Origin of the sequence: Xanthomonas citri pv. citri, from assembly GCF_000961215.1 — a bacterium.
Taxonomy (GTDB): Bacteria; Pseudomonadota; Gammaproteobacteria; order Xanthomonadales; family Xanthomonadaceae; genus Xanthomonas; species Xanthomonas cissicola.
In genome coordinates, this window is record NZ_CP008998.1 from 3,800,725 (window position 1) to 3,857,350 (window position 56,626).

At 59.7% G+C, this 56,626-nt stretch carries 49 protein-coding genes, 1 tRNA gene and 6 pseudogenes (2 of these 56 running past the window's edge); 25 read left to right on the forward strand and 31 right to left on the reverse strand.

Annotated elements, in window-relative coordinates; genetic code table 11:
• The 4 genes and pseudogenes from AMD14_RS16865 to AMD14_RS23835 form a co-directional block, all read left to right on the forward strand.
• Positions 1-3,788: pseudogene (locus AMD14_RS16865) on the forward strand (RHS repeat-associated core domain-containing protein) (it extends 735 nt beyond the left edge of the window).
• A gap of 634 nt (positions 3,789-4,422) precedes the next feature.
• Positions 4,423-4,788: a SymE family type I addiction module toxin gene (locus AMD14_RS16870; protein ID WP_075150055.1), complete on the forward strand. Its 366-nt coding sequence runs from the start codon at positions 4,423-4,425 to the stop codon at positions 4,786-4,788.
• 13 nt (positions 4,789-4,801) lie between these two features.
• A protein-coding gene (locus AMD14_RS16880; RefSeq protein ID WP_087943921.1) for an IS3-like element ISXac3 family transposase occupies positions 4,802-5,946 on the forward strand; the annotation gives its coding sequence in 2 pieces (ribosomal slippage) (positions 4,802-5,039 and positions 5,039-5,946; 1,146 coding nt in all).
• A gap of 22 nt (positions 5,947-5,968) precedes the next feature.
• A pseudogene (locus AMD14_RS23835) lies at positions 5,969-6,058 on the forward strand (SymE family type I addiction module toxin); the annotation flags it as partial.
• Positions 6,059-6,160: 102 nt separating this feature from the next.
• Here the strand turns inward: AMD14_RS23835 and AMD14_RS16885 are convergent.
• The 4 genes and pseudogenes from AMD14_RS16885 to rimK form a co-directional block, all read right to left on the reverse strand.
• Entirely contained in the window at positions 6,161-7,495 is a 1,335-nt protein-coding gene (locus tag AMD14_RS16885; RefSeq protein ID WP_003490680.1) for a sensor histidine kinase, read from the reverse strand.
• On the reverse strand, positions 7,488-8,165 hold the full coding sequence (locus AMD14_RS16890) for a response regulator transcription factor (protein ID WP_003490678.1): 678 nt from the start codon (positions 8,163-8,165) through the stop codon (positions 7,488-7,490). The genes AMD14_RS16885 and AMD14_RS16890 overlap by 8 nt, the downstream gene beginning before the upstream one ends.
• Positions 8,166-8,190: 25 nt before the next feature.
• On the reverse strand, positions 8,191-8,667 hold the full coding sequence (locus AMD14_RS16895; protein ID WP_011052133.1) for a hypothetical protein: 477 nt from the start codon (positions 8,665-8,667) through the stop codon (positions 8,191-8,193).
• A 177-nt stretch (positions 8,668-8,844) separates the two neighbouring features.
• A pseudogene (gene rimK, locus AMD14_RS16900) lies at positions 8,845-9,761 on the reverse strand (30S ribosomal protein S6--L-glutamate ligase).
• 463 nt (positions 9,762-10,224) lie between these two features.
• On the opposite strand from rimK, the gene glgX reads away from it, so the two are divergent.
• Complete coding sequence (gene glgX / locus AMD14_RS16905) at positions 10,225-12,357, forward strand: glycogen debranching protein GlgX (RefSeq protein ID WP_011052136.1); 2,133 nt, start codon at positions 10,225-10,227, stop codon at positions 12,355-12,357.
• Positions 12,358-12,986: 629 nt separating this feature from the next.
• Here glgX and AMD14_RS16910 read toward each other — a convergent pair.
• The 3 genes from AMD14_RS16910 to AMD14_RS16920 form a co-directional block, all read right to left on the reverse strand.
• Positions 12,987-13,379 (reverse strand): H-NS histone family protein, encoded by a 393-nt coding sequence (locus AMD14_RS16910; RefSeq protein ID WP_003490669.1) that lies wholly within the window; start codon positions 13,377-13,379, stop codon positions 12,987-12,989.
• Between the two features lie 90 nt (positions 13,380-13,469).
• The gene (locus AMD14_RS16915) at positions 13,470-13,862 is read right to left on the reverse strand and encodes a hypothetical protein (protein ID WP_003490667.1); all 393 of its coding nucleotides are present in this window, start codon (positions 13,860-13,862) and stop codon (positions 13,470-13,472) included.
• A 110-nt stretch (positions 13,863-13,972) separates the two neighbouring features.
• Positions 13,973-14,632: a thermonuclease family protein gene (locus tag AMD14_RS16920; protein ID WP_015463531.1), complete on the reverse strand. Its 660-nt coding sequence runs from the start codon at positions 14,630-14,632 to the stop codon at positions 13,973-13,975.
• Between the two features lie 899 nt (positions 14,633-15,531).
• On the opposite strand from AMD14_RS16920, the gene AMD14_RS16925 reads away from it, so the two are divergent.
• Entirely contained in the window at positions 15,532-15,894 is a 363-nt protein-coding gene (locus tag AMD14_RS16925; RefSeq protein WP_015463532.1) for a hypothetical protein, read from the forward strand.
• Between the two features lie 46 nt (positions 15,895-15,940).
• Here AMD14_RS16925 and mobQ read toward each other — a convergent pair whose 3' ends face one another.
• Positions 15,941-17,533, reverse strand: coding sequence for a MobQ family relaxase (gene mobQ / locus AMD14_RS16930; protein ID WP_011052141.1), 1,593 nt, complete (start codon positions 17,531-17,533; stop codon positions 15,941-15,943).
• 256 nt (positions 17,534-17,789) lie between these two features.
• On the opposite strand from mobQ, the gene AMD14_RS23845 reads away from it, so the two are divergent.
• Entirely contained in the window at positions 17,790-18,116 is a 327-nt protein-coding gene (locus tag AMD14_RS23845) for a conjugal transfer protein TraD (RefSeq protein ID WP_015463533.1), read from the forward strand.
• 569 nt (positions 18,117-18,685) lie between these two features.
• On the opposite strand, the gene AMD14_RS16935 is transcribed toward AMD14_RS23845, so the two are convergent.
• From AMD14_RS16935 to AMD14_RS16940, 3 genes are all read right to left on the reverse strand, one after another.
• On the reverse strand, positions 18,686-18,919 hold the full coding sequence (locus AMD14_RS16935; protein ID WP_015463534.1) for a hypothetical protein: 234 nt from the start codon (positions 18,917-18,919) through the stop codon (positions 18,686-18,688).
• Positions 18,808-19,272, reverse strand: coding sequence for a DUF6988 family protein (locus AMD14_RS25710; RefSeq protein WP_425508926.1), 465 nt, complete (start codon positions 19,270-19,272; stop codon positions 18,808-18,810). Before AMD14_RS25710 ends, AMD14_RS16935 begins: the two co-directional genes overlap by 112 nt.
• Positions 19,273-19,471: 199 nt before the next feature.
• Positions 19,472-20,176 carry a uracil-DNA glycosylase family protein gene (locus AMD14_RS16940; RefSeq protein WP_011052145.1) on the reverse strand — a complete coding sequence of 235 codons (705 nt, stop codon included), beginning with the start codon at positions 20,174-20,176 and terminating at the stop codon, positions 19,472-19,474.
• A gap of 708 nt (positions 20,177-20,884) precedes the next feature.
• Here AMD14_RS16940 and AMD14_RS24755 point away from each other — a divergent pair.
• On the forward strand, positions 20,885-22,759 hold the full coding sequence (locus AMD14_RS24755; RefSeq protein ID WP_125459519.1) for a hypothetical protein: 1,875 nt from the start codon (positions 20,885-20,887) through the stop codon (positions 22,757-22,759).
• Here the strand turns inward: AMD14_RS24755 and AMD14_RS16945 are convergent.
• A complete protein-coding gene (locus AMD14_RS16945) occupies positions 22,668-25,253 on the reverse strand; it encodes an XVIPCD domain-containing protein (RefSeq protein WP_011052147.1) in 2,586 nt (861 codons plus the stop codon). The genes AMD14_RS24755 and AMD14_RS16945 overlap by 92 nt on opposite strands.
• Positions 25,254-25,288: 35 nt before the next feature.
• Positions 25,289-25,930 carry a DUF1629 domain-containing protein gene (locus AMD14_RS16950; protein ID WP_011052148.1) on the reverse strand — a complete coding sequence of 214 codons (642 nt, stop codon included), beginning with the start codon at positions 25,928-25,930 and terminating at the stop codon, positions 25,289-25,291.
• Positions 25,931-26,074: 144 nt separating this feature from the next.
• Here AMD14_RS16950 and AMD14_RS16955 point away from each other — a divergent pair, with 144 nt between their 5' ends.
• Positions 26,075-26,491, forward strand: coding sequence for a hypothetical protein (locus tag AMD14_RS16955; RefSeq protein ID WP_015463535.1), 417 nt, complete (start codon positions 26,075-26,077; stop codon positions 26,489-26,491).
• Positions 26,492-26,592: 101 nt separating this feature from the next.
• On the opposite strand, the gene AMD14_RS16960 is transcribed toward AMD14_RS16955, so the two are convergent.
• The 4 genes from AMD14_RS16960 to AMD14_RS16975 all read right to left on the reverse strand — a co-directional run bounded on the left by AMD14_RS16960 (position 26,593) and on the right by AMD14_RS16975 (position 29,365).
• Positions 26,593-27,072, reverse strand: a complete 480-nt coding sequence (locus AMD14_RS16960) for a JAB domain-containing protein (RefSeq protein WP_015463536.1) — start codon at positions 27,070-27,072, stop codon at positions 26,593-26,595.
• A gap of 395 nt (positions 27,073-27,467) precedes the next feature.
• The gene (locus AMD14_RS16965; protein ID WP_015472627.1) at positions 27,468-27,692 is read right to left on the reverse strand and encodes a hypothetical protein; all 225 of its coding nucleotides are present in this window, start codon (positions 27,690-27,692) and stop codon (positions 27,468-27,470) included.
• A 111-nt stretch (positions 27,693-27,803) separates the two neighbouring features.
• Entirely contained in the window at positions 27,804-28,682 is an 879-nt protein-coding gene (locus tag AMD14_RS16970; protein WP_015472628.1) for a hypothetical protein, read from the reverse strand.
• Between the two features lie 224 nt (positions 28,683-28,906).
• Positions 28,907-29,365, reverse strand: a complete 459-nt coding sequence (locus AMD14_RS16975) for a chemotaxis transducer (RefSeq protein WP_011052152.1) — start codon at positions 29,363-29,365, stop codon at positions 28,907-28,909.
• A gap of 95 nt (positions 29,366-29,460) precedes the next feature.
• Here AMD14_RS16975 and AMD14_RS16980 point away from each other — a divergent pair, with 95 nt between their 5' ends.
• A complete protein-coding gene (locus AMD14_RS16980; protein WP_011052153.1) occupies positions 29,461-30,384 on the forward strand; it encodes a hypothetical protein in 924 nt (307 codons plus the stop codon).
• Between the two features lie 172 nt (positions 30,385-30,556).
• On the opposite strand, the gene AMD14_RS16985 is transcribed toward AMD14_RS16980, so the two are convergent.
• Entirely contained in the window at positions 30,557-31,807 is a 1,251-nt protein-coding gene (locus AMD14_RS16985; protein WP_015463539.1) for a two-component system sensor histidine kinase NtrB, read from the reverse strand.
• 99 nt (positions 31,808-31,906) lie between these two features.
• Between AMD14_RS16985 and AMD14_RS16990 the strand changes: the two genes are divergently transcribed.
• Complete coding sequence (locus AMD14_RS16990; protein ID WP_011052155.1) at positions 31,907-32,275, forward strand: response regulator; 369 nt, start codon at positions 31,907-31,909, stop codon at positions 32,273-32,275.
• A gap of 349 nt (positions 32,276-32,624) precedes the next feature.
• On the opposite strand, the gene AMD14_RS16995 is transcribed toward AMD14_RS16990, so the two are convergent.
• Positions 32,625-32,900, reverse strand: a complete 276-nt coding sequence (locus AMD14_RS16995; RefSeq protein WP_425508927.1) for a stress-induced protein — start codon at positions 32,898-32,900, stop codon at positions 32,625-32,627.
• An 869-nt stretch (positions 32,901-33,769) separates the two neighbouring features.
• Here AMD14_RS16995 and AMD14_RS17000 point away from each other — a divergent pair.
• On the forward strand, positions 33,770-34,036 hold the full coding sequence (locus tag AMD14_RS17000) for a hypothetical protein (RefSeq protein WP_234705867.1): 267 nt from the start codon (positions 33,770-33,772) through the stop codon (positions 34,034-34,036).
• 537 nt (positions 34,037-34,573) lie between these two features.
• Here AMD14_RS17000 and AMD14_RS17005 read toward each other — a convergent pair.
• From AMD14_RS17005 to AMD14_RS17020, 4 genes are all read right to left on the reverse strand, one after another.
• Positions 34,574-35,017, reverse strand: coding sequence for a BLUF domain-containing protein (locus AMD14_RS17005; protein WP_011052159.1), 444 nt, complete (start codon positions 35,015-35,017; stop codon positions 34,574-34,576).
• 706 nt (positions 35,018-35,723) lie between these two features.
• On the reverse strand, positions 35,724-37,319 hold the full coding sequence (locus AMD14_RS23870; RefSeq protein ID WP_011052160.1) for an N-acetylmuramoyl-L-alanine amidase family protein: 1,596 nt from the start codon (positions 37,317-37,319) through the stop codon (positions 35,724-35,726).
• Positions 37,320-37,964: 645 nt separating this feature from the next.
• Positions 37,965-38,432: a hypothetical protein gene (locus tag AMD14_RS17015; protein ID WP_011052161.1), complete on the reverse strand. Its 468-nt coding sequence runs from the start codon at positions 38,430-38,432 to the stop codon at positions 37,965-37,967.
• Positions 38,429-38,887, reverse strand: a complete 459-nt coding sequence (locus AMD14_RS17020; protein ID WP_011052162.1) for a hypothetical protein — start codon at positions 38,885-38,887, stop codon at positions 38,429-38,431. Before AMD14_RS17020 ends, AMD14_RS17015 begins: the two co-directional genes overlap by 4 nt.
• A gap of 302 nt (positions 38,888-39,189) precedes the next feature.
• On the opposite strand from AMD14_RS17020, the pseudogene AMD14_RS17025 reads away from it, so the two are divergent.
• From AMD14_RS17025 to AMD14_RS17040, 3 genes and pseudogenes are all read left to right on the forward strand, one after another.
• Positions 39,190-40,182: pseudogene (locus AMD14_RS17025) on the forward strand (integrase); the annotation flags it as partial.
• A 70-nt stretch (positions 40,183-40,252) separates the two neighbouring features.
• Positions 40,253-41,340, forward strand: a protein-coding gene (locus tag AMD14_RS17035; RefSeq protein WP_087943923.1) for an IS3-like element ISXac2 family transposase whose coding sequence is annotated in 2 segments (ribosomal slippage) — positions 40,253-40,505 and positions 40,505-41,340 — 1,089 coding nt in all. Because the reading frame shifts where the segments join, the coding sequence is not laid out codon by codon here.
• A 32-nt stretch (positions 41,341-41,372) separates the two neighbouring features.
• Positions 41,373-41,837 (forward strand): annotated as a pseudogene (locus AMD14_RS17040) (site-specific integrase); the annotation flags it as partial.
• Positions 41,838-42,019: 182 nt separating this feature from the next.
• Here AMD14_RS17040 and AMD14_RS17045 read toward each other — a convergent pair.
• From AMD14_RS17045 to AMD14_RS17055, 3 genes are all read right to left on the reverse strand, one after another.
• Positions 42,020-42,949, reverse strand: a complete 930-nt coding sequence (locus AMD14_RS17045) for a Kiwa anti-phage protein KwaB-like domain-containing protein (protein ID WP_011052165.1) — start codon at positions 42,947-42,949, stop codon at positions 42,020-42,022.
• Entirely contained in the window at positions 42,946-43,530 is a 585-nt protein-coding gene (locus tag AMD14_RS17050) for a KwaA family protein (RefSeq protein ID WP_015463543.1), read from the reverse strand. Before AMD14_RS17050 ends, AMD14_RS17045 begins: the two co-directional genes overlap by 4 nt.
• A 229-nt stretch (positions 43,531-43,759) precedes the next feature.
• Positions 43,760-44,098, reverse strand: a complete 339-nt coding sequence (locus AMD14_RS17055) for a helix-turn-helix domain-containing protein (RefSeq protein ID WP_011052167.1) — start codon at positions 44,096-44,098, stop codon at positions 43,760-43,762.
• Between the two features lie 111 nt (positions 44,099-44,209).
• Here AMD14_RS17055 and AMD14_RS17060 point away from each other — a divergent pair, with 111 nt between their 5' ends.
• From AMD14_RS17060 to AMD14_RS17070, 3 genes are read left to right on the forward strand one after another with little or no spacing between them, the layout of a single operon-like run.
• Positions 44,210-44,971, forward strand: a complete 762-nt coding sequence (locus AMD14_RS17060) for a hypothetical protein (RefSeq protein WP_015463544.1) — start codon at positions 44,210-44,212, stop codon at positions 44,969-44,971.
• A gap of 46 nt (positions 44,972-45,017) precedes the next feature.
• Complete coding sequence (locus tag AMD14_RS17065; RefSeq protein WP_011052169.1) at positions 45,018-45,332, forward strand: hypothetical protein; 315 nt, start codon at positions 45,018-45,020, stop codon at positions 45,330-45,332.
• Positions 45,329-45,709: a hypothetical protein gene (locus AMD14_RS17070; RefSeq protein ID WP_011052170.1), complete on the forward strand. Its 381-nt coding sequence runs from the start codon at positions 45,329-45,331 to the stop codon at positions 45,707-45,709. The genes AMD14_RS17065 and AMD14_RS17070 overlap by 4 nt, the downstream gene beginning before the upstream one ends.
• A 70-nt stretch (positions 45,710-45,779) precedes the next feature.
• Here the strand turns inward: AMD14_RS17070 and AMD14_RS17075 are convergent, their stop codons facing one another.
• On the reverse strand, positions 45,780-47,045 hold the full coding sequence (locus AMD14_RS17075; RefSeq protein ID WP_015463545.1) for a two-component system sensor histidine kinase NtrB: 1,266 nt from the start codon (positions 47,043-47,045) through the stop codon (positions 45,780-45,782).
• Between the two features lie 84 nt (positions 47,046-47,129).
• Here AMD14_RS17075 and AMD14_RS25585 point away from each other — a divergent pair, with 84 nt between their 5' ends.
• From AMD14_RS25585 to AMD14_RS17100, 5 genes and pseudogenes are all read left to right on the forward strand, one after another.
• Entirely contained in the window at positions 47,130-47,252 is a 123-nt protein-coding gene (locus AMD14_RS25585; RefSeq protein ID WP_306345870.1) for a hypothetical protein, read from the forward strand.
• A 773-nt stretch (positions 47,253-48,025) separates the two neighbouring features.
• The gene (locus tag AMD14_RS17085; RefSeq protein ID WP_040107792.1) at positions 48,026-48,577 is read left to right on the forward strand and encodes a CPBP family intramembrane glutamic endopeptidase; all 552 of its coding nucleotides are present in this window, start codon (positions 48,026-48,028) and stop codon (positions 48,575-48,577) included.
• Between the two features lie 143 nt (positions 48,578-48,720).
• Positions 48,721-48,900, forward strand: a pseudogene (locus tag AMD14_RS23875) (hypothetical protein); the annotation flags it as partial.
• Positions 48,897-49,235, forward strand: a complete 339-nt coding sequence (locus tag AMD14_RS17095; protein ID WP_015463548.1) for a hypothetical protein — start codon at positions 48,897-48,899, stop codon at positions 49,233-49,235. The pseudogene AMD14_RS23875 and the gene AMD14_RS17095, both read left to right, overlap by 4 nt.
• A gap of 557 nt (positions 49,236-49,792) precedes the next feature.
• Entirely contained in the window at positions 49,793-50,815 is a 1,023-nt protein-coding gene (locus AMD14_RS17100) for a toll/interleukin-1 receptor domain-containing protein (RefSeq protein ID WP_011052175.1), read from the forward strand.
• Positions 50,816-51,456: 641 nt separating this feature from the next.
• On the opposite strand, the gene AMD14_RS23885 is transcribed toward AMD14_RS17100, so the two are convergent.
• From AMD14_RS23885 to AMD14_RS17115, 4 genes are all read right to left on the reverse strand, one after another.
• Positions 51,457-51,972: a hypothetical protein gene (locus tag AMD14_RS23885; RefSeq protein WP_011052176.1), complete on the reverse strand. Its 516-nt coding sequence runs from the start codon at positions 51,970-51,972 to the stop codon at positions 51,457-51,459.
• On the reverse strand, positions 51,969-53,534 hold the full coding sequence (locus AMD14_RS17105) for a site-specific integrase (RefSeq protein WP_015463549.1): 1,566 nt from the start codon (positions 53,532-53,534) through the stop codon (positions 51,969-51,971). The genes AMD14_RS23885 and AMD14_RS17105 overlap by 4 nt, the downstream gene beginning before the upstream one ends.
• 67 nt (positions 53,535-53,601) lie before the next feature.
• Positions 53,602-53,675 (reverse strand) — tRNA-Gly (locus AMD14_RS17110).
• A gap of 118 nt (positions 53,676-53,793) precedes the next feature.
• Positions 53,794-55,578 (reverse strand): autotransporter domain-containing esterase, encoded by a 1,785-nt coding sequence (locus AMD14_RS17115; protein WP_011052178.1) that lies wholly within the window; start codon positions 55,576-55,578, stop codon positions 53,794-53,796.
• Positions 55,579-55,766: 188 nt separating this feature from the next.
• Between AMD14_RS17115 and thiS the strand changes: the two genes are divergently transcribed.
• Complete coding sequence (gene thiS, locus AMD14_RS17120) at positions 55,767-55,967, forward strand: sulfur carrier protein ThiS (RefSeq protein WP_003487182.1); 201 nt, start codon at positions 55,767-55,769, stop codon at positions 55,965-55,967.
• Positions 55,968-56,016: 49 nt separating this feature from the next.
• Positions 56,017-56,626: the 5' portion of a thiazole synthase gene (locus AMD14_RS17125; RefSeq protein WP_003487184.1), read on the forward strand. It continues 185 nt past the right edge of the window; only the first 610 of its 795 coding nucleotides appear in the window; the start codon lies at positions 56,017-56,019; the stop codon falls past the right edge of the window.

The following is a 56,626-nucleotide window of genomic DNA, read 5'->3' on the forward strand; positions in this document are numbered from 1 at the left end:
CTGATCCTGACGCGCCCCAACGGTAACTTCTACACGTTCAAGAAGTCCGCCAATGGCACATGGACACCGGACTGGGATGTGCGCGAAACGCTGTCCGAAGTGCAAGACAACGGGACGCTGACTGGATGGCAGGTGACTGCCACCGACGACAGCAAAGAGCAGTTCGATCTGGACGGCAAGCTGACCGGCATCAGCTACACCGATGGCGAGCAGCTCACCCTGACTTACGCCGGCCGCCAGTTGCAATCGGTGACGGATACGCGTGGCCGTCGCCTGCTATTTGCCTACCAGGCAGACAGGATCACACAAGTCGGACTCCCCGATGGAATGGTGCTGGCCTACGGCTACGACTCCCAGGCGCGATTGAGGTCGGTGACCTTGCAGACAGCTGCCGGAGCGGTGGCGTCGGCTATCGCCGGGTATGACTATGGCAATGCGCGCTTCCCGGATGCACTGACCACCCACCGCGATGAGCAGGACCAGGTGTATGCCTCGTGGACCTACGATGCGCAGCAACGCGTCGTACGCAGCGTGCATGGCGATCCGACCGGCAAGATCGACGAGGCCACTATTGCCTACTCTGGGAACACTTCCACAGTCTCCAATGCGCTCGGCAATGCAGTAACGCGCACTGGCATCTCCAAGCTTGGCCAGGCCAAGGTTACCGCCGTCCAGGGCTTGTGCCCCGAATGCACGGTTGGGGCGTTCAAATCGCGCAGCTACGACGGCAACGGCTACCCCGACCAGGAAGTCGATTTTGCAGGCGTCGCCACTGATTGGAGGTACAACAACCGTGGCTTGTTGGCCAGCAAGATCGAAGCGGACAACAGCAGCGGCGGCCAGAAGCGCACGCTGCAGACGGACTGGCACCCCAGTTTCCGTGTGCCCACCGACCAGCGCACCTACGATGCCAGTGATATTCTGGTCGCAAGGACGAGCTGGACCTACAACAGCAGGGGTCAGGCACTGACCGTATCGCGGACGGATCCAAGCGGAGGTCCTACCCGCGTCACCACCCAGCGCTACTGCGAAGACAGCGATACTGCTGCCGGCAATTGTTCCTTGCCCGGCTTGCTGTTGGCCAGCGATGGCGCACGCACGGATATCGCGGATAGCACCAGCTACACCTACTACCTTGCCGACGACGCCAGTTGCACGGCATCGGCGAGTACGTGCCCGCATCGCAAAGGCGACCGATGGAAAGTCACCAACGCCCTCGGCCAAACCACCGAATACCTCGCCTACGACGGCGCAGGCCGTCCGCTGTCCATCAAGGACACCAATGGCATCGTCACCGACTACACCATCACCCGCGCGGTTGGCTGACCGCCAGCAAGGTGCGCGGGGCCGATGCGTCCAGCGAGGCCGATGACCGCATCACCCGCATCGACTACTGGCCCACCGGCCTGGTCAGGCAGGTCACCCAGCCCGATGGCGCGTTCACTGCCTTCACCTACGATGCGGCGCATCGGCTGACCGATATCACCGACAACGCGGGCAATACCGTCCACTACACGCTGGACAACGCCGGCAATCGCGTCAAGGAAGACACCAAGGACGCGGCCGCCACGTTGAAGCGCACGCTCTCGCGCGTGTACAACCAGCTCGGCCAGCTCAAGACCCAGGCCACCGCCGCCAGCGACCCGACCGACTTCGCGTACGACGCCAACGGCAACGCCACCAAAGTGACCGATGCGCTGGCAACCGCGACGCAGAGCGAGTACGACCCGCTCAATCGCCTCTCGCACACGTTGCAGGATGTCGCCGGCATCAAGGCCGACACGAAGTTCGCCTACGACGCACTCGACAACCTGACCAAGGTCACCGACCCCAAGGGGCTGGACACCACCTACGACTACAACGGCTTCGGCGAGTTGGTGAAGCTCACCAGCCCGGACACCGGCGTCACCAGCTACACCTACGACAGCGCCGGCAACCGCGCCACCCAGACCGATGCGCGCGGCAACACCACCGCCTACAGCTATGACGCGCTCAATCGCCTGACCAAGGTCACCTACCCCACCTCCAGCCTCGACGTCACCTACACCTACGACGTGACGCAGACCGCTTGCACCAGCGGCGAAACGTTTTCGATCGGTCGCCTGACCAAGATGCAGGACGGCGGCGCCATCACCCAGTATTGCTACAACCGCTTCGGCGATCTGGTGCGCAAGGTACAGACCAGCAACGGCACCGCGTTGGTGCTGCGTTATGACTACACCGTCGGCGGCCAGTTGCGCCGCATGACCTATCCGGATGGCGCAGTCGTCGATTACGTGCGCAATGCACAAGGCCAGACCACGCAGGTCGGCGTGACGCCCGCCGGCGGTAGCCGGCAGGTGCTGCTGGGCAATGCCACTTACTACCCGTTCGGCCCGGCTGCCGGCTGGACCTACGGCAATGGCCGCACCCTCGCCCGCCAGTACGATCTGGACTACCGCCCGCAGGCCATCCAGGACACCCGCCCGGGCGGGCTGGACGTCGGCTTCGGCTTCGACCCGGCCGGCAACCTCACCGCATTGACGCCCGCAGGCAACACCACACCGGAGATCGGCCTGGGCTACGACGCGCTGGGCCGCCTGACCGGCCTCACCGATGGTGTCACCGGAACTGTCATTGACGGCTACAGCTATGACGCCACCGGCAACCGCCTCAGCACCAAGGTCGGCACGGCCACGCAGATCTACACCTACCCGAACGACAGCCACCGCCTCAGCGCCGTCGCCGGCGTCGCACGTATATACGATGCCACCGGCAACACCACCGCCATCGGCGGCACCGCCCGCCAATACACCTATGACACCAGCGGCCGCATGACCCAGGCCCGCCGCGCCGGCGCGGTGACCATGAATTATCGCTACAACGGTAAAGGCGAACAGGTGCGCCGCTTCCTCGGCACCACCAACACCTACACGCTCTTTGATGAAGCCGGCCACTGGCTGGGCGACTACGACAGCAACGGCGCGCCCAAACAACAGGCGATCTGGCTGGACGATCTACCGGTCGGCCTGCTGGCGAATGCCAACAAACTGCACTACATCGAACCCGACCACCTGGGCAGCCCGCGCGTGGTGATCGATCCAACCCGCGATGTGGCGGTGTGGACGTGGAGCCTGAAGGGCGAAGCCTTCGGCAACACCGCGCCGAATCAGGATCCGGATGGGGATGGTGCGGCGGCGGTGTTGGATATGCGCTTCCCGGGGCAGCGGTTTGATGCGGCGAGTGGGTTGAATCAAAATTATTTCCGGGATTATGAGGCGGCTACAGGGCGGTATGGGCAGAGTGATCCGATTGGAATTGAAGGTGGGATCAGCACATATTCATACAGTCTAAGCTCGCCTGTTAAATATATCGATGTTCTTGGGCTGGCTGTCTACCTATGCTCAAGGCCAGTCAATGTCGGCTGGGTTCCGGATTGGGCGCGACCGTACCTTCGCCATATGTGGGTTAAAACATCCTCGTTTGAGGCTGGAATGGGAGGTGAATGTCCCATTCCTGGACAGGGTTGTGCAGACGTTCCTTACTCGGCAACAGTGACCAAGGATCACTCGGGCCAGTCGAACCAAGCAGGTTCTAGCTGTGAGCTTCAGCAAAATGTGGACGAGCAGTGCGTGAACGAAAAAATAAAACCAGGGCAACCGACAGGCACTTGGAGCGTGTTGAATCAATGCCAAAGCTTCTCAAACGGCGTTGTCAATCAATGTCGCTACGGCCCTCAAATTGGCCCAATCTTGCCAAACACATTTAGGACTCGCGGCCCTCTTGGCTCACAATTTTCCCCGGAGTAGGCAATGAAAACCGGATCGGCCACGCAATTATGGGCAGGACTGACCTCACTATTTTTTTCAGCATTATCTTTCACAGTTGCGGTCTATTACGCCTGGATTGCCATCACGCCAGGCTGCAACAGCCTATGCAATGAACACTACAACTCGAAGTCAACGCTATTCTTTTGGAGCTCGTTCTCCTTGCTACTAATTGCAGTTACAACACTTGCATTGCATACGTTAAAAGTTCGGCGAAGACGACTTAGATCAACACAGCTGTAAACTTTCAATATCCACAAGCCAGCGACCCCGTACCAAAGAAAAAGCAGTTGACATCCCAAACAACCAGTAGCAACCTCTGCCTCAAGGAGCGTAGAAACTCCTCTAGTAGCGGTACCCACCTCCGTCAAACCGGTGGGTTTTTTGTGCCTGCTTGCAGGTACAAACCGACGCGCTCCTGCGTCGGGAGGGCGGCTAATACAACACTCCTTCGGGAGGAATACGCCCGCCGACTACTAGCGGTTTCTAACCTCCCGACATCCCGTCGCCAGCCGGCGACGGTGCCTGTTCTTCGAGGAGGCGTTGTCATGGCAAATATATCGATAGTGCTGATGGTTAGGCATCATCGCTCCATGGTGCTGGCGGAGGTGAGGCGATGAGCCGAACGAAGCCTCCAAGCTCCAAGCGGTCCAAACCAACCGCCAAGCGCCCCGCTACCGCGAAGCAGGCAGCCACGCCGGTAAAGGACACGCAGCCCATGCGGCTGGTGCCCTCGCCCACGTTCGATGTGGACAACCTCGACTTCGACCGGCGCCATAACAGACCTCGCGCGGACGATCTGCCGCCGCGCCCACCGCGCAAGGCGCGCACGCCCACCCGCTGCACGGTGGGCTATGCGTTCTACGAGGCCGAACCCGGCCGGCCACACAGCCAGCGGATTCCCAGTGTGCGACTGCGCGGGCTGTGGCTGGTGATACGCCCAGGATTTCCTAGACATCTCAAGGCCATGGAAAATGGCTGATTCGGAGGTGTCCATGAGCAGTAAGCGGTATACGGATGAGTTCAAGATCGAGGCGGTCCGGCAAGTGACCGATCGTGGGTTCAAGGTGGCAGAGGTCGCCGAGCGACTGGGTGTCACCACGCACAGCCTGTACGCTTGGCTGCGCAAGTTCGGCAAGCCCGGCGTAGTACAGCGCGCTGAGGCGGACCAGAGCGCCGAAGTCCGGCGGCTGAAGATCGAGTTGCGCCGGGTGACGGAGGAGCGCGACATCCTAAAAAAGGCCGCCGCGTACTTTGCCAAGGGGTAAAGGCAAAGTACCTCTTCATGCAAGTCCACCGCGAAGAATTCAGGGTGTGCGCGATGTGCCGGGTTTTGCGGGTGAACCGGGCTGGATACTACGCGTGGCTAAAGTCGCCCGACAGTGAACGCGCCAAGGAAGACGAACGCCTGCTGGGGCTGATCAAGCACCACTGGTTGGCCAGCGGCAGTGTCTATGGGCATCGCAAGATTGCCAAGGATCTACGCGATCTGGGTGAGCGTTGCAGTCGCCATCGGGTGCATCGATTGATGCGCACCGAGGGACTGCGTGCCCAGGTGGGCTATGGCCGCAAGCCGCGCTTCCATGGCGGAACGCCGTGCAAGGCGGCAGCCAACCTGCTGGATCGACAGTTCGACGTGACCGAGCCGGACACGGCCTGGGCGAGCGACTTCACCTTCATCCGTACGCATGAAGGCTGGATGTACCTGGCTGTGGTGATCGATCTGTTTTCCAGGCAGGTCGTCGGCTGGGCGATGCGCGATCGAGCCGATACCGAGTTGGTCGTGCAGGCCTTGCTGTCGGCGGTGTGGCGGCGCAAACCCAGCGCTGGTTGCCTGGTTCATTCGGACCAGGGGTCTGTCTACACCAGCGATGACTGGCGCAGTTTCCTGGCGTCCCATGGCTTGGTGTGCAGCATGAGTCGGCGTGGCAACTGCCATGACAACGCACCGGTGGAGAGCTTCTTTGGTCTGCTCAAACGCGAGCGGATCAGGCGGCGGATCTACCCCACCAAGGACGCCGCACGCGCCGAGGTGTTCGACTACATCGAGATGTTCTACAACCCACAACGCCGTCATGGTTCAACTGGCGACCTGTCCCCTGTAGAGTTTGAACGGCGCTACGCGCAACGAGGGTCTTGAGTGTCTACGGAACCCTGGGCGTATCATGGAGCAGTTGGGCTTTGCGGTTGGTTGCAAGCTGCAGATCACTGCGCGTAATGGCGAACTGGTGGTGACGGTGGTCGAGTGCTGAGCTGGGTTTTGGGTGCGGTTGTTGTCTGGAGGCGCTGCCCTGGGGGCGCAGTGGGTACGGCCGTCGCGCCCGGGTGCGCTCCTACGGGAGTGCGGGTGGTGGTTAGCGATGGAAGGCCAATGTTGCGACGACGCCGCGCTGCTGGCCTGGGCGCACGCTGACCCGCCAGCCGTACAGATCGCAAAGCCGGCTGACGATCGACAAGCCGATGCCGCCGCCTTGCGAGTGGCCGGCGTGGGTGCCGCGGTAGCCGCGCTGGAACAGCTTGGCGGCGTCCTCTTCGCTCAGGCCGGGGCCCGAATCGATCACTTCCACTGCATCGCCCAGCACGCGCACACGCACCTGGCCGTCCTGGGTGTATTTGACGGCGTTGCCGATCAGGTTGCCGAGCGCGACCGACAGGGCGGATTCCGGGGCATCGATGACCAGATCGCGCTCGCCTTCCAGCACGAGTTCCAGGGGTTTTCCGCCGAGCTGGGCGCGGTGCGAGTCGATCAGTTGTTCGGCCACCTTGGCGACATTGCTGCTGCCCTGCCCGCGCTCGTTGCGCGAGAGCAACAGCAACGAGCCGATCAAATCGCTGCATTGCTGCTCGGCGCGCTGGATGCGTTGCAGCCGCTGCAACACCTTTTCGTCCAGGTTGGGCTTGGTCAGCAGCAGCTCGGTGGCGCCGCGGATCACCGCCAGCGGGGTGCGCAGTTCGTGGCTGACGTCGGCGTTGAATTCGCGGTCGCGCTGCACCACTTCGGTCAGACGCGCCGAGTAGTCGTCCAGCGCTTCGGCCAGCTGGCCGACCTCGTCGTCCGGGAAGTGCGCGGCCAGTGGCTTGGGTTGGCTGGTGCCGCCGCGATAGGCCCGCAGGCGTGCGGCCAGATCGGAGACCGGCCGCATCACCTTGGACGCGGACCACCAGCCGATCAGCAGCGAAAACCCGCTGAACACCAATACCGACAAGACCAGGGTGCGCTTGAGCTGGATTTCGCCCTTCAGCGCCTGGGTCATGTCGTAGGCGAGGAAGAACCATTCGCTCGGCGTTTTGCGCACCGCAAGCTTGTACGAATAGGTAGTGCCGCTTTCGTCGACGCCGGTGATGGTGTGGATGCCGTCGGGCAGCTGGTACCACTCCGGTTGTTCGCGGCGTAGCGCTTCGAACTTGTCGCTTTTGACCACGCGCCCGCGCATCTGCTGCAACGGCAGATCGGGGTTGCGCATCGGATCGGAATAAAAGCGTTGCGCGAAGGCATCGATGTTGCGGTTCATCACGTCTTCCACCAGCTGGTTTTCCACGCGCGAGCGCGCCCAGTTGGTGGCGAAGGCGAACAACGTTGTCAGGCAGAAGCCCAACAACACGAACGACAGGATGATGCGGCTGCGCAGGCGCCGCCGATAGCGGCCGCGCCGGCGCGCCGGCCGCGTCTCGCTCGTACTTTCAGGCATCGGGCGAGGCGATGCGGTAGCCGATGCCGTGGCGGGTCTGGATCATCGGCACATCGAACGGCTTGTCGACCACGGCGCGCAGGCCGTGGATATGCACGCGCAACGAATCGGAGTCGGGCAGTTCTTCGCCCCACACGCGGGTTTCCAGTTCCTGGCGCGTGACCACCGCCGGCGAGGCTTCCATCAGCGCCTGCAGGATCTTCAGCGCAGTGGGGTTGAGCTGCAGCAGCTTGCCGCGGCGACGCACTTCCAGCGTATCCAGGTTGTATTCCAGATCGCCGGTTTCCAGCACGCGGGTGTGCACGCCCTTGCCGCGACGCGATAGCGCGTTGAGGCGCACTTCCACTTCCTGCAGCGCGAACGGCTTGATCAGATAGTCGTCGGCGCCGGAGTCGAAGCCGGCCAGCTTGTTGTCCAGCGAGTCGCGCGCGGTCAGCATCAACACCGGGGTCTGCTTGCGCGCCTCGTTGCGCAGCTTGCGGCAGACCTCGATGCCATCCATGCCAGGCAGGTTGAGGTCGAGCACGATGGCATCGAACTCGTGCACCACGGCAAGGTGGAGGCCAGTCACCCCGTCGGCGGCGAAGTCCACCGTGTGACCCCGGTCTTCGAGGTAATCGCCAAGATTTGCGGCGATATCGCTGTTGTCTTCAATTACTAGAATTCGCACTGGAACCTCGTTCGTTAAGCTGTCTTTAGCGCTGGCGCCGAGAAATTTCGTCTTGACTCACCGTGGTCTGACGGCGCCGCTGGGCAGCCGTCATGCACTGTTTCGTACTCATCTGCGACCCAGTCGCGCGCTCGCGCCGACAAATCAGCCGGCTATCTTCGCGTGCCTTGGTCAAAATTCGGGTGACGAGCTCCTGATCGTTGCGAACCGCCGCCAATTGCTCTGGCTGCAGTGCCCGGATATCTGGCTGCGCCTGGAACGCTGCCTCGATCCGATCAAGCGCAGCGCCCACCTTAGCGCGCTCATCCTGACTGATCTCGGAGTACTTCTCGCCGTCGGCGAGATCGGCACGGACCTGCGCTGCCTGCGGCTTGAACGGCTTGTCCAGATCGAGCGCGACCGCCAAGGCATGACCACTCATCAGGCCCGCGGCGAGCAGCAGTCCCGCAACACTCCATCGTTTTGCCATGCGACGCCTCCTTGTGCCCAACCGATTTAACATTGGCGAATGTAGACGCGAACCCCAACAGCGGCAAGCCGTCCATAAAAAGGCCCAAGTGCGACACCGCACTTGGGCCAAAAGTTCATCCCGATCACCGTCACTGCCGAGAGCGGAGCTACGGTCGGAAGAGGCTAGCGGGGCCGTAATTAGATTTTCGTTAATTTTTCGGTAAAACCGTTAGCCGGCCGATCGGCGGACCGACTGTTCCAGGTGCACGACAATCGCCGCGGCCACATCCACGCCGCACACGCCTTCCACCCCTTCCAGACCTGGGGTCGAGTTGACCTCCAGCACCAGCGGGCCGCGTCTTGAGCGGATCAGGTCGACCCCAGCCACTGCCAGGCCAAGGCGCGTGCCGAGCGCACCGCCACCTCCTGCTCCTGTTCGGTTGCCTCGGCCACGGCGGCAGTGCCGCCCAGGTGCAGATTGGACCGAAAATCGCCTTCGGCCGCCTGGCGGCGCATCGCCGCGACGACCTTGTCGCCGACCACGAAGCAGCGCAGGTCGGCGCCTTCGGCCTCACCGATGAACTCCTGCACGATGAAGTTGGCGTATAGCCCGCGCAGCGCTTCGACCACGCCGCGCGAGGCGCTGGCCTTTTCGGTCAGGATCACCCCGGCGCCTTGCGCACCCTCGTTCAACTTCACCACATGCGGCGGCGGGCCGAGCATGGAGAGCAGGTCCTGGGTGTCGTCGGGGTTGTCGCCGAACACGGTGACCGGCATGTCGATGCCCTGCGCGGCCAACAACTGATGCGCGCGCAGTTTGTCGCGCGAGCGCAGGATGGCGTCCGACGGGTTGGGCGTGTAGGTGCCCATGAACTCGAGCTGGCGCAGCACTGCGGTGCCATAGCGAGTGACCGAGGCGCCGATGCGCGGGATCACCGCATCGAAGCCGGTGATCGGTTTGCCCTTGTAGTGCAGGCTGAAGCCGTCGGCGGCGATGCGCATGTAGCAGCGCAACGGGTCGAGGATGCGTACGGTGTGACCACGCTTGCGACCGGCTTCGATCAGCCGCCGGGTCGAATACAGCTTGCTGTTGCGGGAAAGGATGGCGATTTTCATCGCGGCAGGTACGCGGCGCGGCTTGGACATGGGCAGAGTCTGATGACGAAGTGACCCAAGTCCGTACAGTGCAGGCCGATTGCGCGTTCGCGGCAGGCCCGCGATGTACGCTGCGATCAGGCCGACTGCAACGGCCCCGAGAATGAAAGAGCGAGGGTACTGCGACAGGTCCGACTAACGCCGTGGCTGCACGGCCTCAACCGGATCGATGCTAGCAGGGCGTTGGCGCGTCGCTCAAGCAACGCATATGCGTGATTGCGCAAAGCACTTCGCGCGGACTTCACCCTGATCGCCGCAAGTAGGTGGCCCTGCCCCATTGCTCGCGCATGGCCGCAATGCGGCTCGCCCGCGCGTGGTACAGCGGCGCGCCAAGTGAACGATCCCGACGGCGCCCTCACGCCACACCTCTGTTGCCGTAACGCGTCTTGCACAGCTGTAGACGCAATGCTTGAGGCCCCTCAATGCCGGCGTGCCGGCGCATACGAGACTTTCCATGCGACGTCCAGCAAGCGCGGCCTATGCCAACCCCTCCCGCATCCGTCAGGGGCGCCCGTTCCCACGCGGTGCCGTCTTCGACGGCAAGGGCACCAATTTCGCGCTGTTTTCCGCGCATGCCACGCGTGTCGAGCTGTGCCTGTTCGACGAACAGGGCAACGAAACCCGCGTCGACCTGCCCGAGTACACCAACGAGATCTGGCACGGGTATCTTCCCGATGCCAAGCCGGGCCAGCGCTATGGCTACCGTGTTCACGGCCCCTATGCGCCGACCGAAGGCCATCGCTTTAATCACAACAAGCTGCTATTGGATCCGTATGCGCGCGAGCTCGACGGCGATCTGATCTGGTCCGATGAGCTCTACGGCTACACCGTGGGCCACCCCGACGGCGACCTGAGCTTCGACGAGCGCGATAGCGCGCCCTTCATGCCCAAGTGCGTGGTGGTCGAAGACACCTACGACTGGGGAGACGACACCCGCCTGCTCAAGCCGTGGAATGAAACGGTCATCTACGAAACCCATGTGCGCGGCTACACGATGCGCAATCCACAGGTACCCGAAGCGGTGCGCGGCACTTTCGCCGGCCTGGCCCAGCCGCAGGTACTCCAGTACATCAAGGACCTGGGCATCACCGCGGTGGAGCTTTTGCCGGTACACGCGTACCTGGACGACCAGCATCTGCTCGACAAGGGGCTACGTAATTACTGGGGCTACAACACCATCGGCTTTTTCGCGCTGAAGTCGCGCTACCTGTCCAGCGGACATCGCGATGAGTTCCGCGACATGGTCAAGGCCATGCACAAACAGGGTCTGGAAGTGATTCTGGACGTGGTCTACAACCACACCGCCGAAGGCAGCGAGCTGGGGCCGACCTTGTCGTTCAAGGGCATCGACAACGCCAGCTATTACCGCCTGGCCGATGACAAGCGCTACTACATCAACGATACCGGTACCGGAAATACGCTGAACCTGAGCAATTCGCGGGTGATCCAGTTCGTCAACGATTCGCTGCGCTACTGGGCCGGCGAAATGCATGTGGATGGCTTTCGCTTCGATCTGGCCACCATTCTTGGCCGCGAGCCGAGTGGCTTCGATCAACGTGGCGGCTTCCTGGATGCCTGCAACCAGGACCCGCTGCTGTCGGAAGTCAAGCTGATTGCCGAGCCGTGGGACTGCGGCCCAGGCGGTTATCAGGTAGGCCACTTCCCGCCGGGTTGGTCGGAGTGGAACGACAAGTTCCGTGACAATGCGCGCGAATTCTGGAAAGGCGAAGACGGCAAGCTGGCGGAATTCGCGACCCGCTTCACCGGTTCGGCCGATCTATTCGATCGCCGCGGCCGGCGCCCGTGGGCGTCGGTGAACTTCATCACCGCCCACGATGGCTTCACCTTGCGCGATCTGGTCAGCTACAACGAAAAGCACAATATCGATAACGGCGAGGACAACCGCGACGGTTCGTCGAACGATGGCTCCTGCAACTACGGCGAAGAAGGCGACACCGATAACGCCGAGGTGCTGCAGATCCGCGAGCGGCAGATGAAGAACCTGCTTGCCACGCTGCTGCTATCGCAAGGCACGCCGATGATGCTCAGCGGCGACGAGCGTGCGCAGACACAGGGGGGCAACAACAATACCTATTGCCAGGACAACGAAATCACCTGGCTGGACTGGGAAAACGATCCGACCGACGGCCGCCTGACCGAGTTCGTGAAGGCACTGACCCGTCTGCGCAAGCGTTATCCGATCCTGTCGCGGGGCCGCTTTCTCAACGGCCAGTACAACGAAGAAGCCGGCCTGCGCGATCTCACCTGGCTCAATCCAGGCGGCATCGAAATGGACGATGCGCACTGGACCGACCCCGCCGCGCGCTCGGTGGGCCTGTTGCTGGAAGGCAAGGCGCAGACCTCGGGGGTCAAGGAACTGGCCAACGACGACACCTTGCTCATCGTCATCAACGCCTATCACGAGGGCGTGACCTTTACCCTGCCCTCCTCCGATGAGCCCGTGCACTGGAAGCTGGTGCTCTCCACCGACGAAGCGCTGGAGGTGGACATGATGCCGGCCGGTGCCAGCGAATTCCTGGCCCCGCCGCGTAGCGTGTCGGTCTTCGAGTGCAAGAGCGACCAGTAAAGCTGTCCCAGCAACGCGCACTCAGGAGCGACGCTTGCTGTCTACCGGTATCGGGTAGGCAGCAAGCGTTTTTTGTTTCGGTCGATGGAATGGCGGATTGGTTCTGCGTGCGCTACGCGGCTTGCGCGTGGCCAGGGTGATGGTGCGGATGGCAATGCCCGAGCGAATCTGTGCGACCTCTTACGGTAGGCCACGTCATTGCTTGCTACCTGGATGTGGAGCTGAAATTCGTACGCAGCCCTCTCCATGATTTTGCGAGAAACACGGCGAATACTTTCTTCGTAATTCCTGAGCGCGTGGCCTTGCTTGAAAAACCGGCATCGACTGCGATGTTTGAAAACATGCAACTTGCGGTCCTCAGCCGTGCAGCTGCAGTACACGCTCAAAAGCCAGACATCAGCAAGTCTGCGGCCAACCACACTTAAAGCGTGCAAACATCCAAGCCATTTATCGACGATAGATTCATTGAAAATCCAACCGGACTCCGCAGACCACGGAAAATCAGCCAGGCGTCTTGCAATACGACAAGCGCAAAGCAAGGCGCTGCTGCGCAAACCACTCACCAAAACATCGAAGGCCAAAGCAACGCCTAACCCACTGCAGGCCCTCGATATCCCTTGTCGAACGACTCAACCCGGATACAGCGGGAAGCGCTTATCCGGATGATTGGCTTTCCACTCTTTATAAGAGCTGGTGCCTTCCCAGGCCTTGAAGGCGCGCGGCGTACGACCACGGCCGGACCAGGTTTCGCCGGAATGTGGAATCCAGTACTTGGCGACCACTTCGCCGGTGGAAGACAGCGGCCCCTTGGTCTTGCCGGTCATCGCCAGCGAGGCGATCTGGGATTTTTGCTTGGCATTGAAACGGCTGCCGAACTGGGTAAGCACCTCGATCACCTGGTCGAAGGCTTCCAGCGTCTGGGCGTATTTCAGCTGCGCTTCTTCCTGCTCAAGCTTGCGCAGCTCTTCCAGCAGTTGAGCCCGGGCGGCGGCGGTGGGTGAAGCGGGCGAATCCTGGCGCATTGGCAAAACATAAGGTATGGACGGGTCGACGAGTATTGCCGCTGGGCCGCCCAGCGTAAAGCGCCCGGGCCCGTGCGGGTCTGCTGGCGCTCAGCGATGGCGAAGCAGTGCGTGCTCGCGGGCCATGGTCAGGACCGGGCCGATTCGCCCGGCGCGGATCAGTTCGCTGCAGTGCTTGCCGACAAACTCCACCCGCGGGGTGCGAAACCACTGCACCACCCGATCCAATTCGCCGGCATTGATCGACCACGCGTGATAGACCGTCTCGCCCAGTTCCTCCACCCCAATCAGCCCGAGTTCGCGGATCTGTTCGGGATCGAGCGCGAACATGTCCAGGACCTTGCCCGCATTGTCCGGCGTGACATGGCCGAAGCTCACTTGCTTTGCGAGCCCGGCGCCGTAGGCAATCGACGCCGCCCACGCAGACTCGGCACGGCGCATCCCCTTGATCAGCGCGCCGACGAGTTGGGAATGGGTGGTCATGCCTGCACTATGCGGCGGCAGTAGAGCCGGCTCAATCGGGATCTCCCTGACTCTACGCAAGAAAATTCAGAAGCTGGGATGCCGGCGGGCCTCGGTACCCCGCAGCACCATCACCGGTGCGCCGGTCTCCACCCGGCGGTAGCCGCTTCATTCACCGAACAAAAGAAACGCTCGCCCTTCGCCGGCGAGATGCGCGTCTTCGCGTAATCGCGCTGGCCCGGCAGATGGAAGATCTTCTTGCCATCGCTGGAGATATTGCCCTTGATCGTGCAATTGCCTGGCACCGATGCTGCAGCCTGGCGTGTGGTTGCTGTCCGCGCCTTCCTGTCGCGGCGGTAGTCTGCCGGCATCTGAAACGCACCCTGCCAGAGATTGCGCCGCTGCTGCTGCGCGATGCGCTCGTCTGCTTCGAACGCGGTGGCGTATTGACGATAGGCGACCGCCCAGCCAGAGCGCACCATCCATGCATTGACGGACTGCCCCTGCACGAAGCATTCGGCGACCGTGCGGCCATAACGATCGGTATCCTTTGGCTGGCAGCGCACGGTCTTGTCCAGCAGATAGCCATCCAATGCCGCTGCAGCGCGGCGGCCGCACGGCCAGGCGTTGCCATCGTGTGCGCTGCACTGTTGTGCGCTCTCCGGCGCATCGATGCCCCACAGGCGGATGCGCTGATGGGCAACGGTGATGGTGTCACCATCGGTCACCGTCGCACGACCGACCAGCTCTGCAGCACTTACAGGTAAAACCAAAACCACCAGCAACGACATCCAGCGTTTCAACAACCTCAACAGACACTTCCTTTCCAATCGGCAGACCGCGCTCCGCGTGTCTTGCCTTGTTGCCACTACAGCCGGTCGGCCTGGTCAAGCGTTCCATCGAACCTGACATCTGCGCCAGCAACCACTGCCAGCGTAGCGGCGGGCACTGTATGCCAATCCATCCGCGGCGCCTATCCTTTTTCTTCGTTCTTTGTGCGGGCTTCAGATGTCTTCCATGCGCGGGGCGAGCACGCACTGTGTTGGATGGCGTGCATGCAGATAAGCGCACTCTGTCGCTATTGATGGCACGCAAAAATTCGCTGGAGAATATTCAGCCGAAGCAATGACCGAACTGGTGCCGGCGCAGATTTCTTCAGCATGTCCATTGCACTGCTCGCTGAGCACGATGCGTCATGTACAGCGCGGTGCGCTGCCAACACCGAGCGCCCGATGTTGGATTTCAACGCGTTGCGGCTCAGAGTGATGCGCAATCGCGGCGCATCCGATCACTTGATCACCGGTTGCATGCAATCGAAAGTGAACTGGGGAGCGACGCGCTCGGCCAGAAGACGTGCCAGATGTGGAGCGGGCGATGGGAACAGAATCCTCCCACGCCAACCAATTGATTTTCCTAGCTTATCCCGGAGTGGGGTGATCCAAAAATGATACCCCGGTTGATACCTGATCATAGCGAGGCGACGACGGCGGCTCAAGAACATCCCGCAGGCTGGCCATGTCCCCGGCCAGCCATAAATGAATCCGGATGCCTGGCGTTGATATCACCTATCAACATACCTCAAATCAAACTTTTTTCGCGTATTCAAACTTGTGAAATGCAGCCGAAAGCGAGCTCTTGCTTAAGCGTCGGTTCTTGGTTGGATGAGGGCTCACCCAACACAGGAGCACCCATGCACCAAACACAGATTCAGGTCGCCAGTCGCTTGCTCGGCCACCTCCTTCAGCAGCGCACCACACGCCTTCCACCTCATGAAGTGGAAGACATCCAATACGCGCTCGACTTGGCCGCCGAGCTGCTGAGGCTCGGCGGGCCAGGGCCAGCCAGTCAAACCCAGGCCTCAGCCATGGCACCTTCTCAACCCATCCTGGTCAAACGAGCGGCCGTTGATCGCAGCATCGTGCCGACCATGCCGGCGTCCGTCGAAGAATGGCGGGAGATGCGCAAGAAGAACAAGGAAAAGGACAATGTCCCCCGCCCCAAGGAACCCATCGGGATCGAGCGGATAGACCTCCGCCCTCGTCCCCGGCACTGAGGGCCAAGAGAAAAAAGCCCCGCAGATGCGGGGCTTTCGATATCCATCAGGGCCGCGGGCGCCGGCTTGTTGGTCGTGGCGCTGGCGTCGGCATTGGGTAGGGCTTGGGTGCAGCAGAAGCGGCCTTGACCAACTCAACAGGCCGGCTCGCGATGTCGAGCTCAGGACTCGCAAGAACCTCCTCGCTCCACTGCTCCACCTCAGCTGTGCGGAGCTCAATTTCATTCTCGTAGTCATTCCAACGCTTCTCGGAAGCTGCCGCCCGGGCTGCCGCCAATTCGGTTGCGCGCTTTTCCAGGACCGCCAACCGCCTTCCCCGCCGCTTTTCCCATTCTTGAGAGGTCCACTCGCCATCGGGACGAGGGTGGTCGCCGTTAAACTGCTCCCACGCTTGTTCGGCCAAGTGGAAGAGTTTCTCGGCACGCCCCAAGGCGCTAGTCCGCTGGGCGAACTTGAGCACGCTCCGTTTCAGACGGCCGAGTCGTTCAACCAGGCCGTTAAGCCACCTGCGCAAATCGATACTGTCGAGAAGAGTAGACGCATGCGCGGTCCATTGTCCCACCACGCGCTGCGCAGCGGTCAACGCCAGGTCTGGCCGGGTCGAGAGGATGTCCGCCAGGTCCCGAGCTGCCTCGGCGACCAGCTCAGTGATAGAGCGTAGCGGCCGCACCCGCGCATCTTCCGCAGGCCGACCCAAGGCATCCGAGAGGCGCATGCCGCGGAACCCGTGGATTTCCAACCCTGGCACAGAGGTTTGAAGTTCGTTCCTGGAGCCAGCTCGGCGTCGACGGTCGCGCTGCGCTTGGTCGTGGCTATGGCCAATAGAGTTTGGAATTGCCCTTCCCTCCTGCTCGGCTTGAGCGAGCAACCGTTCAAAGGCTTCCTCGTTCTCTCGAATGATGCGCGCGTTCTCGGCGGCACGGTCGGTCATGACGCCATTGCGCGCCAATGCCGTGGCTGTCTTGCCCACGTGTTTCGTGGGCTGCCGGGACAGCACCATGGCTTCGGCCCAGTCGCCGCGAGCCAGGGCGTCTTCAGCCTGGACTTCAAGGCGGCGATGGTCGACCCGGGCATCGATACCGGCAGCGGCCAAGTGCTCGTTGATGGTGGATGCAATGGTTTGGCGGATCCACTCGATCTCAATCTTCCCCGACGCTCCGCCGTCCAGCTCCCTCGTCTTCTCGGCAAAGCCGTCGCTGGTCAACCGCCGCGTGGTGGCGAGGAGGTGGACGTGATGGTTCAGGCCGTCACGGGAGCCCGGCGAGTGGATGCTGGCTTGCACGGCAAATCCGTAGCGGGCGACCAGCGCTTGGCCGATGGCCGTGGCGAGCACGGACCGCTGCTCGTCGTTGAGCTCGTGGGGCAAGGCGACCTCGAACTCGCGTGCCACCACTGAATTCTTGCGGTTTTCCGCCGCCTCGGCCTTTTGCCAGAGCTCGGCCGGGACAAGGGCCCACGCCGGCGCATCCTGGGGAGCAAGGCATTCGGACGCCACCACTCCACCGCGGCGGCGGTAGTCGTGGCGCTGGCCAGTGAGGTGATCGATAAGTAGCAGGCCAGCCCGATAAGCGGCTGCGGCCACAGCAGAGTCGCCGCGGGAACGACTAAAAACTTTGACGCGAGAGTGGTAGATGGCCATGGAGAGCTCCGGATGAGGTTGCTCTCTTTATGACGTGCTTTTGATTTGCGCAAGCGCGGAGCGCTTGGGGGTCCGGGGGCGTAGCACCCGGCGCGCGCTATGTCGCAGACATTGCATCAGTGCGCTCTTGCTCCTTTCTTTTAAGCCTTGTTCTTTAGATATTTTCGATTTCGAGGGAGCCAAAATTTTCAAGCCGGCGCAAACTTGACGCGAGCCATTTCTTTGGTTGACTCGTAATCACCCAGAGGAGAAAAGCATGACCGAGCCAATCCGCTACCACCAGAGAATACAAAGAGCCACAGAACGATTGGCCCAGTTCCAAGCGCGTGAGTTTTTAGCGCAGCAGCGCCAGGCGGCAAAAGCCAAGGAAACACAGCGCCGCGAAGAGACCAAGCGTCGCACGCGAGTCGCAGATCTCGTGTTCCTTGCAGGAGCAGAATCGCTGGAGGATGCTGAGTTGGTGGGTGCGCTTTTAGCGCACGTGGGAAATCGGAGCGACGCCGGAATCCGTAACCAAGCGAGCTCACTCGGCGCCTTGCGGATGGCGATCACCGGAGCTGACGAAAGCCCAAGAACGCACTGAGCGTAGTCGCCAGCTCTTCCTATGCGCGCACGCCGCATAGTTGCGGCAGTCCAAAAGTTGAGCTACAACATGTCTGCCAGTGGGGCATCCCCCGGTGTTGTGCCCGCATAGCCAAACGGTTCCGGGTGCCCGAGGTCCACCCAATGGGGGCACGGGAATCCTTTCGATTCCGGAGCTTCCCATTAGCAAGAAACGCCTCAAGACCTTTCGCCTACTTGCCTTCCATGCACAGCATGGCCGCTGCTTCTATTTCACCCTGCCGACGTGGCTCGCCTCGCCTAACGAGCTGGGCTTACGCCCCCGCTCGGCACGTCCTTACCAATGCACGGCCAAGCATCTCGTGGCTTGCCAAGATGGCGGGAAAGACGTGGTCGGCAACGTTGTGGCTGCTCATGCGGCTTGCAACCACCGCCGGCACAAGCGGACTGCGCCTGTGCCTTCAGCTACTGACTACCGAACATTCGTGCAACGTCAGCTGGCGAAGGGAAAATGGTGCCCGCAGTGGATTTACGGGCTAAGCATCGGTACCCCATGATGTCGAACGCTCACCTGAGACACCCTTTCTATAGTCAATCGGTGTAAAAGGCGAGCCGGTCCATCCGCGCGATGCGCTGACGCATGTAACGAGCCATAGCCGCGGCAGCACAGGCAACCACATCGCTTTCTTCCCATGCACCAACCCCCGCTGCGCTCAGGGCAGTGATAACGCAGAGGTTTGTCGTCGCCACCGAATTGACCGTGGCCTGAAACAAAATGCCTGCCGGCACGTTGGCACCGATCTGACCATTCGGATCTTGATACATAGTCCGGATGCCCGTCCGCCATGGACCAACCCGCAAAGCGGATCCCACACATTGCTTACGGTGCGGGCAAGCTTTTGGGGCTCCTCGTCCTGACCTATTCGTGCAATGGTCGTTTCGACGTCGGCGGCCAAGTCCTTTAATGAAATGGCGACCCACTTTCCTTTTTCATTCTTCTTGCGGGGGCCTCGGTCCTCCTCAAGAAAGTCTTGAAACTGATCATCGTCGGCGAGGAACTGGACAAACACCGCTCGCAGGAACTGCTCGATCTGCGAGCGATGCATCCCCAACGCCACGGCCGGCAGATCGATGGGATGGGTTTCTAACAAGAAGAGCAATGCGCGGCCGTAGTCCATCGATGCCCGCAGCAACTGAAAGCCACCCGATGACGCTCGCTGCCCGTCGGGATGCCGATCTGCGACATGCACCCCATGTTGGTCTCTAAGCTTTCCCTGGCCTCTATTGCTTCTTGAGCAATATCTTGCGCTGTGGGCGACCTCCGCTGGCGAACGGATGACAGCACGGCTTGAATCCCGCTTGTTAAAGGGTGCTCGGTCATGCCATTGGCCTGTCGTGTGGACACTCCAGCAGGTGCCGCAATGCTGCCGCCCGGTCCTCCCAGCAATCCACGTTCCACGAGGGGTGGTAAACCCAAGTCATCCACGCCATACCATTGCCGTAATCAAGCGCCCACACATGCCGCTCCTCCAAGTAGCGGCGCCGACGCCCTTCTGAGTTGACATAGCGCGCATGGAAGATAGGCCGATCGGTGCGCTCACCATGCGCGAACATGCGCCAAGCAGTCCGCCCGAGCACCAAGATCACCTCTGGCTGGAGGATCGGAAGAATGGCGCTTACCAGAACTTTCCCGCCGTCCTTGAAGTCAGAGCCCAACGGGCGATGTCCTGCTGCGGTGCCAGCGAAACGCTGGGACAGGTTGCAGAGGGCGACACGCTCCCAAGCTTGCGCTGCACCGGAGAGCGCTGGTGTGCCCTTGCCCGTCAGCAAACGATCCAGCTCGTCGAAGAACTTCCCCCCGCCCTTCCGCTCACAGGTCTCCATGTCCCCGAACGTGTCACGGGTGAAAGGGCGAGTGAAGGCGGGGTCGTCGGTCAACCCGTCTTCGCGGTAGTGGGACTCGCCTAACAGCAGCACACGACGCCCCCCAAAGCCCTCTAGATAATACCGGCTGCCCACGTAGGGCACAAAAGCCACCGCATCTGGCCAGTCTTCAAATTTCAACGATTCGGTGTCTTCCATGATGGACCCTCCTAGGTCCTCAGATCCTGCTTAGTCGTAGTCAATGCGGTCTTCGCCACTTGCCCAGGTTCCGCGACCCACAAGCGGGCGACTTCGGGGAATAGGCGGACCAAGAGCGCGTCCCAGGATCGATCAGGCGCGAACGTGCTTTCGCCCTTGGCTAGGCTGGCGAGCACGCTTTTCATTTTGCTTGAAGCTTCGCGGCCCCATCCTGCGGCAATACAGTCTTTGACTGGCCATGCGTCTGAAGTGTGCAGCGGCAGAACCATAGGCTTTTAGGCCAAACTTTGTGGGCATTGGCGCCCTAAGTCGGCCAGGGCGCCCCTTGCCCCATCATGCCGTGCCGTGAACCAAATCAACGCAGTGTGACCATAAGACAAGATGTCAGTCCTTTTCGACTTCTCAGCGCCCTTTGACAAGAATTTGTATAAAATTCTCCCTGCTTTTCGCGGGAGATTGGATATGGCAAGCATCCCCTGCGAGATGGGCCTCCCAATCTTAATCAGCGGCACCATTAGCCAGTGAGTCTTGAGCGGCTGGCGCGTCGTCAGACATCTTGACAGGGGCCGCAGGACACGTGCACGCTCCCCCTTGACACCAAGGACAGGAGAGCGTAATGTATTTAGACGTCTTCGGACAACGAGATATAGGGCTCGCCAATTAGGACTGCCATAGGCAGATCCTGAAAGGCCAAAGCCCTTTTTTCGTATGTGGCTTCCAGAATTCCCGGCTACTCTATTTGATCCGACTGTCAATCGTGACAGCCTGTTTGTGGTCCAAGTCTGGCACGAATTGCTACTGCCAACCTCGCCTGACTCGTTCCAATGCCGGACGCTGGATCTTTCTTTACTGTTAGAGGATCTTCTGCACGTAGCCTCAGTAGCTGCGCTCGACGCGAGATGGCAGGCTCATTTGGAGATGCTTGCCACTGAGCTAGAGCTACTCATGCAACATGAGGAAAGGCTTCTTCAAGGCGACAGGAAGCTAAAGTATTCTCTTGAACGAGTCCTGAGTAGCTGCAGAAGAGCTAACAACCAGGAAGCCAGTCTTCGTCAATCAATAGAAATCGCGATCAGTTCTTTTGGCGATGCACCCCGGCGTTTCGCGAAAGATGCCGAGGCACTAGCATCCAGGCCCAAAATTCCGAAGAGCGCCTTAGTTTCGCGCCTTTCAACCTTAGCTACGCAAGTTCAGTATAGAGGATGCAGGGACGAATCCATCGAAGCTATTGGCGAAGATTTGCTGCAACTAGCTCCGTCAAAGGTGATTGATAGGTTAGTTGCACCGTTACTATCGCATAAGCAAGAGTGGACATGTTTTCTCGCGGTTTCCGGAAAACTTGGAGATATCGCATCTACAATTGGCGCCGCCTCGCTGCGGCTTCGCGAAGGCCCTGATATCAATGGGATCAAACAAGAAGCGGCACCATGGCTGAAGTTATATTCCAAGCAAACCCATGTCGTCGTTAGTGTAGTCGCCGCTTCTGCTACGGTTGCTGCGCGCTTAGCCGCCGGCACACTTTCAGCGCTCATGGACGTTCATAATCTTTATCGAAATTCCCCAACCTTTCAGGTTCACGACAAGATCCTGGTGAAGCGACCAGGTCCAGAGGCTCAAATTATTCGGATTGCACCAAGTGTTCATTTCGGATTGCTTCCACGAAGTAAACATCGTTATCTAGCCCGCGACCGAGTCAAAAGCTTAGGTTCAAGGCTGGAAGGTCGATTGTCGAGTGCTCTGGAGTGTCATCGATTGGCAGTAGCAGCTCAAGATCCGCGCGCCGCCATCATTGACCTATGGACGGCACTAGAAACATTGAGTGGACCCGCAGGCCCCGCTGCTATAGGCGAAAGAGTTGCGAAAAAGATTGCCCCGCTTGTCAGCTGGCGAAGGATCGACAGGGTCGTCACCTACTTCGCTCTAGAGATCCACTCCTTTAGACAATTCATTGGCTTACCAATTGATAAGGCGTTATTCCCTACGTCGACAGAAAATAAATTTGCTATCGATGAGGTCCTAGCGGCCCTCTGCGGACCCGAAAATAATCCCAAAATTCTCGCACTTCTTGCTATGGCAGGCGATAGCAGCCCGATTCTAAGGCATCGTCTTTACGAAGCATGGAAGGAGCTTCACGACCCGGAGTCGACAGCACGCCGACTTGAGCAGTCCAAACTTCGTATTGAATGGCAAATTTATCGAATTTACAGAGCTCGAAACCTATTGGTTCACCGAGGAGAGCAAAGCCATCTGAACTGGCGATTACTCCAAAATGCACAGTTCTACGTGTCGATTACTTTAGGGCGCGTTTTGCATGACTTATCTTTACACCGTGACTGGAGCATCGATACCTCGCTAGAAGGCCACCTTCAGCACTTTAAGTTCCTTTCTGAGGGCCTAAGATCCTTTGCAACAGCATTAACCCACGGCCATCTACTTGGCGAGAAGAGCAGAGACCGCGATCGAGTACTGTGGCCAGCGCAGACAGAAGCGCTTACAGCGACCGGCTTGGTCGCGCCTGGTCTTGCCGTGCAGTCTGCTGCTGTGTCTCTTCCAACGCCTGCTGTCGCGTCTGGTCCTGCTTAATGACCTCCGCCTGCTGCAGGTTCTGCTGGGCCGGCTCCTGCGAGGCCTCGCGCCCGTCGACATGGGCATGGAAAAAGGGTCCTTTGTCCCCAAAGGGCGCATAGACCGCAAAGACGTTCTCCGCCCCGTCTTTGCCCAGCCCGCCCGTGACCTTGTCGACCCGCTGCAGCAACGGGTCTTCGGTTTGCTGCTTGTAGAGCGAGGCGGTGACGTTCTTGCTCTCTTCGACGTTCCAGTTGCCCGTGCCACGCACCCAGGAATGGATCTGCTGGTAGGTCGAGTGGTCAGGGTGCGCAGGATTGTCGGCCAGCACCGGCCCCGGCGCCGCCTTCTCCTGAGCCGGTTCGGCCTCCTGCTCTTTGCTGCGCCCCGGCCCGGTCACCGAAACCGCGCCCAGCGTCGGCACGTGCGCCATGGCCGGCTGGCCCAGCTCGGCCTTGGCCTGGCGTAGCTCCTCAGCGGTCGTCAACGCGACCTGGTGGGCAACCCCGTCTTGGTCAACTTGGTAATGGGCAATGGGACTGTCGTAGCCGTATTGCCCCTGCTCGTTCGGCTTCAGCTGCTGCATCGTCGGGCCGGCAAGGCCTTCGGAATGCTTAGTGCGCTGGGTGGCCAGCTCCACCGCCTGAAGGTTATTCTCCTGAGCGTTGAGGTCGACCCCCGCGGCCCGGTAGCGATGCAGGAGCTCGTTGTGCTCCATCTGCGCCGGCGTGGGCGCTGGGCGAGCCTCAATGGCCGCTAAGGTTTCCTGGGCGCGCTCCAGCGAGGGCTGGCGCATCTGATTCGTCAGCTCCAGTTCCACCGCCAGGTTGCCGGCGGCCACTCCGTCCTTGCCCGCCCATTGCCCAGCCTCGTTGCGCTGGTAGAGCTGGCCGTTATGGCCCTGGACCTGGTCGGGCTTTGCCCGGGCGCTCTCTACGGCTTCCGGCACTGCAACCCCGTAGTCCTGCCCACGCTGGGCGGCATGGCTTTCCAGGTAGGCCTGGGCGATGGCCTCGCGACCGGTGGCGATGTTGTTCTCGATGCGCCCCAGGGCTTCCTGGTTCAGGCGCTGGGTTTGCTCCGGGCTGGCTATCTGTGGCTCGTAGACGCCACGGTCGTTGGCACCCGCCGGGCCGGTCTTGACTTGGCGCTCCCAGGACTCAGTGGCCGGATTGCGTTGCCAGTTTTGGTTGTCCAATCCCGTCTGGTCGCTCGGCTTGGCCGGGAGATTGAACGGATCCTGCGGCGGCGGCGCCTTGCCCAACGCCAACTCGGCGGCCTTGGCGTTCGCCATGGCACCCAACTCTTGGGACTTGGCGTAGCTGGCTCCCACCGGAGCCTGACTGGGAGTGTCTCGTCCATCGGCCGCGCGCTCGAAAGCGCCCTGGCGTTCCCAATCCCGTCCGTTGAACTGCCACTCTACGCCCGCCTTGTCGGTCTGGTGGTAGATGGCGCGGTTGTCCAACAAGTCAGCGCCTTTGTCGAAGGCCTTGCTCATCAGGACCGCGTCGCCAACCACCAAGGCCGCAGGCACAAAGCCACCGCTGCTGCCCAGCGCGGCCGCTGTGGAAGCACCACCAGCCCAGCCGCCTGCGTTACGGGCAATGGCGTGCTGAACCTCCGACTGGGCGGCCGTCGTGTTGCCCTGCTCCATCAATGCCGACGCCGTGCGCGCGGTCATGACGGCATCCGCGCCGGTGGTCAAAAGTCCGCCGGCACGGGTCAGGCCCCGAGCAGAAGCCTCGCCCATCAACAGCTGCATGGCGACATCACCGCGCTGCCCGCGCGGCACTCGGAGGTTTTGTGCAGCTTCCTCACCCAAGGTTTGCTCAACCTTGAGGAGGCCCTGCTCTGACAGCACCACACGTCCGTCGTGATGGGCATTGGCGATGGCAACCGAGAGCCCACTTCGTTGCAGCGTTGGATTCCCTCCACGCGCAATGGCCGTGCTGCTGACCTGGATCTGATCGAGCGCGGTGACAATGCGGGACTCAGAGTTCGCCACGCCACCCCAGCCGTGGTCCACTCCCGTGAAACCTTTCAGAGCATCGATCTGTGGAGCGTGGGCCTGGTGATAGCCCGGGGTGTCACGGAAAAAGTTCTGAACTTTCGCGCTCGCCTGTGAGGGCGAAAGCCCCACTGGCGTATTGGTGTTCAAGTCGCCATTGATCAAGCCGACCTTGATGGTGTCGCGCAATTGCTCCACACGCTGGGCAACGCGCTCCAATGCTTCAGGGTCACCACGCAAGGCGGCGCGACCATCCCGCGTCGCCTGGAGATCGTCCAAGCGCTCAATCACGCCATCTTGGTAAGCACCAAGAGGACCGCCGCTGTGCGGCGTAATGTCCAACGCCTGAGCGAACTGCGGATCGGACGGCAAGAACAGGCGATTCTCTGGGGCGTGAATGTCGAACCGGCCCGTCTCTTGAAGCTTCGCCAGCAACTCGCTGTTCTTGAGCGTCTGCTGTTCAATGTTGTGGTGATCTTGAAAAAGCGTCCGATAGTTCGGCATGACTCAGGCTCCTTCCTGTTGGCTTGCGGCTCGCGTCAACGGTTCACTACGTCGTAGAACCAGAGGCCATCCGACTGGCCTTCGGTGCCAATCCCCGCTGCCTCAACAGCGTCCTTGAACACCCGATCGCAAAAAACACCGCCATGGAAAGGAAGCCTGAAAACGTGGGCCTCTCCAAGCACGTCATGCTTGAAAGCCAAACGACTCCCGCCTGCCAAGCTGTAATACTTCCCGTCCTCATAGTCATCGCTGATCTTGATGTCGAGTTCGGACGCGTCCTCGTCCAAGGCATCCAACGTGCGAACGACATCGCAGAGGAAGAACGTCGGCCCCTTGGAGCCATCGGCCAGGCGACAGTCGGCGTCAGCGAAAACGAAGGCATCTGCGTCCACAGACTCCATCACTTGGCGGAGCCGTTCGGAGACCAACCAATAGCCACTGAAGCCGCCCTCCAGGTCCTGCGGCAACTCCCCTTCGCTGGGGTTGTAGACCAAGCGCGGAGTCTCGTGCAGTGGCGGAAACCCACCCTCGTCCGGCTTCAAGATGAGCCGCGGCGGCGACAGCAATGCCTTCTCGTTCTCGAAGACCACGCCGTGGCCTTTTCCGCCTCTGCGGGCATCGGGACGTAACTGGAAGAACTCACCGACCTTGGGTTCGTTGATCGTCTTCGTTTCCATGCGTTCGGTCTCCATATGGGTGTCAACCCATTGCTCTGCCCAAGAGTCTACCGCCCTACCCTTCGCCATGGACAGCTGAGCGCGGCCCTTTCCAGCTGTATGGATAGCCATACAATGCAGCAACTTCAGACAAGGATAGGACGCATGCGGAAATACGAACTTGTATCGCAGGAAGACGAATTGGGTTGTGCGGCTGCCTGCGTGGCATCGATCTTGGACATCCCATACCAGCGGGCAAAGCGCTTACTGGAGAAGGAGAAGTCAGGCGGAATAGACGACCACCCGGAAGGCTTTGAGATAGACGAGATAGCCAATGCTCTTTACAAGAAAGACGTAAAGGTCGTCGCAGACTGGAACCCTCCCGCGAAGCTGCCCAGTGGCACCATCGTGTGTATCTATAGCCGGGTCAGATATAAGAGCTATCACTACCTGCTCAAGGTTCCAGGCGGCTACATGGACCCTTGGTTCGACTTGAAAGATGGAGTCATGGAAGCGCAACTGCGCGCGGAACTACCCAAAGGGACCAAGCTTGTAGTGGCCCTTATTCCGAGCAAGAAATAAGGCTTTTGAGAGGAGCCGTGGCTTGGTGGATGTGAACCTCGGAGCGGCAGCACGGGACTGCCGCTGTCGTCTGCTTCTAGGGACAGGTATGAGGGGGCGGGCTATGCCCACCCCCTGCTGGCCAGGCTGACGTGCTGCTGGCCGCCAATAACCAGGTGGTCGAGGACGCGGATGTCCAGAAGCGACAGCGCCTGCTTCAGGCGTTCGGTGACCTTGCGGTCGGCTTCGCTGGGCTCCGGGTTGCCGCTCGGGTGATTGTGAAACAGGATGACTGCGGCAGCGCTGAGCTCAAGAGCGCGCTTTGCCACGACTCGCGGGTGGACATCGCACCCGTCGACGGTGCCGGTGAACAAGTGCTCGGTAGAAATGATGTGGTGCTGGTTGTCCAGGAAGACGACCCCGAAGACTTCGTGCGGCAGGTGAGCGCAGCGGGCAACTAGGTAGTCGCCGGCTTGGTCGGGGCTGTGGATGCGGCCTTGGCGTTGAAGGCGCTGTTCCAAGATGGTCGCGGCGGCGAGCAAGATGCCCTCCTCGTCCATCTGAAGTTGATACTGGACTGCTCGGTCTTGGGTGCGCTTCATCGGTTCTTCTCCACCAGCGCGTTGTGCGCCTCGTGGGAACCGACAGGCGAAGCGTCCGGCCCTACCGCACCCGGGAGTGAGCACCGCTCAAGCGGCGCGCAGCGAAGGGCCGCAACAGAGCTTCAGCGTCGAGGAGGAGGCCTGCCCTTGCGGTCGGGACAGCGGAGCAAGGATTTCCGTTAAGAGGCCCAGCGCTGGTGGAGACAGCACCATGCATGCCCTACAAGGCTGCGGGCTAGACGGCATTCGGATGGGCGGGGTTGATTGAGTCAGCAGGCGATGACTGGGCTTTGCAGCCAGTGATGGGCTACTACAGTCCTGTGCATGATTTTCCTACGCAGCACCGCTGCGCCTGAGAAGCAGGCATTGGGATGAGCTGGTCGACACCAATGGACTCAGACGTGTTCGTCCGTGTTTTCCAGCCCGTGCCAGGACAAGATTTCCTCGGCCCGACGGCCGACGAACTGCGCGTCCTCGCTCGTCGCTGCCTTGCTCTCGATGGCAGCGGCCATGCTGGCGAAAGCTCGCCAAAAGTGGCGGCGATCAGGACTTGAGGCCCGCAGGGCGGGCACCGCAGCATCGAGACGTTCGAGATGAAGGCGCAGTTCGGCTCTGTCCATGGGCTTGAGTATCGGTGGCGTTGTCGCACCACATGAGACATGGCATCGCCACCACTACACGCGGTGGCGCTCCTTGCATGCCACCTAGACCTGATGGGATAGCTTGCCGACTCAGCCTTTTGGAGCAGCGGTCAGCGAGAACGCAGTCGACCAGCTGTAATCGTGCAGGTTGGCTCTACTAAGCACGCGGTAGCCCGCCCTCTCCAGCTCGGCCACCCAAGCGTCTGCCGGCTGCTCATGGTTGGAGGGCGCGATGGATCGAAGCTGCCCCAAGAGCATGGGCGCAAGGAATCCTCCGGCTACCAGCGCAGCGTCCTCACTATACTCCGACGCGGCCCGTTCATAGCGGTGAGCAAGCGATTGGTAATAGGCGTCGCTGTTTGGGGTCAGATCTGGCACATCGAACTCAACGATGACAAGTCGATCCACATGACCAGCCAAGGCTGCCAACGCCTGCTCACGAGTCTTTGTCTCGATCGACTGGAGAGCGAACGTGGATTGCGCCAAGTCCCAATGGTCCTCGTCATCAAACCCTTCTGCAAAATTCTCCATCGTCATCCGATACCCCCGGACGAGAGGGAGCGACGCTATCAGCTTGCCCAAGAGCACATCGTTGGGCTCAACAACGTCAATTTGATCGGGCACATGACCGCTTGCCTCGATTGCAGGCACCAACGCCATGCCATCGCCCGCGCCAATGTCTAACAAAGTGCTTGGCCGAAGCGCATCGTAGAGTTTGGCCAACTCCGCGCTTACGGCTTCATAGAGGGCAAGGTTGCCCCCGCCACGAACAAAGAGTTCAAAGGCCCGCGGTTTGTCATAGGCGTTGCGAGAGTTCCCATCATCCAGGACGTCCCTGATGGCGCGTCCCATGATGGAGCCTTGGCGCGCAGCGCGCTCGAGATGACGACTACTCGCTGCGTCGTCTCGTGCGTCTAAGGCTGCCAGCGCATCGGCAAGATCAGCGTTTGTGGCAACTGGATGTGCCATTTGTTTACCCTCACTGTCGTCATCAGAAATTTGCTGCGAGCTGTCTGTAACGCAAACCAGAACTCTCTCTACACACGAACATCCACGCACTGGCGGGTTGCAAGTTCGTATCCACGTGAATGATCCACAGCTAGCGCTGGCAAGCTTGTGCGGGCAAATGCCTCGCCCTCACCCACCGATAGAGTGGCCGCCTCAGTTTCTGCGACCTTCTACATCTTCGCATCTCAGAGCCGCGGCCAGCGAAACCCTGGTGCGCCACTGCGTGCCTGGCCAGGCCATACCAAATTCTTGACCTCACTTGAAGCAGGCCCCGTGACCGCATTGCAACTGCCGGCAACGGCAGTGCACAACGCTCCGGCTGGGCCGAGAAACAGGACCTGGCATGCGAGCGCTAGCGCAGTCTCGGCCGGGGCGCAGCGTCCGCGCTCTGCCACGCTTTGCACAAGCAACGAGGCTTGGTTCTCCAACGAACGAGCCGACGACCCCATGGTATCCACCAGCGTGGCATTCTGCTGTGTCGCGCCGTCTATCTGGCTGATCTGCTCGATGCCAACGTTTTGCTCGCTGCTAGCCGCTGCGATAGTGCCCACGATCTGACTGAACTCTTTCACCGAGCTCAGCAATTCCTGCATGGTTCGGCCGGCTATCTCCACCAGCTTGGCGCCATGCCCCGCCTCGGTCACCGACTTAAGCTATTTTTACTTACAAAGCCATTGCCTACCTACTACAGAAGATGCTGTCTGTGCCGCTAGAAAGATGATCTCTGAGGCTCTTATCGATGACCAGCCAGCTCCAAACCCAGATTCCCTTCGCTGGGCTAGAAGACACCGCGCGCGAGCTACTTGACCGTCTTGCTGATTTGACTCCTTTGAAGACATGGGTCTTCGCGGAAGTTAAAAACGACTACTGGATCATCCGAGCGTGTGTCGACGATTCCTTCGGTCTCGAGGCCGGCCAATTCCTGAGTTGGCCCGATTCGGTCTGCCGAAGCATGATGGTAATGGGTGGCCCGCAGTTCGCCCCTGATTTACGGAGATACGAGCATCTCGCTCAGGCCCCTGTGGCCACAAGACTCGGCATCGCAAGCTATCTAGGGGTGCCGATTCGAATACCTGGCCAGGTAGAGGGGATGCTCTGCGGTCTGAATAATCGCATCATCGAAGATCGCGTTGAGCCCCTATTGCCATTGGTTGAAACCTTCGGAAGGGTCTTGGCCGGATCCTGGGCGCAACACCTTGCGTCGGCTGGCCCGACTTCTGTTGATACAGTCGGCGCACCCGAAGAGCCAACTTTGAACAGGCTTTATGACCCGGCAACGTTCCGTGAGCTGCTCCAATCGGCAGCGGACCATCGCCATAGCGATGAGCAAGGCGGCATCTTGCTCTTCGATATCGACCTGACCAGTTCTGGGAATCAAACTGGGTCAGACCAAGACGCCTCCACCGCCATCGGGCTGCTTCGACAGGCCACGCGGCCTCAGGACAGCTTGGCCTGCTTGGCCGAGGGTGAGTTCGCCGTGTTTCTGCCTGGCAGCAGTGAAGCTGGGTTAGTCTCTATCGCACGGCGCATTCAGTCGTCGTTGAGCGGTAGAGGTCTGAATGCAAAGTGGGGAGCAAGCTGGTTTCGACAGATGCAGGAACTTAACAATGTCCACCAGCTCATCAAGATTGGTCCTTTGAGAGGCAATACCAGTCATCCTTAGCGCGCGTGCAAGACGCCCCCCCTCGCAATGGCGCATTAGTTTGGAGCCTAACGACAGCTGTCGCGCAGTAAATTTGGCGGCATGAGCGTGCCTTACGCTAAGCGGCTAAAGGATCTGGAGGCCGCGCGGGAGCGCCAAGTGCTCCTTAGAGGTCAGCCACATGACTCGATGATCAAGGGCAAGGCATGCCAAGGGTAAAACAGGCACCTTGACCTGGTGTTGATTGCACATCGACAAATCCGTTTGCGCGCCTGATCGTGCCGTAAACCTGCGCAAGGCCAAGGCCAGTGCCTTTCCCTAGTCCCTTGGTAGTGAAGTAAGCCTCGAATATGCGATCGCGTGCTTCCGGCTCGATGCCCTGCCCCGTATCGCGCACACTGAGCACCACATACTGCCCAAGCGCGTGCGCCGCGCCCTCCGGCACTTCCTGCACCAAGCGGCTCCCGGCAGCGATGGTGATCGTGCCAGCGGCGCCGCACGCATCACGGGCATTGACAACCAGGTTCATAACGGCGCGCTGGAGACTGTGGGGATCCACTAGGGCCATGGGGAGGTTGGGCTCTATGTGCAAATCGAGGACAATTCCTGATCCCACCGCTTGGCTCAAGAGCGGCATCATTTCTTGCACAATTCGGCCGACATCGGTGCTCTCGGGCGAATAGGGATGATGGCGAGCAAAGCCAAGCAAGCGCTTTGACATAGCCGCACCTTGCTGCAGGGCACTCTCAGCCATGCCGAGCAGGACACGGTTCTTGTCGTCCATATCCCCTCGCGACAACACCATTTCCACGGCACCCGAAGCGACCTGAAGCACATTGTTGAAGTCGTGCACCATGCCGGCAAGAAGTTGGCCAACTGCATCTCCCTTCTGGGCCTGCTGGGCCACCGCCTCCGCCATGCGCTGCGCTGCGAGAGCGATACTGAGCTCACCCTCAAGATCGCGAGCGCGCTGGTGCGAATCGCCCATACGGGCGTCGACGACATGGGACAGGTGGGTTTGCGCGCTGACCGGCCCAGCCTGACTACGCAAGCTGTCGTTGAGGGTGCGTAACGCGACTTCGGCATGATGCCGCTCAGTCACATCGCGATTGATGGCTAGCACAGCATCCACTTCGCCCAGCGCATTCTTGAGTGGGCTAGTTGAGACGAGCCAAAAGCGCCGCTCACCGCTCGGAGTAGTGCATTCGGCATCGAACTGTCGGCACTCGCCTCTCGCAGCGGCCGCGATCGCATCATGCACGTTGTCCCGGACCTCTTCTGGCCACAACGACGACCACGGATGACCGACAACACGTTCGGCGTTCTCTGAGGCAATGCGGGCGAGGCCGTGAGAATTGACAAACCTCACCGTGCCATCGAGCGCAACTTCTTTGATGGAGTCAGGAGACAGCTCCACCATCTGGCGGTAGCGATCTTGCGACATCAGAGTATTTTTCATTCAGTAAGAGGGGGCATTTAATCACGCATAGTTCGCACAGTATGGACCAAGGTCTCGCTCAGAACCCCACACCGTTGAGACTCCATGATCGCTCCTCCTGAATGCATCATCCTTCTGGTCGATGACGAGGCGCTGACGCGCCAGCTGGCTGAGATGCTGCTGGAAGAATGTGGTTACCGCGTTGTAACGGCCGAGAACGCTAGCCAAGCCATGCATCGGCTGCAGACACATCCAGGCGTGGGACTTATCTTTACCGATCTGCTGATGCCTGGCCCCATGGATGGCAGGGAGCTGATCCACCACCTCCGCTGCGATGGCTGCGATCTGCCCGCTATCTTGACTTCGGGAATCGGTTACGCTCCGCCTTTCTTACCCACCCGAACTAGGTTCCTTAACAAGCCTTATAAGCGAGCGCACTTGGTCAGCCACATCGAGCAATTCATAGCTGCGTAGTTCTAAGGTGGACTTGTCCACACCGAAAAGCGTCACCCGCCCCAATTCGTCCACAAACCGCTAGAGTCGGTTGCGCCCCGCCGTCGACGCTCATTGACGAAGCATGCCCAGAATCTAGCCTCCTGGGTCATCAACATGGAACCGGTCAACCCCAAGGTTCAAAGCTTCGGGAGCAAGCCGTGTGCTGAAAGCAGCGCACCAAACACTGGAAGTTGAGGATGCAACTCGGCTGTCCTCTGGCGACAATAAAAATCAAGCCCCAACGCCGCGGTGGCATTGACGGTCCACGTGCCACACCTCATTGACTGCAAAGCAAGAAGATCGGTTAGGTAAATCCCAATGATCTCTCTTAACTGCCTGATGCCTCACTCTCAATGGGAGAGAAAACGTCCTCCAACGCCACTTGGGCATGCATCGCCTTCCCACCCTTTCTGCCAATCGTAGACATGTGATCCTTGTTCTGACTGATCGCCAGCCCCCCTTTTCTGCCGGCCTCTATCGCTCCTTCGGAAGAAAATCGGTGCGCATTTCCACTGGCCTGCGCCGCTTTTCCGCCACGCCTGGCCAACTCCAATCGTGCTTCGACCGATAACGCGGCGAAGCCTCGTTTCGGTGTCTCTTTCATTTTTTTCATCTGCGTCCGACATATCGCCATTCCCGTGTTTTCTGGATGCAATCCTAAGCAGCTGCCGCCTTGCGATTAGTGAAATCAAGCCAACCAATGCAGTCGAAAATAAACGATTAACGAATCACTAGCTCGAAAGCGCTAGTGCCGCCTGCTCTTCCTTAGATGAAATAGACTCTATGATGAGGCCGCTCCAAGTGAACTCTTTACTGTTCTAGAAGCCCTGAGTTTGATCAATGAGACACCTTCCGCTGTCAGTTGTAGGATTCGAGGTTCCGACAAATGAGGAAAGCTTCCAGGCTCAGGGAAAGCCCACCGTTATCTATCTCTCATTCGCTCCAAGTCTTGACTGGAAGCAAGCCTTCAACGCGCTAGTGGATGAGACAGGAGGCGAACTGGCCGCCGCGCGCCCACTGGTCATTGGCAACCGAATCGTGGCCTATCCCTGCCTTGGACAAGCAGCTAACGTCGCATCGCAACTTCGAGAGGCTGTGGCCGACCCACATCACCTGCGGCCGAGATCCTAGGATTGTCCAGCCATGCCTCTGCTCCCCCTTTGGCGCAGCACCATAAGAAGCTCCGTGCCCGACCGCCTGTATTGCCTCCCGGGGGAAAACGCTTGCAATGGAAGAGCCTGGTTCGCACCGCATCGCTTGGTTGACTGAATACATGCAATCGAAATTAGTTGCGCTGCGATTCTTTTTAGGCGCAATCTCGCCCCATACTTGGGCAACTACCTGGTCGACAGCAGCATTGGTGGCAGTCAATGAGTTGTTGCACGACATCAAACCACCCTTAGCAACGATGGGGCATATCCGCAGATCAAGGCCGTCTGAGGGGCTCAGTCGGTCGGAGCCACCATGCTATTCATGATCAGTCGATTTGCGGTGCACGTAATTCCCCGCAGCGAACTCCTGGAGGGATCCATCCAGTGGAAGGTATCCTGGCGCATCGATGATGTAAGGCAATCGAACAAAACACTGAAGGGAGCCATGCTGGCTGACGTCTTTTCAACCGAAACCCTAGCAGCGACGGCCGGGCGGCGCGCGTCCATGGAGCAGCTGGACTTGATGATCAGAGAAGCGGAACGTAATTCTAAACAGCCCTATGTCGATCCAGAGGATGACGAGGACTAGTTCAGAGACGCTTGAGTGCCAGAAGACTGATGGCCAATCAATAAAACGCCTGTGCTCGACACTCCGCACGATCTCAATTTCTCCCGGGCGTGCGCCACCGCTTCTGCGTAGGTCGCAAATCCCGATATCCCCAGTTGGTAGCAACGCAGGGTTAAGCCGCCAGACCTCGATACCAATATCTCTGGAAAGAACTGGCACCCACAGCAGCAGCATGAGCCGTAAGCGCATAATCACCCACATGTCGGATCATGACGGCATTCCTTATAGCCGCTCCAATGACTCCATAATATAACTTCAGAAGCACCAGAGTTGTCAGGATATTTCTCACAAACGAAGTGGAACTTCCTGATAGTCGACCAGGTGCATCTGATGTAGATTCCAAGGCAGATGTCAGTCCATCTCACGCCGCTAGAAAGGCGGCGACTGACACGCACGTGGCTTAATGTTGATTTATTTGAAAGCCGCCGGTAGATGCCGGCGGCATTTTTTTGCACTGTCTTAGTCGTCGCGTCCCAAATTTTGGGGCCAGGATGCTGTTCAAGAAGGGAGAAGCAACTCAGCCCCTTCCCAAAACGACAACAGATGCTGGATCGCTCTCGGCTTTTCCCCTACAACGGTTAATGCTAGGCGAGCACGGTTCCACCGTTGTGCGCTGACTTCCACGATCGAACCCGTTTGCACTTTTCGGCACGCCATCTGCCAGTTCGGGAAATAGCGCTCGGTGATCTGATCGTTATACAACTCAGCAACCAAGTCGTGGCGGCTAGACCGTTTAATGCGGTCGTAGATATCCCGGAGAGGCGCGGGCGCACCTTCGATGTATTGGAAGAATCGTTGACCGTCGTAGAGCAGCACGCCAGTGATAGCGTTCTGCGCGTTCAGCGCGCTCGATGAAACCAACAAGCGATCGATCTCCCCCAGTGTCCAAGGGCGCCGGACCTCACTAACATAGGCAATTGCATGCAGGGGACCGGTTGTCAATCGTAGGCTCTCAAGACGATCTGCGTCCGCCTCCTAGCGTGCATATCATAGCTTGCCGGCATCTTTCCTGTGCCGGGGTCAGCCAACAGTATCGTGCGCCTCGTCACGGTCCACAAGTCCCTGCTGAGGTCAGCTCAGTATCAGGATGGATGACACTGCCAATCACCGCCAGCAGCGCAGGTCGGCGCTTTGGTCCCAAACATGCTATCTACAGATTCCAGCTCAGTAACAATGCCGTCGAACTCACCTCGATTGAAATCCAAAGCGCACAACATCCGCGCCGAACTCCTCCCAATGTAGCGCAGCCCGACGTCCGGCCCTGAGGGCTTGTGCCCTGGACACAAAACGATCCGGAGAAGAGCCAGCATTAGGTAGTTTTTCAATGACCTGTTCAGCCCACGCCACATGCAGGCATGCATGAGCTACCCACCTGCCTCCTTGGCATTGCTCCTCGGTCGTCACCCGCACTTTGGTGAAGTTTGTGATTTTGCTCATAAGTCATCACCCCGGCGATGACCCGTTGTATCAAGTCCCGTGTAAAGCCTCGGTCAGGCCAAGCTCAGCCCCTCCTGGCGACCGAGGCGATGCCACACAAATTTTCTTTCCCATTCGTATGAGCGGAAGAATCGGTCTAGTCGCCGCAGCAAATTCGTAGCAAAAAAGAACTACTTTTCTTTTCATGCTGCGCTTCTCTGTCGGGTTTGGCCTAAGTGCCCGCGGAGCAGGAAGTCATATGCTCAACAGCAGCTGTCACCACCCCATCCGCATCTTTAACGGTTGTTTTCCACTTAAAGCTTGCCGCCGGCTTGGTGCTTGGGGCATCGCAGTAATACGTCGTGGTCACCACGTTATCAACCGCCTTCGTAAACGAGTTTGTCTTGTTGTTGCACGTCCAAGTCGACGGACAGCTAACGGGCACTGTCACGACAGTGACGGGAAACCGCGGATGTCCCTGAAGTGTGACCGGCACTGGGAACCGCACCCGAAACTTACCAGAAGCTGTAGGAATGGATGCAATCTTGAAGGGCAAGCATGTGGTCTCGCCTGACTTAAATGTCCTATAACCCTTTTCAACGCCACGCATGGCAGCAGCGCGAAAAACTGAATTTCGGAGAGCTGTCGAGTCGTCAGCGTTGCTATGAAATCCAATCTCGATAAGGGCCGTCGGCATTGATGCCTCTCGGACCTCCCCGTAATTGGCGCCATCCCTAACGCCTGGTCGAATAGGGTATGTGGAGTAAGCGGGAAGCTGTCGAATTTGCTCGGTGACGTAGCAGTGGATATTCAACCCGAGCTGATTTGAATCAGCGTCGTTTATGTTGGCAATGACAGTTGCGCCACGCGCGGAAACATTGTCACTAGCATCGGTATGTAGCGAAATCAACGTCTCAGCATTGAGATAATTTGCGTATTCTGGCCTGGCCCGAATGTCATCGTCGTATTCGCGAAGATTAGCCCTGTCCGGCTGTTTACGCGAAGGAGAGCCATTTGGAAATTTATTCCAAATGGTTGCGCCTAAGGCAGGGTAGAGTCGCTTTAAATAGTAACGGGCCCCGAGTGCAGCCCAAGCCAGGCCGCTCTCGGGGTCTATGTTGGTGTTGCCTATATCGCGCGTGTGCTTGATGCTGGTTGCAGTGTTGGCACTTCGCTCCGTCAGTAGACTTGCAAGCATTGAGGAATAGCCTGGCGTGACGGTATCTTCATAGATATCAGCGGTCCCAACGTAGGGCGTCGGGCGTTGATAGCGCCACGTTTCGTCGGAGTGGTTGAGATATTTTCCATGCCCTGGATTTAGAACAACCAACCCCGCTACAGGAGCAGCGGCAGCACTTGTGCTCGCCCCTGCTCTTTTCTTCTTCAAGTGCTCCGGTGGATAGATCTCATTGATCTCTTTGCCGCCGATGCGCACTTTGATGTAACGAAACTTCACCACCCCCGCTATCAGTTCATAGCCTTCGTTTTCAACATCTCTAACCAGAGCACCGAAATCCTCCGTAAAGACCGGCGCATCCTTTGGCAAGTAGCCGGAATCGAGGTCAATCCACACTATCCCTGTCACAGGGTCTGGAGTGGCCTTCACCAGCACTTGCTTGGCCTGGGTTGGCAAGCGCTTTTGTTGATCTACAAATCGTTGCAGCGCCGGCTCGATTTCCTTAGCGACAGCTCGGCTACTCTGAGCAGTGAGCGCAGGAACATCCGAACTCACGCCCGCTTGCGCATAAGCAACTGAGCTGAACATACAACTCAGCACAATCCCCATCACACACATCACCAGCTTCTTTCCATGTCTTGCGCGCATCATGCACCTTCCCTTGTTTCCTAACTTTTGACCTCCAAACGAGAGGCCTTCGTTCCCCTGCTCCTTTTTCGATGTGCCATTGACTATCTACCGCAAGCAAATGTCCCGGGACTGACACGCCGGTCGCAAACTTGTGCTCTCCCCCGGATGCAACCTGGAATGGATACGTGCCTCGCTCCATCCACGAACCCTGTTTTTGAATCTATTGGACAAGCGATGGACTGAAATTTCTGCTGCAAGCAACTGACGACGCCTACTAGGCCCATGGCTGGAGAATAGCTCAGCTCGAGGCCCCATGGATGCCACTAGCCGCTGCCCGTTCTCGTAGCGTCCACCCTAGACACTCTGGTTGCCGGCTCGACGCTGCTCAAGCGTCCCGCGAGGTGAGCGACCATCGGTCCCGTGTCCGGCGGCTTCAGATTGCGCCTCTGGCATTCCTGAAACCATAGGTCTCAAGCCCTGCGGGATGTCAGGAAGTTCTGAGCCAGCCGTCGTCCAATGACGCCAACTTCCCCCAGGCATCTCCGAAGCGACCAAGTCACGGCCGCACAGAAGTGACGGGACATCCAACCGGGCTGCGGCCCCGCCGTCAGAGCCACTTGACCTAGATGTTTAACGCAACCATTGCCGGGTGTGGCTGTGCCGACTTCAGGCCAAACGTTTCGCCACGAGGTCCATCCACCCGGACTGGGATGCGGAAGCTTGCGCGCTCAACGGGCCGCAGCCCGCGATGACCTGGAGCGCGTCCACGCCAGCCTGATCCTGGGGAAAGAACGGCCCGTCCACGCCCCTGACGGAGTGGTCGCCTTGAATGGCCCCGCATACTTCACAGTGGTTGGCCCAATAGGTCGCGCTCGCGGTTTTCGAGCGCCCAGGCTTGAGCCAGGGTGCAACCGCTTGGATGTGCGCCGCTGTGCCTGAGTCCAGCGCCTTGATGTAGCCCAGTATGGCCGTGCCACCTATCTCGGGCTCGTCGTCTGGCTCTTCCACACCCTCGTTGTCGACGAAGGAAGGCACCCACACCGTTGTGACGGGAGTGGCCTTCGCACACTTCCAGCACTGCATGGTCGCCTGCAGGAGGGCATAACCTGGAGCGCTAAAAGTCAGTGGAGTCATGGGGTCGTATCGGTGTATGCACCGCGATTCCAGGAACGATAGCGCCAAGGCACCACGTCCTCCAAAAACGTGATGCGGGGGCTGGGAAGGTTGCCAAATCCTGCGCTGCTGGCGCGCAACCGCTCGGCCTGAGCCTCGGGGACAAAAAGCCAAGGCCTCACCGTCCAGTCCAGCGGCACACCGCTGTCTCGCTCAAGGGCGCCCCTGATGCCGTCCCAGTGCTCGTTCCATCCCTTCAGGCGAGCAATCAACGAAGGGGACCGGGCTGCGTAGCTGATTTCGCACAGGTAGGCCGCCTGTTCCTTGAAGCTCACGGCCACCGCATCGCAATACCAATGCGGGCCGCTGGTGTCCGGGTTGGCGCCCTCGTTGAGCTGGATGCAGCACTGGCTGTTGACGAACAGCGCGCGGTCCGCTCGGAGGTAATCGAGCACCACACCTTCGAAATGATCCATGTTAGTTAACTCTCGTTTTTGGCTGCTTTATCTACCGAGATAATACTAGCATTTGAGTAAGTCATTTAGGAATGGCACACCTTAAAAACTAACATGAGAGCTGTTTTAGTTAGCCTATTTGCATTAAACAGTACAATAATGCCAGGGCAAATCACTCGACATTATTCTCCAAAACACCGTTAAGTCATTGAATTATATGGACCCTTCGCGTGCACCCCAGACAGAATAGTTTTGCCAAAAGTTGGGTCCGAGCTTCTAAGGTAGAGTTTGCTTCAAGCAAAGTAAAAAACTGCCCTTTTTGATTGACGAATTTCTGGGCTGTTTTATCACTACTTCCATTGTTCCAATGGAAGCAAGCCGTGTCATCTACAGCCCAGCAACAACTCCGCGATTACATCACCGCCCCCTTCGGTCTCCTGCAAATAAAGGATGTCCATGTTGGCAACATCCGGGCCTCCGAGATCAACATCACGGGCCGCGAAGCTGCGATCCACGCATTAGAACTCTTTGACCGCGCGGATGAACGCTCCCGGAGGGTGCGCCTCAGCAAGAACCGCACCCACTACCCTGAGCCCCTCCCCCTCTGCTCTCCCGCTCGGCTGCTGTCGGTTGAGATCTCGGACTACTTGGGCCATCGCGATCGCTGCTGCCTTGCCAAGGAGACCATCGACGCCACGGCTCGCACACTGAAGCTTCTACGGATTGCCTGCGGCGACATTCCTGTTTCCCGCATCGACCACGCTCACATCTACAAGCTCTGGGACCTGATGCGTTGGGCTCCGCCACTTCTGCTGTCCGATCCCAAGTATCGGGACTACACGTTCGAGCAGGCTGTTGCCCTGGGCAAGGAACTTGGCGTGTCGCCACCTGCTCCTGCCACGCTTGAGAAGCACAGAAGGTTCTTGGTGTCTTTCTTCGGCAAGCTGGTGAAGGCCAAAGCCATTCCCATGTCGCCGATGGACGCATTCCCCGAAATCAAGAAGGACCTAGTAGTGGACATGAACAAGCCCGAGCGCTTGTTCAACGAGGAAGAGCTTCAGCGCATCTTTTCACCCAAGACGTTCCCGGCTTGGGCCAAGAAGTATCCCCACCGGTGGTGGCTCCCCATGATCTCGCTCTATACGGGCGCGCGCATCAACGAGCTCGCTCAGCTGAAGGTGGCCGACATCGTTGAGGAGGCCAAGGTCTGGTGTATCCGCATCCAAAAAACGGTCGACGCTGATCTCAGGCATAAGGATCGAAACAAGAGTCGTCAAAGCCTGAAAGGCAAAGCAGCGGTGCGCACCCTGCCCATCCGGTAATCCCCCCGCCCATTAGCAGACGCCAGAAGTGGAATTTTCTCGTACCCTTTCCCGAGGAGGTTCCATGAAGAAGTCCCGCTTTACCGACAGCCAGATCATCGCCGTGCTCAAGCAGGCCCAGGCCGGTGCGCCCGTGCCGGAGCTGTGCCGCGAGCACGGCATCAGCTCGGCCACGTTCTACAAGTGGCGTAGCAAGTTCGGCGGCATGGACGTGTCCATGGTCGCACGCATGAAGGAGTTGGAGGAGGAGAACCGCCGGCTCAAGAAGATGTACGCCGAGGCGCAGCTCAGTACCGACCTGCTGAAGGAAGCGCTCGCAAAAAAATGGTGAGGCCATCTCAGCGACGCGAGATGGCCCAATCGGCAGTCACGAGCGGGCGCACGAACATCCGCCACGCCTGCCAGACCTTCGCGGTGAGCCAGACCTGCTTCCGCTACCAGGCCAAGGCCAGCGAGCAGAACGCCCGGATCGCCGACTGGCTGGTCCGCCTGACGAGCGCCCATCGCGACTGGGGCTTTGGCCTGTGCTACCTGTACCTGCGCAACGTGAAGGGCTTTGGCTGGAATCACAAGCGGGTCTACCGGATCTACCGCGAGCTGGAGTTGAACCTGCGGATCAAGCCGAAGAAGCGGCTGGTGCGTGAGCGGCCCGAGCCTCTGGCGGTGCCGGAGGCCATCAACCAGGTCTGGTCGATGGACTTCATGCACGACCAGTTGGCCGACGGCCGCAGCTTCCGGCTGTTCAATGTGCTCGACGACTTCAATCGCGAGGGGCTGGGGATCGAGGTGGATCTGTCGCTGCCGTCAGCCCGGGTGATCCGATCGCTGGAGCAGATCATCGAGTGGCGCGGCAAGCCCGCCGTGATCCGCTGCGACAACGGCCCTGAATACATCAGTGGCGCGTTGCTGTCCTGGGCACAGCGGCTTGGCATCCGGGTCGAGCACATCCAGCCGGGCAAGCCACAGCAGAACGCCTACGTTGAACGCTACAACCGCACCATCCGCTACGCCTGGCTCGCCCGCACCCTGTTCGACACCATCGACCAGGTGCAGGACAAAGCCACCCGCTGGCTATGGACGTACAACCACGAGCGCCCGAATATGGCGCTCGGCGGCATCACGCCTGCCATGAAGTTGGCGATGGCCGCTTAGCTCCACTTCTGGCGACCGCTAGAAGTGGGGGGATTACCATCCCCAAGCCACTCCTCGATGTCGGCTTCTTGGACTTCCTGGAGGACATCAAGGCTTGCGGGCACCCTCGCCTCTTCCCCCACCTCTCTGCAGGCGTCAACCGGGAGACCGGTGAGACGAATGCGCGCTACAGCCAAGGCGCGGTGAACCAGTTCAGCAGCTACATGAAGACCTTGGGCTTCGGAAAGGGCATCGGCGCTCATGCGTTCCGCCACACGTTGGCCACTGAGCTGCACCACAAGAACGTATCCGACCAAGACATCGCCCTCATCACCGGCCACTCGCTGCGGAAAAACGTGCCCGTCTTGCATGACGCCTATTTCCACAAGAAGCCCAAGCTCGCCCGGGCCAAGCAAATCAAAATTCTGGCGAAATACAAGCCGCCGGTCGAGTTGCCCAAGTATGAGCGTGGGCAGTTTAAGGAGAGCTTGGCAGACCCAAGTAAGTTCTATCCGTAACGTTGGCCGACGTCATATGCTCATACCGGTGGGATCCTACGCTGGCGCTAGCTCATCCAGGTTTCCAGTTCGATAAGGACTGGTCTCTGCACTGCCGACGGTTGACCTCCAGGAACTCCACTGAGCCGATGAGCCGGAGGGCTGCCGCTGTCTAATCACGCCAAGCTCTCAGGCTGCGGTTATCACTCAACCGCGTCGACGCGGTGGCCGTTTGGCACGTCATACATAATGGCGGTGATCTCGCTGATCAGGCGCTGGTCCAAGAGTAGCTTCATGATTACCGCAGCAGTTTCCTTGGTAGGAATGATCAGTCCGTCTTTGTCGAACTGCACTCCCCATTGGTATTTTTCACACACTTCGCGCAGCGCACCCAAATACCTCGGATTGTCGTAGAGCTTGCGTTCCTGGATGACCGCCATGCGACGCAAATGAGTGCCATTGCTGCCGACATATGTGACCAAAGGAGCCATGTCTGTAAACAGAGATACGAACTGCTTCTCGTCCTGAAGCTCACCAAACGCATTCACGAAGCCTGCGCGATACCTCATCATTGACTCGAAGGCACGTTTGTTGCCTACAAGCAGCGCTTCGTCCAAGGCGAACAGATCGAATCCCGGTTCCAAGGTGAAATCCACCCCCTCCACGGCGCTCAGCTCGCCATTTTGGAACAGCATATTGACAACCCCTTTCCTCCGATATGCGGTTTTCCAAGTAGCCGGAGAGCGGCGCAACGCATACAACACGCGCTCTTCCTGGGAGAACTTCACTAGATAGCCTATCGCGTTCTTCAGCTGATCCTTGCTTTCGATGGCGTGCTCGAGCTCTGGGCGATCCACTAGCGCCTGAAGTAAGGCAAAGTCGGTCTCGATCGCAGAGACCGAAAGGCAGCCATTTTCCGTGGGCTGAGCCAAGTGGCCGTAGGGAATCCACTCGGTCATCATTGCCCTTTCCGCCTTAGCAAAGTTACGTAACGCGTCTTCTAAAGCGGCGTCGATACGGACAAAGCTGGCGGAGAACCGGTCCGCCTTCGTGCTGGACTTAAAGACCCACAAATGGACCCCGGCACTGTCGAGGTCGAATTCCTGTAGCGCCTGCAATGCTTGATCGGTCATGGATCTCTCATTAGATAAACGTCCTGTATCTCTTCCGCCATCTGAATGCTGGGCACAAGCGGGCCCTTTTTCAAGACTCGAGCCATCCTGATCGCACCGCTTTGACCCAAACCTACCTTGACCTCGTAGAGCTTCCACCCCAGCACGATCAACAAAGGGTTCATCAGAATCTGGCCAGAACGATAAGTGATGAGGAAGAGCACAACCCAAAAGACCAAGAAGCCGCCGAGCTTTTGGGGATCAGCATAGCTAAGCCCCATAAAAGACACCACGTAAGGAAGCACGTAGTTGATCAGGTCATTGGGAATCGCCTTGACCTCTTGCACGTGCACGCGATGCGGGAGACGAACCGAGCGCAGTGCAACCACCATCAAAAGCAACGCCCCAAAAGTCACCGCTACAGTCCCCCACGCCAACCACGAATGGGCAAGGATCTGGAACTGGCAATTCCATTGCCCTTTCCAACCGCATAGTGGTGCACTCCAGTATTTTGTGGCGATGTCTTGAACCATCAAAATAACAGCCAAAGGCAGGTAGGAACCTAGAAAAAGCAACACCGCTGACCAAAACTGGAACTGCATGCATTCGGCTCCTTCCTTCGTTGACACCATTGTCTCGAATGCGGTTCGCACAGCATGAGAAGCTAGTCTAGCTGTAAGCCGAGGAGCCAGCCTTTAGCTCTCGATCAGAAAGTCGGAGCCTTTGGGGATGCAATGGCACGGCCCTATCGTGTGCAACGGCGCCGTCCTGACTTTCAATGGCGGGTCGGCACGTAGGCAATGTAACCAAGAGGGACTGGAGCATTGCTCTTCAGCGATGCTGCGTGGGGAGCAAGTCCTTCACAAGGTTCAGAGCCTCGCGCTGCTTTGCCGCCGGCAGTTGGGACACCACAAGAATCACCTCGGCCAGAAGGTCCGACGTCGCATGAAAGTAGGCCACCGGCAAGTCCAGCGCCTTTGCTAAGGCCTCAGCGGTCGCAGGGTCCGGGTCATGTTGCCCCGTCTCGTAGCGGCTCACCCGAGTGGCTCCCGACACCGAGTCCACCATCCCAATGCGCTCCGCCAGCTCGGCTTGTGTCCAGCCCATGGCCATCCGCGCATTGCGCAGACGCGTGCCATAGACCGTGGCCGGTGTCTTGGGTTTGGGCATCGAGAAGATTGCACGAAAGCTGAATTCCCTCAGTGTGCCGCTTGGATGATGGCTTCTCATCTGCGATTATCGTAAATGCTGCCAGACCGGCGGTCTACAGGGGCTTTTCGTATGAAGCACACAGGACAAGGAGCGTTCGCTGCGCTCTTGGCGTTGACGCTCGTCTCTCCACTCAGTGCCCAAGCCCAAGAGGTGCCGGAGCAGAAGTCCGGCTTTTTCCGTCAACTTGGAAAGGGGTTAGCCGACACGGGCAAGCAGATGGTGGGCATCAAGCCGAACGCCGACAGCAAGGTCGGCAGTCAGGGGACGGGCTCGATTTACACGCCCATCAATGGCGTCGGGAAGCTGCCCAACCTCTTCAAGGGCGATAACCACCAGCAGGCCCAGCTTGGGAAGCTGGATTGGCCCCGGGTCGCGTTGACCTTTACCGAGTGGGGGGCATCCCTGCCCTGCTGGACCGCGGAAGCCCGCATCTGGAGCAGCCCGACCGCCTCAAGCGTCGAGACCTTCCGCACCTGCTTCGATGCTGCAGTGACGGAAACGGACGACCTGGGCGAGACGGCGGAGCTCAATAGCGCAGCCCTGTGGAAAGGCCGCGACTCGCTCAGCGGCATCCGGGTGCCGCCCAGCAAGCCCAACACGGGCGCACAGCGGTCAACGGGGCCCAACCCGCCGGCCCAGCCCTTCGTCGTCAACGTTAGCCGTCCTGGTGTCGCCGATCGCGCCGTCGACGTCGCCCTGCGCGTGGCCTGGGTTTCCGGTTTCATCCAGACCGCCGACTTGCACCCGGGACCGTCGGGAATGCTGACGCCCTTCAAGGATTCGCGACTGTGGATCGCGGGGCTTAAGCCCGACGGCAACCTCGACAAGTAAGAGCCCGCTTCGGCCTCCCTCCCTTTTCACCCAACAAAGGAACGACATGAAGAACGCATGGATCGGCCTGGTCGCATCGACCGTGGCACTGGGCCTGACCGCCTGCAGCGGCAAGCCGTCGAGCGACAGCGCCAAGCAGGCGCTGGTCGCGCTGCTTCAGCAGAGTGGCGCCGGCCAGGTCACCGACATTCAAAACTTCGAGCTTTCTGGCTGCGTGGAAGCGCAAGGCGCCGAAGGCTACCGCTGCGACACGCGCGGCCAGGCAGTGCTCAATATCGAGGGCCGGCAGGTGCCTGTCCCGCTGAGCAAGAACTTGCGCTATGCCAAGAGCGACGGCACCTGGAGGGCATACGCCAAATGAGCACGAACACCGATTCGATGGCTGGAACGTCCACTGGCACCGCGGGTGGGCTTGGTGGGGACGGAGTGCAGCGCGCTGCTCCCAGGAAGGTTATCACTCCGCACAACCGATTCTTCTGGTGGTTCTCGCTCAGCCTGCTGTTCCTGGGACCCCTCGGCTTCATCATTGGGCCCCTCATGGCTCGACGGGGCCTGCGTAAAGCAGAGCGGCTCTACCCGCAGGAGGCCTACGCGGCTCGACAGCGGGACCAGGGCTTTAGCTGGGCACAGTGGTGGGTCATGACCCCGCTGACCGTCATGGGGGCTTTTGGGGTCACCTCGGTGCTCAGCGGACTGCCCATGTTTCTGTTTGTGCTGTATGCGCAACTGACGCGCTAGACAGCAAACACTCCTCAAGAATGCGACGGTGGCCTGCTGCGGCGCTCCAGGCGCCGCAATACGGCTTTCATCAAGGACAAGGAACGCCCAAGGTGAAGCACGCGCCCTGCCCCGGCTTTGACTCGACATCGACGAAGCCGTTGGCGCGACGGATCGTGCCGTAGACCTGAGAGAGGCCCAAGCCCGTTCCTTTTCCCTGCGGCTTGGTGGTGAAGTAGGCTTCGAACAGCCGCCCAAGCACCTCTGGCGCAATGCCTTGGCCGGTGTCGTGAACCTTCACGAGCACATAGCGGCCAGGCGAATGGGATGCGCCGTCGGGCACACGCCCGATGGAACAACTTTCCGTAGAAATGGTGATGGTGCCTGCATCGTAGCACGCATCCCGGGCGTTCACCACCAGGTTCATGATGGCCCGTTCCAGACTGTGCAGATCCACCATAGCCAGGGGGAGGTTGGATTCCGCTCGGAAGTCGATCGTGATGCCGAGACCCACGGCTTGGTTCAGCAGCGGCAGCATCCCCTGCACGACCCGGCCGACGTCAACGTTCTCTGGCAGATAAGGGTGCTGCCGGGCAAAGCCGAGCAGCCGCTGCGACATGGTCGCCCCTTGCTGCAACGCGCTTTCTGCCATGCCCAAAAGCTTGCGATTCTTATCGTCGATACCCTGGCTCAGAAGCACCATCTCCACCGCACCGGAGGCCGCCTGCAGCACGTTGTTGAAGTCGTGCACCATCCCTGCCAACAGCTGACCAATCGCGTCCCCCTTCTGTGCCTGCTCTGCGATTGCCTCAGCCATACGCTGGGCGGCCTTTGCAATATTGAGCTCCCCCTCCAGTTGCTGTGCCCGCTGGTTGGCATGGCCCAACTTCTCATCAATGGCATCGGCCAGCTCGGCGTGGGCCAAGGCTAGTTTAGGCTGACTGCTCAAGCTCTCATTGAGCGTGCGCAGCGCCACTTCAGCCTGGCGGCGCTCGGTTACGTCTCGATTGACGGCCAGGACGGCTTCGATTTCCCCGTCGGCATTGGTCAGCGGACTAGTAGAAACCAGCCAGAACCGGCGCTCACCGCTGGGGGTTATGCAGGCCGCATCGAACTGCCGCCGTTCCCCACGAGAAGCTGCGGAGATTGCCTCTTCGACGGTGTCGCGGACCTCTTCAGGCCATAGAGACGACCATTGCTGCCCTAGCACACGCTCCGCATTCTCCACAGCGATCCGCGCGACCCCGTGGGAGTTCACAAAACGCACCTTGCCGTCGAGAGCAATTTCTTTGATGGAGTCCGGAGACAGCTCGACGATCTGGCGGTAGCGGTCTTGAGAGGGAAGCATCTGGATCATTCAATAGGGGCAGTTCGGCAATCACGCGCATTTTGCACTGTAGGGGCCAGTGTCGATAGCTAGATCCGCCACCAGACGACCCCCATGGCTTCTCTTGCTGAATGCGTCATCCTAATTGTCGATGACGATGAACTTACTCGTGAGCTGGCGGAAATACTGCTGACCGAACACGGCTACTACGTGGTGACGGCAGGGGATGCAAGCTAGGCACTGGACCGGCTTGCCGATCATCCTGAGATAGGCTCGATCTTCACAGACTTGCAAATGCCGGGTGCCATGGACGGGAAGGAGATGCTCCACCACCTCCGATTGGACGGATGCGACCTTCCTGCCATTCTCGCCTCGGGCATTGGCTACATTCCTGGCGACTTGCCCAGTCGAACAAAATTTCTAAGCAAGCCCTACAAACGCGCTCATTTGGTCAACCGCATCCAGGAATCGCTAGCGGCCTGATTGGGCCCTGGACGCGATTATCTGTCGCATCTGTCTTGCAACAACGGCTGGCCCCTGGCAGGGCCGGCGCTGAGCGCCCTGCGACTCAGTTGCCTCACTCCGGCAGCGCGAGATGGCCCATCGTTCCGCAGTGGAGGTTCCACAGCATGAGCGCCATTCTCTGTCAGAAACGTCCTACGCCTTGGTAAAAGGTGGCGCTGGCCGAGTCACGAGCATCGAGGGCTGTGGATGTCTCGCCTGCGCTTTTTAACAGCAACACAGCTTCGAGGCTTACTGATAGGTAGTGGCGAAGGGCAGCATGCCAAGAGCATCCAACGTGACCCTGCCTTCTGGCACAGTGCGGCTCTTCAGCCGCCCGATACCATCGTGTGCCCACGACGAAATCGTTCGGCATGCCTCACTCTAATCACCCTGTTTCCTTTCCTCGCAACAGCTTTTCCAAGATGAGCCATCCGGTCAGCCGAGGAGTGATGATCGGTGCAATCATGGCGCTCGCCTATTTTTCTTGGCTCCCCTTTCCTTGGCGGATGCCAGTCGTTGGCTTGATGGGCATTGCATTGGTTTGGCTAGAAACCCAGGATTGGCGGGCGTGCGGCCTGACATGGCGAGGACTAGGTCCCACGCTCGGGTGGACAGCGCTGCTGGTGCTCTTCGTTACCGCGATCATCACACCGTTTCTCCAGCCCCTAATCGACTACCTCACTGGCACCAAGACGGATTACAGCGCCTACGGCGCGCTTCGCAATAACGCACCAGCAGCCATGCAGCTGATTGGGTATGCATGGATCAGCGCCGCCATCGGGGAGGAGCTGGTGTTCCGAGCGTTTCTGATGCACCAGCTTGAAGCGTTGTTCGACCGCGTTGGCCTAGGCCGCATCGGAGCGGCTGTCGCGGGCGGAGTTGTGTTCGGCGCCATGCATGCTAGTCAAGGCGTTTCGGGAGTTCTTCTGACGGGCCTTGTTGGGGCAGTTTTTGGCTATGCATACCTGCGCTCAAACCGAAACTTGTGGGCGCTCATCTTGGCGCACGGGTTGGTGGATACATGGGGCGTCACAACGCTCTACCTTGGGTGGTATTGAACGCTCCACACTCGCTCTGGCGGGCTAGTTCCCCGCTAGGGGCCTATGCCCACCACGCAGGAAACGGCGGCATCGCCAGGGCAATCGGCGTTGGGGGCGTCAAGACCTATTCGTGTCGGTGCTCCAGCCTGCGACACCGACCCACCGACGTCCAGAACTTCGAACTGATCGGCTGCACCAAGGCCGAGGACGCCGACGGCTACCGTTGCGATACCCGTGGCCAGGTGACCCTGGAAATCGCCGGCAGGCAGGTTCCCGTCCCCGTCAGCAAAAATCTCCGCTATGCGAAGGCCGACGGCACGTGGAGGGCCTACGCCAAATGAGCGCCCCTCCTCTGCTTGACCAGCCGGTGCCCGCCCGGCGCAAGCTCATGACGCCACGGGACCGGTTCTTTTGGTGGTATTCGGGAACATTGCTTCTCCTGGGACCTTTTGGGTTCATCGTTGGGCCAGTGATGGCCCAACGCGGAAACCGGAAGGCGGCTCGCCTCTATCCGGCAGAGGCCCGCATGTCCCAGACGCGGGACAAGGGCTTTGCGTGGTGGCAGTGGTGGGCCATGACCATCCTCACCCTGATGGGCGCTGCTGGAGGGTTCGCCGTGATGAGCGGGCTGCCGATGTTTCTCTTTGTGCTTTGGGCACAACTAACTCAAGCCTAATCAATGCTGCCAAGTCAAAGAAGGCCCTCGAATTCGGGGGCCTTCTCATTTGGGGTCACTTAAACAGCAGGGGCCAAGTAGCGCCCTTCCACTGTTAATTTGCTTCAGAGCGCCCAATAATGCTGGCACTGGCAGTAAAGCCCGATGCCGTTGCACTACCGCGGAACTCGAGTTCGAAACGGTCGAGCCCGCCAAACACAGATTCAGAACCAGGGTCCCAGCGTTTGATTGTCAGCTTGGCGGTAAATCCGGCGTCATCGCCCTGCTTAGATCCTGAATATGTGTAGCCGGAGTCGCCACCATTGACGCCCTCCCCCTTTGAATACGGCGATACCCTCACCCACTCCCTGCATGTTCGACGAGAAACGAACATGGTAAATGCCGTCTTTCATTGCCGCACCTCCACTGGGTATGAGTATCCATTAGATCAACTCCAAGTCTCACCGGCCGCGGCACCTAGAGCCCTGCTATGAGGTGGCCGCAAGCATTGTTCACGAGATTGCCTTCCTAGCTTTGGATAGAATCGGTTCCACGAATTTTTCCGCGTCTTAAGGAGCATGATCTTGCCCAGCGTCTTCTTCTCATATTGCCATGCCGACGAGGAGCTACGCGATCAGCTTGAGAAGCAGCTCGCGATGCTTAAGCACCAGGGAATCATCGAAACCTGGCACGACCGTAGGATCGTCGCAGGCCAAGAAATCGATAAAACGATTGATGGGCACATCAATAGCGATGACATCATTCTTCTTCTCATTAGTCCCGACTTTCTTGCCTCGTCTTATTGCTATGACCGGGAAATGACGCGTGCACTGGAGCGACATGACTCGGGCGATGCGACAGTCATCCCTGTCATTTTGCGGGCTTGTGAATGGCACCATGCACCTTTTGGGAAGCTTATGGCTACCCCAACCGATGGCAAGCCCGTAAAGCAGTGGGCCGACCTTGACGATGCATTCTTGCAGGTGGCCAAGGCAGTTCGCTCAGCGGCGACTGAGCACGCAAGAAGGGCGGGCGTAACCAAGGAACTCCAAGCGTCCCCGTCTTCTAGGCCAATGCTCGACCGTGCCACCGTGCCAACCGAAGGCGTCGACCGCACTCCTGCAGTAGTGTCAGGACCACGTTCTAGCAACCTTCGATTGGCCAAAGCATTCACGCAGCGGGACAAGGACCGCTTCAAAACGGAAACCTTTGAATACATCGCCAAACACTTTGAGAATTCGCTCAACGAGCTCCAGGCCCGCAATCCCGGCTATGAAGGCACGTTCCGTCGCGTAGACGCCAACCGCTTTTTCACCACTATCTATGAAGACGGACATGACGTTGCCCGAGCGACCATCTACCTGGGCGGGATGCTTGGGGGCATCCACTACATGCAAGGTGAGACGCTTGACAGCAACTCCTACAACGAGGCTCTCTCGGTCGGTCATGACGACCAATCCTTATTCTTCACCAGCATGGGGATGTCGGCGTTCGGGTCAAATCGAGGTCAAAAACTTACCCAGGAAGGCGCGGCAGAGCTTCTCTGGGAACAGCTGATCGGACCGCTGCAAAGCCCTACCAACCATCCCAGGAGACGCTGAGATGATTACGACAGGCGAGGTCCACGTCGCCAGGCAGGTTCTAGCCTCCCGGCTTTCATGGCTCATTCAAAAAGGTCCATCAGATGAGCCATTTCTCATCGGGACCTCAAAAGACGGTAAGAACGCTTGTCTCAAGTTAACCGAATACCATCAATTCACTTGGTTTGAATCGGCCGGTGCGGAACGATGGGGCAGGCTAGTTTTTCCCTCTGGATGAGACCGGCGTCTTCACCCCCGATTACAAACTCAGGCGTAGCCCCTGCTACTTGAGGCCGAAACAACAATGAGATTTAGCATTATTCCTCGTCGATGAAGCAAGCGGGAAAGATAGTTAGGACGCACTCGATGGAGCCCCACTTGACAGAAGCACCTCTTCTGCTATTAAGACATTCCCGCGAGTGAAAATTCATTATGAACGCCCAACAGTTCTGGACTTGTGCTGCTTTAGCTGCTTTGTCTCGAACGACCTTTGAACAGGCTGCTAAAGAAGCAGATGGTTTACTAGCTATTGCGCAAGACAGGGATGTGATTACGCCACCCTCTGCTTTAGCACCTCGAGAGTCAGGCTGGGTAGGAAACCGACTGTTTGGCTGGCCTACCCCGGAAGACATGAAACGCGTCGTAAGGGCCGATGGAACCGACTATCGTATTCCATAACGCCGCGTCAGCTTCTTCTCGATGGCTTGATACTGCCCCGCCGGTGTCGGCAGGCCAGCACTTAAATTTCTCGCTAATGTAAACGCCACATTTAGGCTATCGCACGCGAAGATCGCGCTATTGGTGCCTCGCTGTATGACTAAAAAGCGACGAGCCCTTGTGGAAAAAACTGGGCCAGCACGCGTATGGATCACTACCTCAACAACTGCAACGCCGTCTAACCCATCTACAGTTCCAGCCGACTCCAACGCTTCCCATATTTCTTTATCAAGCGCCCCCCTCCATGATTCATGCACTTCCGATTCATCAGCGGCCAGGAGCGGTCCACACGCATCTAATGCGCGGTCCAAAGCCACGGCGCCTGCCTCAAACCCGATCGCCTTTCCGGCATCACAAATCCAGTGCCTCTGGACAAACTGCGCGGTGTCGGGGCCCCCATCGCTTTGCCGCTTGAGAAGCTCAACTACGAGCAACCTCTTAGACTCGATTGACTCAGTCATTTAATCTCCCTTGAGTTTTCGCGGTAACCCTTGAAACCACTATAGATGGGCAGCGAGATGGGAACGGTGAACTTACCAAGCGTTGCGACCCTGTCGGGCAAGCTCCGCCTGTCGATATAGAACTTCTCAAGGACCGTCTGCCCAGTCCCGTGGCCCGTAATCGCTGCAATGGCCGAAGCCGACACCCCCGCCTCGTCGAGCTTTGAAGCGATGGTATGGCGGAACCCGTGGAAGCCCTGCCCCTTCTCCGATACGCCTTGCCGCTTGATGTAGACGGAGAACTGACGGCTCAGCTGCCGCCCATAGCCCAGACCGGTCGAGTTGGGCAGATCCGGGAACAACCGCTCAACCCCAGCCTGTCGGGCCTCTTCCACGTAGGTCAGAAAGCCGCAATCGATGACCGGCTGGGCCAGTGGGATGAACCGCCGGCTGTGCTTGTTCTTGATGCTCTGCTGCTTCCCGATCTTCCGGACGAAGAAGCCGGGCACCCCATCGATGGTGTCGATGTCCTCCAGCCGGAGCTGCGCGATCTCGTTGACGCGAGCGCCGGAGTAGAGCCCAAGGATCGGCCCGAACCACCGATGCGGATACTTCGACGCCCACTTCGGGAACTCGACCGGATCGAAGATGGCCTTCAACTCGGCGTCGGTGAAAGGCGAGCCCGTGTCTTCCGAATCCGGGGTGGCAATCGCTCGGATGCCTGCGAGCGGGTTCACCGCCAGATGCTTGCCGTCAACCAAGGACACCAAAAACACGCTCAGGCGCTGTCGGTGCTTCGCCATGGTCCATGCCGCCGGCTCCGGCTCCTGGTTCTTCTTCGCCAGCTTGATGACCTCGGGCACTGATAGCTCGCGATAGGCTGGCCGCTTGGTCGCATTGGAAGGCCAATAGCGGACACCGTCGAAGAACGCCCGGACGTGAGCTTGGGTCAGCGAGGCCACCGGCACGTCTTCGCCGATGATGCCGGCGAACAGTCGCAGGGTATGACGGCTCTCCAAGACCGTCTTCTGATGCAGCCGCGCCCCTGCCAAGTCGCCCAGGTGATCGGCCATCGCCTTCGACAACATCAAGGCATCCGGCGCGTGACGGGAAATGCTCTGGCTAGCATCTCGCAACTGATCCCGGCGCTTGGCCACCCTCGCCGACGTGACCTCGGCCGGTTCCACCCGGCGAGACCGCTCCATCAGGTCTCCGAAGATCACGGCATCGGCAGGGTTGTCCAGCTGCGCTTGAGCGATGCGCGTGCCGTCCGGCAGCATCACGTCTTTCAACGTCAGCTCTTTGATGTCCCCACTGCGAACCTTTTCCAGCAGTTCTTCCAGATCCACGGTCATCCCTTTCCGCATGGCATCGAATGCCATCGATAGTGCCACCCCCATCGTGGCCGCCGCCAGCCTGGCGTGGTCCCCACGACGGTTTCCTAGCGATCGGACAAGGTAACGCGAGCCGATGGAGGCTCGAAGATCGGTGGGAACAAAGAAGCGCGCATACAGGCCAGCCGAGCGCGACATCATCAGAGGCTTTGGCAAGATTGATACCTCGATTGATACCTCAAGGGGCATCGCTCGGAATCACCAATCGGCCAAAATATTCAACCAAGTCAGGCACTTAGAGACTTGGCGGAAGCTCTGGAGCGGGCGATGGGAATCGAACCCACGTCAGTAGCTTGGGAAGCTACAGCTCTACCATTGAGCTACGCCCGCATGGCGCTGGCAGAGTTTATGCGGGTGCAGGTGTCTGGCGCAACGTGCGCAGATAGAACGAGGGCCGGTTGCCCGGCCCTCACGTGTTGCGCATGACCTACCTGTGGCGTACCGCGCCTCAGAAGTTGCCGCTGAAGTTCACGAACAAGGTCGCGTCGCGGGCGCTGCGCTGGGCGGTGGTGGTGCTCAGGCCGATGTTGCTCTGCAGGCCCCACAGCCCGGTGCGGGCACCCAGCACGACAGTGGCGTAGTTGCGATCGAAGTTCTGGCCAGGAACGGTGTACATGCCTACTTCCGGCATCGACTGCAGCCAGGCGCTGGCTTCGCCGCCGTCCTTGAACTCGTGGTCGTAGGTCGCCTGCAGGTACGGCTTGACCATGGCGCCGTCCAGACGCACCTGGAAGCCAACGCGGCCGACCAGCGAATCGATGTCCTGATTGGCGTAGCCCAGCGCGGTGGCGCTGTCGTTGCTTTCGGTGTAGCCGTCGAGCTTGATCTTCTGCCAGGTCAGGCCGGCCACCGGGCCGTATTTGAGGTTGCCTTCGCCCAGCGAATACCCGGCGTTGAGGGCAGCGGTGAGATTGCTGCCGTCGGGGGAGCCGCTGTGCACGCGGGTGGCTGGCCCAAGCTGGACTTCGCGGTCCACGTCGTAGCTCAGCCAGCTGTAGCTGACCTGGGCATTGACCCACACCGGGCCGGTGTACCAGCCGAAGAAGCCGCCCAGGGTGGTGTCGTCCTGCTTGAAGCTGCCGTTGCGGTTACCGAAGTCGGCGTCCATGCGGCCGAAACCGGCAAAACCACCGAACACCAGGTCACCTGCAGTCCAGTCCACACCGAACAGGCCGGCCGGCGCCATGCCGTCGTACAGGTCCGCATGGTCGTAACGCTGCATGTCGCCGCGCACGCTGCCCCACCAACGCATGCCATCGGCGTCCGGCTTGCCATCCAGATGCCAGGCCACCTGGTCGGCGCGCGCGCGGCCGCCGGCCTGCGCCGAATGCGTCAGCACCTGCTGCAGACGCGGCGCTTCCAGCAACGAGATGGCGTATTCGCCCAGGATCTGGTGCACCGCCGTGGTCGGGTGAATGCCATCGGCGAACACATAGGTGTTCTGCGCATTGGCGGCGACCAGGCTGGTCGGGTTACAGGCCGGCAGCGGCACGGCCGGGTTGCAGGCGGTGCTGGTGACATTGCTGAAGCCGTAGGTGCCCGGGTTGGCGACGATTTCCTGCAGCAGGTGGAAGGTGTCGACCGGAATCACGCGCAAGCCAGCGGACTGCAGGCCATTGAACAAGGCGGTGTTGTAGGCGGTGGCTGCAGCGGTGCCCTGCGCCATTCCCACGGCGCCGCCCGCACGGAAGCGCGGGGTGAGGCCGACGTCCGGAATGGTCGGCACCATGACGTAGCGCGCGCCGGCATTCTGCAAGGTGGCCACGGCACCGACCTGGGCGGTCACCGCGCTGCCGATGATGGCCTGCGCCTGTGCCGGGGCAAGGGACGCGGCGAGCAGGTCGTTGGCGCCGCCCCACACGGTGTACAGCGCATTGGGGTTGGCGCGGCCGCCGTTGGCGGTGAGATAGGTGGTGATCTGGCTGGTCACCGACGGCGCAGCGCCGAGTGCGCTGACCGAGCTGGCCTGGATGCGCGCACCGCCTGCAGCGTAGTTGTCGCCGATCTGGCCGTTGCCATTGGGCGCGGCATTGGTGCCGAAATGATCGCCGACATATTCGGCCCACACCCAACCCGGGTTGGTGGTGAACTTGCCGGTGACCGCGCGCGAGGCGGCCGGCAGCAGCGGATTGTAATACCCGCTGTCGGTGAGGCTGTCGCCGAAGAACACGGTCTGGTCGAAGGCCGACTCGGCCATGGCCGGGGCGGCAGCGATAGCGATGGCCATGGCCATCAGGGAGCGGATCGGGCGAAGTGTTGAAGCCATCGGAATGCCTGCTTGAAGTGAGTGGGACCGGACCGGCGTGCATACGTACGCTGGCGAATGGCACATGGTTCCACCCTCGCCGCCCGCGCTCACGCTGCATTGCCGCATAACGCAAAAACGCGCGCCGGAGCGGCACGCGATGCAACAATGATGCCATGAACATCCAACTCAACGGCACTCCGCGCTCGCTTCCCGACAACTTGCTTCTGTCCGCCCTGCTGGAGCAGGAAGGCCTAGCACAGCGCCGCGTCGCGGTAGAGGTCAATGGCGAAATCGTGCCGCGCGGACGGCATGCAGATCACGCATTACGCGAGGGCGATGTGGTGGAAATCGTGCACGCGCTGGGCGGCGGCTGATGCGTCGCGCAGGCCGGCGCATCAGCGCCCGATCGGTGATAATTGCCGCATGACGAATCCCGCCCCCTCTGATGCGCTGGTCATCGCCGGCAAACACTACCGTTCGCGCCTGCTCACCGGCACCGGCAAGTTCAAGGATCTGGACGAAACCCGCCTGGCCACCGAAGCCGCCGCGGCCGAAATCGTCACTGTCGCCATTCGCCGGGTGAATATTGGCCAGGACCCCAACGCACCCAGCCTGCTGGATGTGCTGCCGCCGGAGCGCTACACGCTGCTGCCCAACACCGCCGGCTGCTACACCGCCGAGGACGCGGTGCGCACGTGCCGGCTGGCGCGCGAACTGCTGGACGGCCACAACCTCACCAAGCTGGAAGTGCTCGGCGACGAGAAGACGCTGTACCCGGATGTGGTGCAGACGCTCAAGGCCGCCGAACAACTGGTCGCCGATGGTTTCGAGGTGATGGTCTACACCTCCGACGACCCGATCCTGGCCAAGCGCCTGGAAGACATCGGCTGCGTGGCGGTGATGCCGCTAGCCGCGCCGATCGGCTCGGGGCTGGGCATCCAGAACAAGTACAACCTGCTGGAAATCATCGAGAACGCCAAGGTGCCGATCATCGTGGATGCCGGGGTGGGCACCGCCTCGGATGCGGCGATTG

What these genes read in the sequence shown, in the direction of transcription:
- AMD14_RS17065 (WP_011052169.1), top strand. Translation starts at nt 45,018, where the DNA reads ATGAAGAACGCATGGATCGGCCTGGTCGCATCGACCGTGGCACTGGGC.
- AMD14_RS16970 (WP_015472628.1), bottom strand. Translation starts at nt 28,682, where the DNA reads ATGGCACATCCAGTTGCCACAAACGCTGATCTTGCCGATGCGCTGGCA.
- AMD14_RS16980 (WP_011052153.1), top strand. Translation starts at nt 29,461, where the DNA reads ATGACCAGCCAGCTCCAAACCCAGATTCCCTTCGCTGGGCTAGAAGAC.
- AMD14_RS17105 (WP_015463549.1), bottom strand. Translation starts at nt 53,534, where the DNA reads ATGCCCCTTGAGGTATCAATCGAGGTATCAATCTTGCCAAAGCCTCTG.
- thiS (WP_003487182.1), top strand. Translation starts at nt 55,767, where the DNA reads ATGAACATCCAACTCAACGGCACTCCGCGCTCGCTTCCCGACAACTTG.
- AMD14_RS16990 (WP_011052155.1), top strand. Translation starts at nt 31,907, where the DNA reads ATGATCGCTCCTCCTGAATGCATCATCCTTCTGGTCGATGACGAGGCG.
- AMD14_RS16910 (WP_003490669.1), bottom strand. Translation starts at nt 13,379, where the DNA reads ATGCGCCAGGATTCGCCCGCTTCACCCACCGCCGCCGCCCGGGCTCAA.
- AMD14_RS23845 (WP_015463533.1), top strand. Translation starts at nt 17,790, where the DNA reads ATGACCGAGCCAATCCGCTACCACCAGAGAATACAAAGAGCCACAGAA.
- AMD14_RS16995 (WP_425508927.1), bottom strand. Translation starts at nt 32,900, where the DNA reads ATGAAAGAGACACCGAAACGAGGCTTCGCCGCGTTATCGGTCGAAGCA.
- AMD14_RS16885 (WP_003490680.1), bottom strand. Translation starts at nt 7,495, where the DNA reads ATGCCTGAAAGTACGAGCGAGACGCGGCCGGCGCGCCGGCGCGGCCGC.
- AMD14_RS17075 (WP_015463545.1), bottom strand. Translation starts at nt 47,045, where the DNA reads ATGATCCAGATGCTTCCCTCTCAAGACCGCTACCGCCAGATCGTCGAG.
- AMD14_RS16960 (WP_015463536.1), bottom strand. Translation starts at nt 27,072, where the DNA reads ATGAAGCGCACCCAAGACCGAGCAGTCCAGTATCAACTTCAGATGGAC.
- AMD14_RS16965 (WP_015472627.1), bottom strand. Translation starts at nt 27,692, where the DNA reads ATGGACAGAGCCGAACTGCGCCTTCATCTCGAACGTCTCGATGCTGCG.
- AMD14_RS23870 (WP_011052160.1), bottom strand. Translation starts at nt 37,319, where the DNA reads ATGATGCGCGCAAGACATGGAAAGAAGCTGGTGATGTGTGTGATGGGG.
- AMD14_RS16915 (WP_003490667.1), bottom strand. Translation starts at nt 13,862, where the DNA reads ATGACCACCCATTCCCAACTCGTCGGCGCGCTGATCAAGGGGATGCGC.
- AMD14_RS17015 (WP_011052161.1), bottom strand. Translation starts at nt 38,432, where the DNA reads ATGACTCCACTGACTTTTAGCGCTCCAGGTTATGCCCTCCTGCAGGCG.
- AMD14_RS16870 (WP_075150055.1), top strand. Translation starts at nt 4,423, where the DNA reads ATGAGCCGAACGAAGCCTCCAAGCTCCAAGCGGTCCAAACCAACCGCC.
- AMD14_RS17000 (WP_234705867.1), top strand. Translation starts at nt 33,770, where the DNA reads ATGATCAGTCGATTTGCGGTGCACGTAATTCCCCGCAGCGAACTCCTG.
- AMD14_RS17060 (WP_015463544.1), top strand. Translation starts at nt 44,210, where the DNA reads ATGAAGCACACAGGACAAGGAGCGTTCGCTGCGCTCTTGGCGTTGACG.
- AMD14_RS17055 (WP_011052167.1), bottom strand. Translation starts at nt 44,098, where the DNA reads ATGCCCAAACCCAAGACACCGGCCACGGTCTATGGCACGCGTCTGCGC.
- AMD14_RS17045 (WP_011052165.1), bottom strand. Translation starts at nt 42,949, where the DNA reads ATGACCGATCAAGCATTGCAGGCGCTACAGGAATTCGACCTCGACAGT.
- AMD14_RS25710 (WP_425508926.1), bottom strand. Translation starts at nt 19,272, where the DNA reads ATGGACTACGGCCGCGCATTGCTCTTCTTGTTAGAAACCCATCCCATC.
- AMD14_RS17050 (WP_015463543.1), bottom strand. Translation starts at nt 43,530, where the DNA reads ATGCAGTTCCAGTTTTGGTCAGCGGTGTTGCTTTTTCTAGGTTCCTAC.
- AMD14_RS17085 (WP_040107792.1), top strand. Translation starts at nt 48,026, where the DNA reads ATGCCAGTCGTTGGCTTGATGGGCATTGCATTGGTTTGGCTAGAAACC.
- AMD14_RS17100 (WP_011052175.1), top strand. Translation starts at nt 49,793, where the DNA reads ATGATCTTGCCCAGCGTCTTCTTCTCATATTGCCATGCCGACGAGGAG.
- AMD14_RS16955 (WP_015463535.1), top strand. Translation starts at nt 26,075, where the DNA reads ATGCGGAAATACGAACTTGTATCGCAGGAAGACGAATTGGGTTGTGCG.
- AMD14_RS17070 (WP_011052170.1), top strand. Translation starts at nt 45,329, where the DNA reads ATGAGCACGAACACCGATTCGATGGCTGGAACGTCCACTGGCACCGCG.
- AMD14_RS16925 (WP_015463532.1), top strand. Translation starts at nt 15,532, where the DNA reads ATGCACCAAACACAGATTCAGGTCGCCAGTCGCTTGCTCGGCCACCTC.
- AMD14_RS16945 (WP_011052147.1), bottom strand. Translation starts at nt 25,253, where the DNA reads ATGCCGAACTATCGGACGCTTTTTCAAGATCACCACAACATTGAACAG.
- AMD14_RS16940 (WP_011052145.1), bottom strand. Translation starts at nt 20,176, where the DNA reads ATGGAAGACACCGAATCGTTGAAATTTGAAGACTGGCCAGATGCGGTG.
- AMD14_RS23885 (WP_011052176.1), bottom strand. Translation starts at nt 51,972, where the DNA reads ATGACTGAGTCAATCGAGTCTAAGAGGTTGCTCGTAGTTGAGCTTCTC.
- AMD14_RS16985 (WP_015463539.1), bottom strand. Translation starts at nt 31,807, where the DNA reads ATGTCGCAAGATCGCTACCGCCAGATGGTGGAGCTGTCTCCTGACTCC.
- AMD14_RS17020 (WP_011052162.1), bottom strand. Translation starts at nt 38,887, where the DNA reads ATGGATCATTTCGAAGGTGTGGTGCTCGATTACCTCCGAGCGGACCGC.
- AMD14_RS17095 (WP_015463548.1), top strand. Translation starts at nt 48,897, where the DNA reads ATGAGCGCCCCTCCTCTGCTTGACCAGCCGGTGCCCGCCCGGCGCAAG.
- AMD14_RS17115 (WP_011052178.1), bottom strand. Translation starts at nt 55,578, where the DNA reads ATGGCCATGGCCATCGCTATCGCTGCCGCCCCGGCCATGGCCGAGTCG.
- AMD14_RS24755 (WP_125459519.1), top strand. Translation starts at nt 20,885, where the DNA reads ATGTGGCTTCCAGAATTCCCGGCTACTCTATTTGATCCGACTGTCAAT.
- AMD14_RS16895 (WP_011052133.1), bottom strand. Translation starts at nt 8,667, where the DNA reads ATGTTAAATCGGTTGGGCACAAGGAGGCGTCGCATGGCAAAACGATGG.
- AMD14_RS16920 (WP_015463531.1), bottom strand. Translation starts at nt 14,632, where the DNA reads ATGTCGTTGCTGGTGGTTTTGGTTTTACCTGTAAGTGCTGCAGAGCTG.
- AMD14_RS16935 (WP_015463534.1), bottom strand. Translation starts at nt 18,919, where the DNA reads ATGTATCAAGATCCGAATGGTCAGATCGGTGCCAACGTGCCGGCAGGC.
- AMD14_RS16950 (WP_011052148.1), bottom strand. Translation starts at nt 25,930, where the DNA reads ATGGAAACGAAGACGATCAACGAACCCAAGGTCGGTGAGTTCTTCCAG.
- mobQ (WP_011052141.1), bottom strand. Translation starts at nt 17,533, where the DNA reads ATGGCCATCTACCACTCTCGCGTCAAAGTTTTTAGTCGTTCCCGCGGC.
- glgX (WP_011052136.1), top strand. Translation starts at nt 10,225, where the DNA reads ATGCGACGTCCAGCAAGCGCGGCCTATGCCAACCCCTCCCGCATCCGT.
- AMD14_RS25585 (WP_306345870.1), top strand. Translation starts at nt 47,130, where the DNA reads ATGGCTTCTCTTGCTGAATGCGTCATCCTAATTGTCGATGACGATGAA.